Genomic DNA, 57,671 nt, shown 5'->3' on the forward strand with positions numbered 1-57,671 from the left:
CCGTGCAGGCCGCCGGAGGTCTTGTAGCCGGAGCCGCCGAACTTGCCGCCCGCGTGCAGCCGGGTGAGCACCAGTTCGACGCCGGAGAGGCCGGATTTGGCGTGTACCCCGGTGGGGATGCCGCGGCCGTCGTCGTCGACCTGGACGCTGCCGTCGGCGTGCAGGGTCACCACGATCTTGGTCGCGTGCCCGGCGATGCCCTCGTCGGTGGAGTTGTCCACGACCTCGGTGAAGAGGTGGTTGATACCCCGGCTGTCGGTGGACCCGATGTACATGCCGGGCCGTTTGCGCACGGCTTCCAGACCCTCCAGATGGGTCAGGTCGTCGGCCCCGTAAAGGGTCTCAGCAGTCACAGGGTCGTTCTCCCGGATCGTGGCACGAGGTGATTCGCCAGCATGACACCGTACTTGAGCCTAGCCGGGTGCTCCGACAGTCCTGTGCGGCCCTGTGCGGACATCAGGAATTGTCGGGCCTTGGCCTGACCGGCACGGCGACGACCAGGTCATGTTCGGCGGCTCACGTGCGTGAGCGCCGGAGTCCAGGTCGTTTCTGGCGGTGTCGCAGGTGAGGCCTCGTACCGGGTTGTACGTGGCCTTACCGGCGATGCCGTCAGGGACGGCCTGGGCCCGGCGATCGTGCGCGGGAGCCGCCGAACATGACCAGGGTAGCCAGGACCGCGGTGATCGTGCCCAAGACGAAGAAGAGAGGTAGGCCACCTGTGGCGGCGAGGGCGCCGAAGACGGCGCTGGCGACGGAGCTGCCCAGCGTCCGGGCGAGCGAGTTGAGCCCGTTGGCGGCGGCGGCCTGTTCCGGCGGGGTGGCGTCCAGGATGAGCGCGGGCATCGCCGAATAGGCCAGGCCGGCGCCGCCGGAGATGACCGTGGTGGCCAGCACCACGTGCCAGAGCGAGCTGTCCATGGCCAGCCGCAGGGCGAAGCCGAGCACGACCCCGGCGGTGCCGATGAGCAGGGTGAACCTGCCGCCGCGGCGGGTGATGAGCCGGGCGGCGACCGGGGACAGGGCGGCCATCAGCAGGCCGCCGGGCAGCATGCACAGGCCGGAGATGACCACGGAGAGTTCGTACCGGGTCTGTAACACGGTGACGGTGCCGAGGAAGTTGACGAACAGCGCGAACCCGGTGAGGAACGCGGACAGGTTGGTCAGCAGCACGGACGCCCTGGCGGCCAGCCGGAGGTCGACGATGGGCGCCCGGCGGCGTAGCTCGACCACGCCGAAGAGGGCCAGGCCGAGTGCGGCGGCGGCGAGCAGGCCCAGGGTCAGCGGGGAGTCCCAGCCCCATTCGGCGCCGCGGCTCAGCGGCAGCAGCAGTGCGGTGAGCGCGAGCACCAGCAGGGTGGCGCCGACCAGGTCGACCGGGGCGCGTTCGCCGTTGGTGGGGACCTCGGGCACCAGCCACCAGACCGCGGCCAGCGCGGGCAGACCGGCCAGGAAGCAGACCCAGAAGAGTCCGTGGAAGCCCCAGACGTCGGCGACCAGGCCGGCCAGTGGCAGGGCGACCGCGCCGCCGATCCCGAGCATGGCGCTGACCAGCGCGATCCCGCCTGCCCGGCGCTCCGGCGGGACCAGCGCGGCGATCAGGCTGATGCCCAGCGGAATGGCCACTGTGGACAGTCCCTGGATCGCCCGGCCGATGATCAGCAGAGTGAGGTCGGTGGTGAGCGCGCAGAGCAGGGAGCCGAGCAGGAAGGCGAGCACGGCGAGCAGCAGAACCCGTTTGCGGCCAAAGAGATCGGCCAGCCTGCCGAGCAGCGGGTTGGCCACCGCCCCGACCACCACGGTGACGGTGACCAGCCAACTGGTGGTGGCCGGGGAGGTGCCGAGCCGTTCGGGCAGGCCGGGCAGGACCGGGATGAGCATGGTGTGGGTGAGCAGGGTGACCAGCGCGGTGAACGCGAGGACCGTGGTCAGCAACCCGGTGCGGGTGGCGGGCTCGCGCAGTGTCCTCACCCGGCCACCCTATGTTCCCGGCGGCGGCCGGTCTGCCGACGGAGGATCTCCAGGTGCGGGAATCTCCAGCTCAGCCCTGGTGCATGCCGCCGGTCCACAGCGGCCGGATCTCCACCGAGCCGCCCGCGATCGCGCCGGGATGGTCCTTGGCGATCTCGACCGCCTCGTCCAGGTCGGCGCACTCGATCAGCACGAAGCCGGCGATCTGCTCCTTGGTCTCGGCGAAGGGCCCGTCGGAGAGCAGCACCTCGCCCTGGGCGCCCAGGCGCAGCGTGGTGGCGTCGGTGCTGGGCTGGAGGATGCCGCCACCCTTGGTGATGCCACGTTCGGCCAGGTCCTGGCCCCAGGTGCCACAGCCTTCGGTGTTCTCCTCGGCGCGGCTCTCGTCCTGGCAGATCAGCAACAGGTACTGCATGGTCGTTGTCCCTTCTCGCGAACCCGGTACTCCCCCACGACGAACGGCCCGGCGGCGAATCGACAGGCCCGGCGACGAGCTGGTGGCTACGGTACGGCGGTGTCCGAGGACCTCATCCTGCGTTGCGCCCAGGATCCACGCGTGTCGATCACCTTCGCCGATGCCGAGGTGACGGCGAACCCCCTGGACCGGCGAGCTGGCCTGGCACAGCACGGATCGCGATATATCCGTGTGCGCGTTATATGACGGCCGCGGATATATGCGGCTGACCTGGACGGTGCGGCCGTGGCGCAAGTCGACGCAGGGCGAGTGGTCGGCTTCGGTGACGACTGTGCTGGAGGGCGGGTCCCGGGACCGGTTCGTGGCCGAGCTGATGGATTTCCTGAGTCAGGGCGATCATCGCGGGCAGGACTGAACGGCCGCGGATCGTGCCACGGCCGTTCAGCGGGCTGGGACTACTTGCCGTTCGGGTACAGGTACTTCTCCGCCGGGATGACCTTGCCCCGCGCCCAGGCGTCGAAGAAGCCGCGCAGGTCCTTGCCGCTGACCTGCTGGGCCAGGGCCTCGAACTGCAACCAGGTGGCGTTGCCGCCGTTGTGTTCGCGGATCCAGCGCTTGAGCAGGCCGAAGAATGCCTGGTCACCGACGGTGCGGCGCAGGGCGTGCATCATCACCGAGCCTTTGCTGTACAGCGCGGGGTCCAGTTCCTTGCCGGGGCCCGGGTCATACAGCGGGACGTTCCAGAACTCGGGCTTGGTCCGGTTCTCCTCGATCATGCCGCGGTAGAAGCCCTTGTCCAGGTCGGCGCCGTTGCGTTCCTCCCAGAGCTGGTTGGCGTACTGGGCGACGCACTCGTTGAGGCAGGCGTTGCGCCAGTCGGCGACCGAGACGGCGTTGCCGAACCACTGGTGGGTCAGCTCGTGGGCCATGGAGGCGTCCCACATGCCGCCGGAGTAGGTGGGGCGGCTCTGGGTTTCCAGGGCGCCGAGGCCGCTGGCGTTGACGATGATGCCGCCGGTGCTGCTGAACGGGTAGGGGCCGAACAGTGAGCTGAAGTAGTCCAGCATCGGCTGCATGAGGGCCTCGGACTCCGGTTCCGGGGTGGTGCCGCTGCCCCAGGCGTAGATCGCGGGCTTGCCGTCCTTGAGGGTGCTGGTGCGCAGGGTGAACTTGTCCACCGCGACCGTGGACAGGTAGGTGGCCATGGGCTGGTCTTCGTGCCAGCGGAAGGTGCTGCGGCCGCCGGCCTTGCTGGTCTGGCCGGGTTTGCCGTTGCCGACCGCGGTCCAGCCGTCGGGGACGGTGGCGGTCAGGGAGAAGGTGGCCTTGTCCGAGGGGTGGTCGTTGGCGGGGTACCAGCTGGCGGCCGAGTGCGGTTCGCCGCTGGCGCTGAAGCCGCCGCCCTGGATCGGTTTCCAGCCTTCGGTGCCGTGTTTGCCGGAGTAGCGGACGCGGACCTTGAACTTGCCGCCCTTGCGGATCCGCTGTTTCGGGGTGATCACCAGTTCGTGCTCGGCCTCGCGCCGGTTGGCGGCCTGGGCACCGTCCACTGTGGTCGAGTCGACGGTGAATCCGTTGAGGTCGAGGTGGAACAGGTCCAGGTCGCGCTGGGCGATGGCGGTGACGGTGGTGTCGCCGGTGAGTTCGTCCGGCTTGGCCGGGTTGTAGTCGATGTTCACGTCGTAGTGCTCGACCTGGTAGCCGGAGTTGCCGTCCTTGGGGTAGTACGGGTCGCCGACCCCGGCCGGGTCCTGGGCCAGGCCCCAGACCGCGGTGATCATCGCGTTGGTGCTCATGGTCTGGACCTCGGGGTCGAGGTTGGCCAGGGTGTCGCAGGCCTTGTGGTAGCAGTCGTCGAGCGGGGTCATGAAGCCGCCGGTGGGCACGCCCTTCTCGTGGAAGGCGGTGTGGTCCGAGCCGCCGCCCGCGCCGACCTCGAACGTCTCTTTGCCGCGGTCCTTGAAGTATTTCTGGAACAGCGGGGTGGCGGGGGTGCCGGTGTCGATCACGATGAAGAACTGCGGCTTGGGCGTGGCGACCATGTCGAAGTTGAGGTAGACCTCGATCTTCTCCCGCTGCACCGGGGTCAGCCCGCCGACATAGTGCCGCGACCCGACCAGCCCGCTCTCCTCCGCGCCCCACCAGGCGAAGCGCAGGTGCCGGTCGGTGGGCAGTTTGTTCCTGGCCACGGTGAGCGCGGTGGTGAGCAGCGCGGCCGAGCCGGAGCCGTTGTCGTTGAGGCCGGGGCCCTCGGGCACGCTGTCCAGGTGCGCGCCCAGGAACACGGTGCGGGACTCGTCGCCGCCGGGCCAGTCGGCGATCAGGTTGAAGCCGTCCTTGCCGTCGTGCCGGAACTTCTGCACGGTGGTGCGGAATCCGGCGAGGTCCAGGCGGGCCTTGACGTAGTCCAGGGATTCCTTGAACCCGCGGGTGCCGTGCGCGCGGTTGCCGCCGTTGCCCTCGGCGATCCGCTGGAACGCCTGGAGGTGCGGCAGCACGTCCGCATAGGACACGGCGGGCACGCTCGCGGCCGCGGTGGCGCCGGGCTGGGCGGTGGCGGGTGCGACGCCGGTGAGCACGACGGCGGCGCTGAGCAGCACCGGCAGCAGCCGTCTGAGGGGTGATCGCATGCTCGGGGAGCGTAAGCGGGAAATGTCAGGGAGTTGTTGTGCCGCGGTGAGGAGCCCGTTCTAGCGGGGCAGCCGGAGGGTGAAGGTGGAGCCGGCGCCGGGTTCGCTGGTGGCGGTGACGGTGCCGCCGTGGGCTTGGGCGAGCTGGCGGACGATGGCCAGGCCGAGGCCGCTGCCACCGGACTGACGGCTGCGGGATTTCTCCGCGCGCCAGAAGCGGTCGAAGACCTGCGGCAGGTGCTCGGGGCTGATCCCGCCGCCGGTGTCGGCGACCTCGAAGAGCACCGCCTCGGGCTCGGCCCGCGCGGTGACGGTGACCCGGCCGCCTGCCGGGGTGTGCCGGACCGCGTTGGCCACCAGGTTGCCCAGGGCCTGGCGCAGCCGCACCGGATCCGCCCACAGGTCCGGGTCACCGTCCACTGTGGACTCCAGGTGCACGCCGGCGGCGTCGGCGGCGGCGCGGTGCGCGGAGACCAGGGTGTCCACCAGGTCGGCCACCCTGAGCTGTTCGGGGTGCACGCGCAGTTTCCCGGCATCGGCCATGGCCAGGTCCTGCAGGTCGTCGATGATGCGTTGCAGTTGCCGGGATTCGGCCAGCAGGAAGGTGATCAGCGCCTGGTCGGGCTGGGTGACGCCGTCCTCGGCGGCCTCCAGCCAACCGCGGATGTTGGACAGCGGGGTGCGCAGCTCGTGCGCGATATCGCCCACCATGGCCTTGCGTAGTTCCTCCACCCGGGCCCGGCTCTCGGCCATCTCGTTGAAGGCCGCGGCCAGCCGGGCGATCTCGTCCCGGCCGGTGACCTGAACCCTGGCGGCGCCGTCGCCGTCCTTCATCCGTTGCGCGGCGCCGGTGAGCGCGCGCAGCGGGCGGACCAGGCGCCGTCCGGCCAGCACGGTGATCACCACGGTGAACAGCAGCACCAGCGCGGCCACCCAGAGGATCCGGGCCTGGTTGGCCGGGGACAGGTCGAGCGAGGCCGAGGGGGTGTTGCCGGGGGCGGTCACGTAGAGCACGGCGGGGGCGGCCACGAACGGATCGAGTTGTTCCTTGCGGGCGGAGGTGAAGCAGTTGTCCACCAGTTCGCCACCGTTGGGCGCGCTGACCGCGGGCCGGTCGAAGACCCAGGTGAGGTCGAGTTTGAGGGTGGCCCTGGCCAGGCCGCGGCGGGTCAGGCAGTCGTTGAACAGCTCGTTGAGCTTGCCGATCGCGGCCAGTTCGGTGGGCTGGGGCCGGTCCAGCGCGAGCTGGGAGCAGCCGTTGACGCTGAGCGGGTTCGCCGTCTCGATCTGGGTGCGCCCGTTGGGTTTGGTGACCAGCTGGGCCAGGCTGCCGGTGCGGGTTCGCACACAGGGCAGCGCGGCCTCGGCGGAGCGGCGCAACGCGTCCCGTTCGGCCGGGGTGAGCTGGAACGGGCCGACCGCGCGCGGGTCGATCCGGTCTCCTGGCGCGCCGGGGGCGAGCGAGCTGTCCAGGTTCAGCGGGTCGATGGTCGCGGATGCCTTGACCGGCAGCTCTTTGCCAGGGTCGGTGTCCATAATGGACTTCTGGTCCGGGGTGGTGAGCGCGATCCGGCGGCCGGTGCTCGTGGCGAGTTCGCGGAGCAGACCGTCTGCCTGGGACCAGTCGGGGTGGGTGGCGGCGAAGCCGACGAGCTGGTCGTAGACGCGGGCGTCGTCGGCCAGCGCGCGGCCCTGTTCCTGTTGGATGGCCACGGTGGTGGTGCGCACGGCCAGCCACGCGGTGGCGCCGACCGCGCACATCGCGATCAGGATGGAGGCGGCCAGCAGCCGCGCGAACAGGCTACGGCGCACCGCGGCGCTCGCTGTCGTCGGAGAGCTTGTAGCCCACGCCGTAGACGGTGACCAGGCGGACCGGGCGGCGTGGGTCGGGTTCGAGTTTGCGGCGCAGGTTCATCACGTGCACGTCGATGGTGCGGCTGGTGATGTAGCGGTCGAACCCGTGCAGCCGTTCCAGGAGCTGTTCCCTGGTGAAGACGCGTTCGGGTTGCGCGGCAAGGGCTTCCAGCAGCCGGAACTCCCCCGGCGTGCACTCCACCGGCGTGCCCGCGCAGCGCACCTGGTGGCGTCGCGGGTCGATCTCGATGGCGCCCACCCGCAGCACCGGGTCGGCCTCGGGGCGGCCGGATCCGGTGCGGCGCAACAGGGTGCGCACCCTGGCCATGAGTTCGCGCGGGCTGAACGGTTTGGTCATGTAGTCGTCGGCGCCGAGGTCGAGGCCGAGCAGCAGGTCGTCCTCGGTGGAGCGGGCGGTGAGCATCAGCACCGGCAGCGCGGATTCGGCGCGCAGGATCCGGCACACGTCCAGGCCGTCGACCAGGGGCAGCATCACGTCCAGCACCAGCAGGTCGGGTTCCCGCCGCCGGACCTCGTCCAGGGCGCTGCGGCCGTCGCCGACCACCACGACCGAATGCCGCTCGCGTTCCAGGTAGCGGCGGATGAGTTCGGCCTGGTGCTCGTCGTCCTCGGCGAGCACGATGTGGGCGCACATACCGGCGATCCTAGGCCGGTCCCCGGCCCCTGGCGGCCCGCGCGGGTCCCACTTCAGGGTGAGGCCATCGGATGACGAATGGTTCCTGACAGGTTCCTGACAATCGTGGGCGACGGTGTCCGCCATGACCCGACTGATCCGCGCCGCACTGGTCGCCTCGGCCGCGCTGGCCCTGCTGACCGCCTGCGGCCCCGAGGACCCGCCACCGGCCCAGGTGGCCGCCCTGACCACCAGCGGCAGTGCCGCCACCACCGCATCGGGCACCTCCACCGCGACCGGCGGCGCCGAGCGGCCGCAGTTGCGACTGGACAGTTCCGAGGAGGAGGTGAAGCGGTACTGGGCGGCCTACTTCGCCTGCCTGAAGCAGAACGGGCACAAGATGTATGAGGGCAGGGGCGGGGACTCGCCCGATCAGCGGGACACCAGTCCGGCCTCGCAGTCCGCGAAGACCGCGTGTGCCGGGAAGATCCCGGTGCAGCCGCCGGAGCTGGACCAGCAGAACCCGGAGTACACCGACAACTACCGCGCCTACCTGAAGTGCATGGACGGCAAGGGACTCAAGGTGGTGCCGATCGAGCCCTTCGGCAGCGGCTGGAACTACGCCGACACCCCGGGCAGGCTCACCGAGGAGCAGCGGCACCAGGTCGAACGGGACTGCAAGATCGGGACGTTCAGTGCCAAGAGGTGAGACCCGGCGCTGGTTGCCGGTGACCGCGGTGGCCGTGACGCTGCTGGCCGCGGGCGGGATCGCCTGGTTCGTGCTCAGTCCACAAGGGACACCCGCCGCGCAGCCCGCTGGTCCGGCGGTGCGCACGGTCCAGGTGCAGCGCACCGAACTGAGCACCAGCCAGAACTTCCCCGGCACCCTGGGTTTCGGCGCGGACCAGGTGGTCAAGGGCGCGGGCACCGGTCTGGTCACCCGGCTGCCGAACGGCGGTGACCGCACCGAGCGAGGCAAGCCGCTGTTCTGGGTCAACGACCAGCCGGTGCCGGTTTTCTACGGCGCCACCCCGCTGTTCCGCACACTGGAGATCCCGGCCACTGGAGAACCGTTGCGCGGCAACGATGTCACCGTGATCGCGGACAACCTGCGCGCCCTGGGCTATTCGATCGGCGTCCAGCCCAAGACCAGCACCCGTCCCGGCGAGTCCGGCACACCCGCCGTGTTCACCGCCGCGCTGAGCACCACGCTGAAGAAGTGGCAACAGAAAGCCGGACTCCCAGCCACCGGCACCGTCGACATCGGACAGTTGCTGGTGCTGCCGGGGCCGTCCCGGGTCGGCACGGTCACCGCGCAACTCGGCGATCCGGCGACCGGACCGCTGTTGAGGGTCACCGGCACCACCAAGGCGGTCAGCGTGGAGATCGCCGCCACCGAGGCGGACAAGGTGAAGCAGGGCGCCGAGGTGGTGATCCAGCGATCGGACACCAAGGAGGTGCCCGCGGTCATCAGCCAGGTCGGCACCGTGGTGCAGGGCGGCGGCGAGTCCGGCGGCCAGCACACCCAGCCCAAGCTCACCGTGACGGTGACGCCGAAGGATCCGGCCGCACTGTCCGATTTGGACGCTGCCAGCGTGCAGGTGCGGGTGGTCGCCGAAGCGCGGCCGAACGTCCTGGCCGTCCCGGTCGGCGCGCTGCTCGCGCTGCGCGAGGGCGGGTACGCGGTGCAGTTGCCCGGCGGCGAGCTGAAACCAGTGCGGACCGGGCTGTTCGCCAAGGAACTGGTAGAGATCAGCGGCCCCGGCATCACCGAGGGCCAGGCCGTGGTGACGGTCTCGTGAGCACCCCGGTGCTGGCCGTGCACGCCGCCGGCAAGATCCACCCCGGCGGTGTGGTCGCCCTGGCCGAGGTGTCCCTGACAGTGAATCGCGGTGAGCTGCTCGGCATTGTCGGCCCGTCCGGATCCGGGAAATCCACCCTGCTCACCATCATCGGCACCCTGGACACGCCAACGCACGGCCGGGTGGAGATCGACGGCCAGGACGTCACCGCCCTGTCCGACCGGCGGCTGTCCGCGTTGCGCGGGCAGCGACTTGGCTTTGTGTTCCAACAGTTTCACCTCATCGACGGCCTGTCCGCGGCGGAGAACGTGGCCACCGGGCTGCTCTACGCCGGTGTCCCGCGGCGGCGTCGGCGAGCCCTGGCGCTGGCCGCGCTGGAGCGGGTCGGGCTGGCGCACCGGGTGGACCACCAGCCGCACCAGCTCTCCGGCGGGGAACGCCAGCGGGTGGCCATCGCCAGGGCCGTGGTCAACCAACCGGCCCTGGTACTGGCCGACGAACCCACCGGCGCGCTGGACACCGCCAACGGCCGGGCGGTGCTGGAGTTGTTGCGCGCGTTGAACCAGGAGGGCACCACCATCGCGATCATCACCCACGACCGGGACATCGCCGCCGGACTGCAGCGTCAGGTGGAACTGCGCGACGGCCGGATCATCGCCGACCGCCGGAGCCCGGTGTGAGCGGCGCGAGGCCGGTGCGCCTGAGCCTGACCGACACCCTGTGCCTTGGCCTGCTCGGCATCCGCACCCGCCGCCTGCGGGCCGCGCTGTCCGCGCTGGGCATCGCGATCGGCATCGCCACCACGGTCATCGTCACCGGCGTCCCAGCCTCCAGCCACCAGGCCCTCCTGGACGAACTCTCCGCGCTGGGCACCAACCTGTTGCGCGCCGAACCCGCGTCGAACCAGGATCCGCCGGTGTTGTTGCCGGACAACGCCGCCGCGCTGGCCGCCCGGATCGGCCCGGTCACCGGCAGCGCCGCGGTCGCCAACACCCATGCCGTGATCCGCCGCTCCGACCACGCCGATCCCAGTGACGGCGCGGGCATCACCGTGCTCGCCACCACCGCCGATCTACTGTCCACAGTGCACGGATCTGTCCACTCCGGACGATTCCTGGACCAGGTCGGCGAACGGTTCCCCACCGTGGTGCTGGGCAACCGGGCCGCCGCCCGGCTCGGCATCACCGAGATCCACCCCGGCGTGCCAGCGCCCCAGCTCTACCTCGGCCAGACCTGGTTCAGCGTCACCGGTGTGCTCGCCGAACTGCCGCTGCACCCGGACCTGGAACGCTCGGTCTTCGTCGGCAGGGAAGCCGCCAGGGAGCACCTCGGCTTCGACGGCCACCCCACCGTCGTCTACGTCACCGCCCGCGAGGACGCCATCGAGGACGTGCGCGCCGTGCTGCCCGCCACGCTGTACCCGCGACTGCCCGGCCTGGTCCGGGTCGGCAAGCCCTCGGACGCGCTGGCCGCGAAACGGGCCACCCAGAACAACTTCTCCGGACTCTTCCTCGGCCTGGCCGGGATCGCGTTGCTGGTCGGCGGGATCGGCGTGGCCAACACCATGTTCATCTCGGTGCTGGAACGCCGCCGGGAGATCGGCCTGCGCCGCGCGCTGGGCGCCACCCGGGGCCAGATCCGCGGCCAGTTCCGCACCGAGGCGGTCGCGCTGTCCGGCCTCGGCGGCCTGGCGGGCGCGCTGATCGGGGTGCTGGGCACCCTGGGTTACGTGGCCTACCAGGACTGGCCGCCGGTGATCCCGCCGCTGTCGGTGGCAGGCGGTGTGCTGGGCGCGGTGCTCGTCGGCATGGCCGCCGGAATCCACCCCGCCGCCCGCGCCGCCCGGCTGTCCCCGACCCAGGCCCTCGCCGCCGCCTAAGCGGGCTGGATCAGGTCGAACCGGTTGCCGTACAGGTCCTCGAACACCGCCACCGTGCCGTAGACCTCGACCCGCGGCTGCTCCAGGAACTTCACCCCGCCCGCGACCATCCGGGCGTGGTCCCTGGCGAAGTCCTCGGTGTGCAGGAAGGCGAACACCCGCTGCCCGGTCTGCGCGCCGATCCGGCCGAGTTCCACCGGATCCGCGGCCAGGGCCAGCAGGAACCCGGTCGGGCTCGCGCCATCGGGCCGCACCACGACCCAGCGCGCGCCGGTGGGCAGCGCGACGTCCTCGGCCAGGGTGAAGCCCAGCGCCTCGGTGTAGAAACGGATCGCCTCGTCGTAGTCGCGGACCAGCACGGTCAGCAGACCCAGGTGCGGCATGGCTGTCCTCCTTGATCGCCGCGCGAGTCTGTCACACCCGGCCGGGCTGTCTCGTCCACTGGGCATGCAACCACTACCGACCCGCCTCGCCCTGGTCCTGTCCGCGCTGCCCAACGCCGCGGTCGGCCTGTGGGCATTGCTCTGGCCCACCGGCTTCTACACCGACTTCCCCGGCCCACGCACTGGCTGGGTGGCCGCCGACGGCCCGTTCAACGAGCACCTCCTACGCGATGTCGGCGGCCTCAACCTGGCCCTGGCCATCACCGCGATCGGCGCGCTGCTGATGGCCACCCCGGCCGCCGGCCGCTGGGCCGGGGCGGCGATCCTGGCCTTCAACCTGCCGCACGCGCTCTACCACTCGCTGCACCTGCACGCCTATCCGCAGCTCACCGACCAGGTGCTGATCGCGACCAGCACCTGGGCCGCGGCCGCGCTGGGCCTGCTCGCGCTGCTCTGGCCCACCCGCGGTACCACCTGACCGGCGGGTTTCAGGCCGCGGTGACCGGGAAGGCCAACGGTTACCGCGACTTTCCCGGAGGCGAGCATGAGAGCCGTGACCTGGCATGGGAAACGGGACGTGCGAGTGGAGACCGTGCCCGACCCGGTGCTCACCGAACCCGACGACGTGATCGTCCGCATCACCTCGACCGGGATCTGCGGCTCGGACCTGCACCTGTACGAGGTGATGGGCCCGTTCCTGGATCCCGGCGACGTGCTCGGGCACGAGCCGATGGGCATCGTGCAGGAGGTCGGTCCCGGGGTCACCGCGATCGCGCCAGGGGACCGGGTGGTGGTGCCGTTCAACGTCTCCTGCGGCACCTGCTTCATGTGCGATGTCGGCCTGCAGTCCCAATGCGAGACCACCCAGGTGCGCGAGCAGGGATCCGGCGCGGCGCTGTTCGGCTACACCAAGCTGTACGGCCAGATCCCCGGCGGCCAGGCGGAGTACCTGCGAGTGCCCTTCGGCAACACCTTGCCGATCAAGGTGCCTGCCGGTCCGCCGGATGACCGGTTCGTCTACCTCTCCGACGTGCTGCCCACCGCGTGGCAGGCGGTGGAGTACGCCGCGATCCCGCCCGGCGGCAGCGTCGCGGTGCTCGGACTCGGCCCGATCGGCGATATGGCCACCCGGATCGCCAAACACCTTGGGGTGGAACGGATCTTCGGTCTGGACCTGGTGCCGGACCGGCTGGAACGGGCCAGCCGCAACGGGATCGAGGCCATCGACGTGCGCTCGGCCGACCTGGTCGAGCAGATCAGGGACCGCACCGACGGCCGCGGCCCGGACGCGGTGATCGACGCCGTCGGCATGGAGGCGCACGGTTCCCCGGTCGGCCGGATCGCCCAGCAGCTCACCGCGCTGCTGCCGGACGCGCTGGCCGTCAAGCTGATGCGCACCGCGGGCGTGGACCGGCTGCACGCGCTGCACCTGGCCATCGAACTGGTGCGGCGCGGCGGCACGATCTCGGTGTCCGGGGTCTACGGCGGCATGGCCGACCCACTGCCCATGCTCACCCTGTTCGACAAGCAGATCCAGCTCCGGATGGGCCAGGCCAACGTGCGCCGCTGGGTGGACGACCTGTTGCCACTGCTCGGCGACGACGATCCCCTGGGCACCGACGGATTCGCCACCCACCGCATCCCGCTGGCCGAGGCGCCGCGCGGGTACGAGATGTTCCAGAAGAAGCAGGAGGGCGCGATCAAGATCCTGCTGACGCCCTAGGGCCAGCCGAGCCTGCCGCGCAACCACTCCACCGCGGTCACCCCCTGCGCGCCCTGGAACGCGCGCAGGGTGGGCAGGCCGGGCGGAGCGGGTTGCAGCGCACCGTGCGTGAAATACCCGGCGAGCCCGGCCAGCACTGCGTTCACCGCGTCCGGATCCGCCTGTGCGGCAACGGGATGCGCCCGGAACAGCGGTTCAGGCTCCGGGCCGCCCTGCATGCGCACGCTCGGCAGCAGCCCGAGCAGGTCGATCCAGGCCGCGCCGCGGCAGGCGTGCGGCCAGTCGACCAGCACCACCCGGTCGGCGGTCAGCAGCAGGTTGTCCGCACGCAGATCGCCGTGCAGCAGGGTGTTCCCGGCCGCGGCCGCAGGCCAGCCGGATTCCAGTGCGGCCAGCCGGTCCAGGTTGCGCAGCGCCCACGGGTCCAGGCGGTCATCGGGATTGGCGGCGAGCCTGCGCCAGCCGCTGAAGATCCGCTCGTACTTGACCTGGGTGTCCGGCACCCGCACCGGAGCGGGCGTCAGCACCTCGGCCAGCTCGGCCAGGGCCGCCAGCACCCGGTCCAGTTCTTCGGCGCGCCAAGGGATCTCCGGTTGCGTGCCCTCGACGTCGGCGAAGAGCAACAGCACCCAGCCGTCCTGGTCGAAACTGGCCAGCAGCTCCGGCACCGGGGCCACAGTGGACAGTCCTTTCGAGACGATCGACTCGGCCCGGTGCATCGGCGCGGAGTGCTTGTTCGTGTGCCAGTCCACCGCTTTGACAAACACCCGCCGCCCGTCCGCCAGCCGCAACCGGGCCGCCACGCCAGGGGAGAACCCGCCGGACTGGCTGACCGCCTCGATCACCGGCGCGCCCAGGAACTGCTCCACCGCGGCGCGCACCGGCGCGGCGACCTCGGTCCAGGGCCGGCGGCTACCGGTGGCGGCGGGGGCGAGTTCGGTCATGCCTCCATCATGCGGGTACCGCCAAACAGGTTTCATTCCGCCATTCCGCCCCATGGCGGCCGCCCGAGCAGCGATGATCACCCCGGCGAGGCGGCACGGAGGTGGCAGTGGGCTGGGACCGGATCCAGGACGAGGCACGCGGACTGCTCGGCGAGGGCGCGGTCACCCGGCTCGCCCGGCTGGTCCGCCGGGAGCTGCGGCACCGCCCCGAGGACCCCGAACTGCACATCCAGCTGGGCCGGATCGCCCTGGTACGCGTCCAGCTCGACCTGGCCGACCTGCACTTCACCCGGGCCGCCGAGCTCGCGCCTGAGCAACCGCGCCCGCACGGCTGGCTGGTCGCGGTGCTGCACTGGCGCAACCAGTACGAGCAGGCCCTGGCCACCGTGGCCGCCGCCCGCGCCCGCTGGCCCGAGGACGTCGAACTGCGCGTCGCCCAGGCGCGGCTGCACTACTCCCTCGGCGACTACCCGGCCGCGCTCGCGGTCACCGAGGAGGTCCCGTTCAGCGCGGCCAAGGCCGAGGACGCGGTGGAATGGCGACTGGCCGCCCTGCGCCGCCTGCACCGGCATCCCGAGTCCGAACAGCTGGCCAGGGAGTTCCTCGCCGAGTTCGCGGCGGACGTGGACGTGCACGACGAGCTGGTGCGCAGCCTGCGCGGCCAGGGCAGGCACGCCGAGGCGGTGGCCGCCGCCAATGCGCTGCACGAACGGTTCCCGCGCCGGATCACCGCCATCCTCACCCACGCCGACACCCTGCAGGCGGCAGGCGAGCAGGCCGAGGCGGTCCGGCTGCTCACCGCGGCGGTGCGCGCCCGGCCGCACCTGTACGCGCTGCGGCACGCCCTCGGCAAGGCGCACACCCAGGTCCTCGATCACCCCAAGGCGATCGCGGAGTTCGCGGCCACGGCCCGGCTCAACCCAGGGCAGTCGCACGGCTGGTGGCAGTGGGCGAGTTCGCTGTGCCTGGCCGATCGGCTGCCCGAGGCCACCGCGGTGCTCGCCGAAGCCGCCCGCGGACTGCCGCACGATGCCGACATCCGCACCGAACAGGCCGAACTCGTCGAGGCCGAACAGGGCGCCGCGGCCGCGCTGCCGATCGCGGAGAGCGCACTGGAGCTGGACCAGGCCAACCAGTGGACGCCGCGGCTGGTGGCCCGGCTGCGCCGCCAGTCCGGCGCGGCCGCCGAGGCCGAGACGCTGCTGCGCGGGCTGGTCGCGAACCGGCCCTACGACAACGAATTCGTGCGCGAGCTGGGCTGGCACCTGCGCGAGGAAGGCCGGGCCGAGGACGCGGTGACGTTGTACCGCACCGTACTCGACCGCATCCCGGCCAACGTGGAGGTCGGCATCGCCCTCGGCTCGCTGCTGCGCACCCTGGACCGCGCGGGCGAGGCGGTCACCGTGCTGCGCCAGTGCCTGACCCACCGGCCGCGGCACGCCGAACTATGGGAGGACCTGGGGCGGTCACTGGAGATCCAGCGCGATCACGAGGCCGCCGAGAGCGCGTACCGCACCGCCACCGAACTGGCTCCCGCCGACGCCGAAGGCTGGTACGCCCGGATCGGCCACCTGATGACCAGGGGCAGGCTGGCCGAGGCGGGCACCCTGCTGGACACCGCGCTGGAACGCTGTCCGGACGCCGAGTCGTTGCACCGCAGGCGCATCGCACTGCTCCAGGACACCGCGGGCGACGAGGTCGTCGAGGCCGCCCTGCGCACGGCCATCGCCCGGTTCCCGGACTCGGCGAACCTGCCCCTGGATCTGGTGCGCCACCTCAGCTGGGGCCGCCGCTTCAGCACCGCACTGTCCGAAGTGGACAGTCGACTGGCGGCGGACCCGGCCGATGAGGACCTGCTGTACTGGCGGATCCAGTTGCTGTTCAGCCTGAACCGGCGCACCGAGGCCAGGGCCGCCGCCGTGGCCGCGCACCGGGAACTGCCGGAGTCCGCGCGGCTGAGCTTCCTCAACGCCTGGAGCCTGATCGAGATCGACCAGGAGGTCGCCGCCGAGGCCGCGCTGGTGGCCGCGCACGCCGCGCACCCGGCCGACCGGGTGATCCTGCGCGGCCTGGTCCGCTGTCTGCGCAGGCTCAGCCGGGTCGCCGAGACCGAACCGCTGCTGCGGACCGCGCTGGCCAAGGAACCGGACGCGGTGGACCTGTGGGTCGAACTCGCCTGGACGCTGGAGCAGCTTTTCCGGTTCGACGACGCCATCGGCGCCTGCGAGAAGGCCCTGGTGCTCAACGCCGAGCACAACGAGGCATTCGGCGGCGCGATCCGGTTGCGTTACCAGGTCGGCCGGGCCGAGGAAGCGGACCGGCTGGTCGCGGCCGAGGTGAGTCGCAGGCCGTGGGATTCCGGGCTATGGCAGGAGATCAGCTCCGCCCGGCTGAGCGCGCGCAGGCTGGCCGAGGCGGTGACGGCGGCCCGCAACGCGGTCGACCGGGCGCCCGGCGACGCCACCCTGTGGCTGCTGCTGACCGAGACGCTGCTGGAGTCCGGCCGGGTGGCCGAGGCCGCCCAGGTCACCGCCGAGGCCGTGCTGCTGCACCCGCACAACCCGCCGCTGCGGCACCGGCAGTCCAGGGTGGCCTGGGTGCAGGGCCGCGCGGCGGAGTCGGAGGCCCTGCTGCGCGCGGCGATGGCCGAGCTGCCCGAGGTCACCTCGGTCGGCCACGACCTGGTCAACCACCTGCGCGCGCGGCACCGGCATGAGGAGGCCCTCGCCGTGCTGGCCGGGCTGGGCGAGCGCGATCCCGGCAACCAGCGGGTGCACCTGCACCGGATCCGGACGTTGCGCTCGGCCTGCCGCTTCGCCGAGGCCCGGCTGGCCGCCGACGCGGCGCTCGCGCTGTTCCCGTGGTCCACCGACCTGCGGACGCAGCACGCGCGGATCCTGGTGCGGGAAGGGCGGATCGAGGCCGCGCTGGCCGAGTACACCGCGATCGCGGAGGTCGACCCGGTCGGCCCGCAGGGCCTGTCCGGACGGCTGGACTGCCTGGGCTGGCTGGGCCGCCAGGAGCAGGCCGTCCGCGAACTGCGGGCCGGGGCCAGGGCCCATCCGGACCGGATCTCGTTGCGGCTGCAGGTGGTGTGGCTGGAACTGCAGCTCGGCCGGCTCGCCGAGGCCCGCGCCGAACTGGACCGGATCACCGGGCAGTTCGAGCCCACCGCGGAGATCATCCAGGCCAAGGTGCGGTTGTTGTTCGTGCGCAAGCTTTTCCCCGAGGCCACCGCCGAGGTCGAGGCCGGGCTGGCGCTGTTCCCGGCCGACACCGGGCTGATGTTGTTGCAGGGCAACATCCTGGACGGCCAGAACCGGTACGCCGACGCGCTGGACTGCTTCGACCGGATCCTGGCCCAGGCCCCGCTCTCGGTCGGCACGATCACCGCCAAATCCGCCACCCTGCGCTCACTGGGCCGTTTCCGCGAGGCCCGCCAGCTCATGGAGACCGCGCTCGCGGACCGGCCCACCCAGCCGGAACTGCTCGCCGAACGCGGCTGGGTGCACCGTGACCAGGGCCGCTCCAGCCTGGCGCGCAAGGACTTCAGCGCGTTGCTGGAACTGGCCGAGGACCCGGACGAGAAATTGGACGCGCTGCGCGGGCTGGGCTGGGTGGCCTTCGCCGACGGCGATTTCGCCGAGGCCGCCGCCCGGTTCCGGGCCGCCGCGCTGCTGGATCCCGAGGACGCCGCGGTCAAGTGCGGGCTGGCCTGGACGCTGGTGCGCGGCGGCGAACCCGAACACGAGGAGGAGGCCGAGCGGCTCTGCCTGGACGTGCTCAACCGCGATCCGGTCAACCTGCTCGCGCACACCTGCGCCGGGGTGCTCTACGCCCGCCAGCGCGACTATCCCCTGGCTGAGCACCACCTGCGGCGCACCATCACCCTGGACCCGTTCAACGGCAGCTACGTCGACCTGGGTGCGCTGCTGGCCCAGCTGGAACGTTTCGGCGAGGCCGAGGAGCTGTTCGACAAGGCCCTGGCACGGGATTTCTACGACGCGCAAGCGCATGTGGAGCTCGGCAGCCTGCTGCTGCAACGGGATCAGGACGGCGCCGAGCCGGGCGCGGACGCCAGGGCCGCCGCCCAGCACTTCCGGCAGGCCCTGCTGTGCGAACCCCGCAGCGGCGCGGCCGCCATCGGCCTGGCCCTCGCGCTGGCCCGCTCCCCCGGCGACCTGGTGGCCGCCGAACGCGTGCTGCGCGATGCCCTGGAGCGCACCGACTGCGACGCGCCGGCCTGGCAGCTGCGGCTGACCCTGGCCCGGCTGCTGGTCGAACGCGGTGACGCCACCCAGCGCCGCGAGTTCCACCTGGAGGCCCTCGCCCTGGCCCAGCAGGCGATCGGCGCGGCCGCCACCGAACCCGAGCCCTACTTCGTGGCGGGCGTGGCCGCGTTCAAGATCGGCGAGAACGGCGCCGAGGTACAAGCTCGTCCGGCACACCGCCGCCGCGCGGTCCGGTTCCTGCGCCGCTGCCTGGAACGCGAGCCAGGGCACGTGGAGGCACGCAGGCTGATCGAACTGGCCACGCACAGCCTCGCGGTGGCCCGCCGCAGCCTGGTCGGCAGCGCCGCGCTGGTGTCGGTGGCGACCAGTCTGCTGGTGGCGCTGTGGGTCGGATTCTTCTTCACCGACAAGGTGAACACGGTCGTGCTTGCCACGCTCACCCCGGTGCTCACCGGCCTGGTCGCCCTCGGTTTTGTGCTGCCGCTGCTGGTGAAGCTGAAACTGCCCGGCGGGGTGGAGGCGGACCTGGCGGCCAGCATGAACCAGCTCTCCGCGGGTCCGACCGGCGAGTTGAGCTACGGGCCGGGCCGCCTGGTCGGGCACCGCACCGAGGGCCGCCCGGACCGCTCGCTCAACGCCGGGCCACGCGGCGAACTGCCCCGGCTCGGTTGAGCCGCGCCACCCCGGCCAGCACCACCGCGGCCGCCAGCGCGGCGGGAACGTGCGGCTCGGCCGGGTAGAAGTCGAAGGTCAGCGGCGCGACCACGTGTGCCAGCCCCAGCACCACGGCCAGCCAGCTCACGGCGAGCAACAGCCACGGCCTGCCCCTGGCCACCAGCACCGCGGCCGCGGTCACCAAGGCCGCCAACGCCCAGACCACCGGCGCCTGGAACTCCTCGGGCAACATCATCAGGACCTGCGCCTGCCCCAGCGACAGCACAGTCGCCAGCGGCAGTCCAAGCAGCCAGCGCCGCGGCCTGCCTGGCACGGACAGCGGCGCGCAACGCCAGGCGAGCAACGCCGCCAGGACCGTGCACACCCCGAGCAACCTGCCCGGCCACGCCATGGCCAGCGGATTGTAGATCACCTGCAACACCAGCGGAATCCCGGCCAGCACCGCCGCCGCGGGCGCGGCGAACCGGCGACCGCGCAGCAGCCCGTGCAACACGACCAGCCAGGCCGCCAGGAACACCAGGTCCTGGCCGATCTGAGTGGCCAGCTCACCGCCCAGATCCAAGGTCAACGGCACATCGTGCACCGGCGCGGGCGTCCACGCCTGCCCCAGGAACAGCGCCGCGGACACCGTCCCCACCAGCAGCCCCGCCAGCGCGATCCCGGTCTGCACCAGCACCAGCAACGCCACCAGCGCCGCCGCGGCCGGCCCCGTCACCGGGGTCACCACCCGCAGCCGCACCGCCAGCGCGAGCACCGCCAGCCGCTCCCGCAACGGCAGCACCCCACGCTCGTCCACGGTGTCGGCCAGGGTGCTGACCAGGTCCTCCCCATGCGCCGCCCGGTAGTCCACCGGCAGCACCCGGACCAGCCGACGGCAGCTGTCCTCGACCGATTCCCCGATGTTCACGCCAGCCTCCCCGTAGCCCGGAACAACCGCCGCCGCACCAGCCGCTGCCTGGCCAGCTTCGCCCCCTCGGCCATCCGCTCCGCCGCGGCCCGCACCGCGTCCGCCCCCTCATCGGTGAGCCGGTAGTACCGCCGGAGCCGGGAGTTCTCGACCTCTTCCCGGTCGAGCGCGACCAGACCTTGTTTGGCCAACCGATCCAGCAGCCCGTACAGGGTGCCCGCGGCCAGTTGGATCCGGTCTCCAGAGAGTTCCTTGACCTCCTGGATCAAGCCGTAGCCGTGCCGCGGCTCATCGGCCAACGCGGTGAGCACCAGAAACGCCTGCTCGGAAAGACTCTCCATGGTGCTGAATATACAGTGCCACGATATATACGCCAACCAGTTATCCACAGGCCGCCACAAAACACGCGCGCAACACCGAGGCCCTTCGGGGCGCGCGCCCCGCGGCGGGGCAGGGGGTGAAACCCCCACGACGAGGGCCCTCGCGTGTTCTCCGTACGGCCTGGAGCATGCTGACCGCGCCTCGCCGAGTGGCCCCTGCAACCTGCCGCCGCCTGCCCGCCCAACGCGACGGGGGCCGCTCGGTGAGGTGTGGTTGGCTGGCGGAAGGCCGTACGGAGAACACGCGAGCCCTCGGAGCCACGCTGGAACCACCCCCGGCAGCCCAGACCCCGCCCCGCAACCCGCTCATCCCGGGTGTTGATCTGCCCCACCCCTCCGGTGGTCTGCCCGGCCGGCGAGGCCATCCTTTTGATCTCCGGGTTGACAGTCAAGAGCGAAGATCAAGTGCGTCCTCGCCGGACGGGCAGAAATCAAAGGATGGGGGGAGAAGATCACAGGCAAAGAGCAGTGCTCGTGTGCGGTTCCCCATCCCCGTCAGCCCTCCGATACCAAACCACATCCCGGGCAGCGGCCCGGTCACGTTGGGTTCGCCGGGCGGCGGATTGTGTTGCAGGGCCGCTGCCCGGGATGCGGTGTGTCCTCTCCAGGCTGACGGGGATGGGGAACCGCTCGGGATGAGTTTTCGAAAAGCCAGCCCGGCCACCGGTTTTCGGGCTTCGCCCGGTCGCAGCTGCCTACGGCGTACAACAACGGCCAACGTGGCGTACGAGTTCGGCCAACTCGCCGTCCATAACGGCCAACTCGCCGTACGACAACGGCCAACACGCGCGGAGGTTGAAACCTCGCCGGCGTGTTGGCCGTTGTGGACGGGGTTTTGGCCGTTGTGGGGCGGGGTTAGGTGAAGGGGAGCCAGGATTGGTCGGTGAGGGTGGTGAGGTCTTGGCGCTTGATGCCTGCGGAGGAGATTGTCCAGAGGGAGCCTGCGGCTACCAGGGAGCGGCGGACTGTGGCGTCGGAGCCTGCGGAGCGGTCCTGGGGGTGGGCTACCTGGCCTAGTTGGGTGACGTTGCCGTCGCCGATGCGCAGGACCAGCGCGCCGCCCGCGGGGGGCATGGGGCGGTCGCCGCGGGGGGCTGCCCAGCCTCGGCTCACGGGGAGGACCAGTAGGCCGGTTTGTTGCCAGTACAGGAAAGCGTGCGGGTCGAACTCGGCTTCGGAGAAGGCGCCGGGGAGGTGGTGCTGGGCCAGGCGGCGGGGGTTGGACTGGTCGGAGACGTCGAACAGGGATACCTGGGTGCCCAGGACCCGGCCTTGGTCGCTGGCTTCCTGGCCTACGCCGATGAGTTTGCCGGGGCCCGCCATATGCAGGTACGCGGAATATCCGGTGATCTTGAGTTCGCCCACGGCGCGGGGACGGCGGGGGTCGCGCAGGTCCACTGTGTACAGCGGGTCGGTTTGGCGGAAGGTGACCACGTAGGCGGTGTCGCCGAAGAAGCGGACGGCGTAGATGCGTTCGCCCTTGCCCAGGCCGTCGAGTTTGCCGATCTCGGTGAGTTTGTCGCCCTGGCGGGCCAGCACGGTCACCGCGCTCTGCGAGTCGGGGACCTGGCGGGGCTGGGCGCCGCCGCGGTTCGTGGTGGTGGCGATGCGCAGGTTGCCGTTGTGTTCGGAGAGGGAGTACTGGTTGAGCAGCGCGCCGGGCACCGAACCGGAGGCCAGATACTTCGGCGGGGCGGAACCGTCCACGCTGAACTGGTGCACCTGGGTGCGGGGCTGTGGTTCCGGGGCGACCTCGGCGCCACCGCGCAGGGGCACCGCGCGGGGCCACTGGTCGTCGGCGACGTAGAGGCTTTTCTCGTTGCCGTACACCGTGTTCCCGTCGGCGGCCACGGTCACCGGGTCGCCGTTGCCGAGAGGTTTGTCCAGGGGCAGGGTCAGCACGGTGAGCATGGAGGCGCCGCTGAACTTGGCCGGGTGGCTCACCCGGGCGCAGTCGACCAGCTGGCCCTCGGCCGTCCCGGCCTCACCGTCCAGGCGGTAGCGGGGCAGCCAGTCGCCGATGGCGGAGTCGCGCACGATGTCCTGGTTGCGCCGCAACGCCGCTTCGGCGTTGAGCGTGCCGTCGGGGTAGGCGAACTTCAGCTTCGGCATCGACCGGATGACCACCCTGGCCACGCCGCCAACCTGCCGGGAGTCCACATAGGACCCGTCGACGTCCAGGCTGCCCACCGTCTTCGGCGCGCCGGACAGGTCGACCAGCACCAGCTTGGCCGAGCCTGCGGGCCAGTCGCCCCTGGGGTGGGACCGGGGCTCGGCGTGGCTGACGCCGGAGGTCAGCACCAGGGCGCGGTCGCCGTGGGTGAGCAGCTGGGTGGCCGGTCCGCCCGGGAGTTCCAGCACCCCGGTGGCCTTGTTGCTCGCCAGGTCGATCACCCGGAGTTTGCCGTCGACGATGGAGACCAGGCGTTTGCCGTCGCTCTTGACCAGGTCCGGCTCATCGGCGCCCGCCTCGTGCCGGTTGGTGGTGGAGTGGCCCTGGTCGGGGGCCTTGCTCTCGATGCTGCGGTCACCGGCCGCGCCCGGGCTGTTCAGCTCGGCGCCGGTGCGCGCGTCGGTGGACGGTCTGCCCTGCTGGGCGAAGCCGTAGGCGCTGACCACGGGGGTCGCGGCCTGCCGGAAACCGGCCAGTGCGGCGGGGCAGGAGTCGTAGGCGACCAGGCGGACCGCGGCGTCGGAGACCGGTGGTGGTTCGGGCTGGGCCAGTGGGCCCGCCGCGGAGACCGCGCCACCGGCCACCAGCCCGGCCACCACCGCGGTCACACCCGCGCGCACCCAACCCGTTCCCGCTCCGCCTGACTGCCTCATGTCCTCTGGACGGAGGACACCCTGCTTCGCGTTGCCTGGCGGCGGAAGAAAACCAGGTACAACGCCGCGGGCACGGTCAGCCCGAGCAGCCAGGCGATGTCCGCGCCGCCCAGTAGCGGGGCCAGGAAACCGGTGAACACGCCGGGCACGTTGGCGAACGGGATCTGCACCAGCACCCCGGCCGCGTATGCCATGAGCGCCGATATACCCCACCGGCCGTATATACCGTCGGGGTCGTAGATCGCGGCCAGGTCGTAACGCTCCTTGCGCACCGCGTAGAAGTCGATCAGGTTGATCGCGCTCCACGGGGTGAGGAAGTAGAGCAGGAACTCCAGGAACAGCACGAAGTTCTTCAGGAACTCGCCGCGGCCGAGGATGGCGATGACCGCGCCGAGCACCGCGATCGCGGCCACGTAACCGATCCGCACCGCAGGAGAGAGGGCGGCGCGGCGGGTGAAGGCGGTGAAGGTGGTGGCCACCGACATGTACCCGCCGTAGATGTTGAGCACGTTCACGGTGAACTTGCCCAGCGCGATCGACAGCAGCAGCGGCACCACCAGCCCGGCGTGCCCGAGCCCGACCAGGTAAGCGACCTCCTTGCCCTTGAAGGCGTTCCCGGCCACCGCGTAGGCCAGCGCGCCGAAGGACATCGCCCACACCGCGCCGAGCACGGTGCCGCCGTAGGTCCACCAGAAGGTGGCCCGCACCGAGGTGGCCGAGGGCAGGTAGCGGGAGGTGTCGGCGACATAGGGCCCGAAGGTGAGCTGCCAGGACGCGGTGAGGGAGAGCGCGAGCAGGAACTTGGGGAAGTCCAGCCGCGGGGCGGCGAGCACCGCGCCGAGGTCCTGGGTGCTGATCAGCCGGATGGAGAGGTAGACGAAGACCACCACCGACAGCGCGGAGGCCACCCAGCCGAAGCGGTGGATCAGCCGGTAGCCGATCACCGCGAACACCCCGGAGAGCACCGCGTACAGCACGATGCTGACATCGATCGGCAGCCCGCTGATCCCCGAGATCGCCTGTCCGCCAAGGACATTGCCGCTGGCGAAGAACCCGAGGTACATGATCACCACGAGCACCAGCGGCAGCACCGCGCCGTACACGCCGAACTGCGCCCGGCTCTGGATCATCTGCGGCACGCCGAGCTTGGGGCCCTGGGCCGCGTGCAGCGCCATCGGCACCCCGCCCAGCACGTTGCCCAGCGCGATCGCGACCAGCCCCCACACCGGGTGCAGCCCGCTGAGCAGGGTGAGCGCGCCGGTGACCGCCGCGGTGACCTGCATGTTGGCCGCGAACCACAGTGTGAACAGGCTGCGCGGCCTGCCGTGCCGTTCCGCCTCGGGCACCGGGTCGATGGACCGCGCCTCGATAGTGGCCGCGGCACGCACACTCTCCGTCATTCACACCTCCGACGTCTGAACCCGGGAAGAGCCTATGCTCGGATGCGTGCCTCGACCCATCGCCACCAACACCCAGGTGGACCGCGACGCCCTGCTGGAGTTCCTCCGCCCGCGTCACCACGGTCTGCTGATCACCACCAGGGCCGGCGGCGGCCCGCAGGCCAGCCCGGTCTCCTGCGGGGTTGACAGCGAGGGCCGGATCGTGGTCTCGACCTACCCGGACCGCGCCAAGGCCAACAACGCCCGCCGCGATCCGCGCGGCGGCATCGTGGTGTTGTCCGATGACTGGAACGGCCCGTGGGTGCAGGTGGACGGCACGATCGAGGTCATCGACCAGCCCGAGGCGATCGAACCCCTGGTCGAGTACTTCCGGTCCATCTCCGGCGAGCACCCGGACTGGGACGTGTACCGGGAGGCCATGCGCAAGCAGGGCAAATCCCTGCTGCGGCTGACTCCGGAACGCTGGGGCCCGGTGGCCACCGGCGGGTTCCCGGCGCACCTGGCCTGAGCCCGCTCAGCCCGCCGCCCGCCCGACCGTGCTCTCCCTGATCTGCAGGGTGAAATCGGCCTGGAACTCCCGCGCCGGCATGTCCGCGCCGTTGATCCGTTCGAGGAGCATGCGGACCGCGACCGAGGCGATCTGGGTCTTGTCCGGGCGGATCGTGGTCAGCGTGGGGGTGCTGAACCGGCCGTCCTCGATGTCGTCCACACCGACCAGGGCCACATCCTCGGGCACCCGCACTCCCCTGGCCAGCAGGGTGCGCAGCGCGCCGAGGGCGAGCAGGTCGTTGAAGCAGAACACCGCGTCCGGGGGTTCGGGCAGCGCGAGCAGCGCGGCCATGGCGTCCGCGCCGGGGGTGCGGTGGTAGCTGGGCACCGGCACGACCAGGTCCGGGTCCAGCTGGATGCGGGCGGCGTTGAGTGCCTGGGCGTATCCGGCCAGCCGCAGGTTGGAGGTGTCCTGGCCCTCCACCACCCTGGCGCCGATGGCGGCGATCCGGCGGCGGCCCAGGCCGATCAGGTGTTCGGTGGCGGCGCGGGCGGCGGCGATGTTGTCGATCACCACGTGGTCCGCGGCGCCCGGTCCGATCCGCTCGCCCAGCAGCACCACCGGCATCTCGGTGCCCAGCTGGGCCAGGTCCGCGCCGTCGAGGGCCAGCGGGCTGAGGATGAGGCCGTCCACGGTGCGCGAGCGCAGGCCGGAGGCGATCAGCAGCTCGCGTTCGCGCAGGCCCTCGGTCTGTTCGATCAGCACCGCCCAGGACTGGGCCTCGGCGCAGCCGATGACGGATCTGGCCAGCTCGCTGAAGTAGGGTATGTCCAGCTCGGGCAGGGCCAGCGCGATGATGCCGGACCGGCCGTACCGCAGATGGCGCGCGGTGAGGTTGGGCTGGTAACCCAGCTCGGTGATGGCCTGCCGCACCTTGGCCCTGGTCTGTTCGCTGACGTGGGCGTAGTCGTTGACGACGTTGGACACCGTCTTCACCGACACCCCCGCGAGCGCGGCGACGTCTTTCAGGCTCACGCCCATGGAGAAGCACTTTACATCGTTGTAAACCACCTCGATCGCGGGACTGTCACAATTCACGCCTTATCGGGCGAAGTCGCCCGCTCGCATCTTTACAACGTTGTTTACAACGCTGTAGAAACCAGGACGCGACCGAGGGGGATTGGTCGTGCTGGGGGTTCTGGAGGCGCCGTGTGGAGACGCAGTCGGAGGGCCGGACAACCGGGCAGTACCAGGGTGGACGGTCACTTGGACAGGCGGCGGTTCCTCCAGGGGACCGCGGCGCTCGCGCTGGGTATGGGGGCAGGCGCGAGCGCATGCGGTCCGCCGGGTCCGGCTGACGGGACGCCGCTGAAGTTCTGGAACCTGTTCACCGGTGGTGACGGGGCCCGGATGATGGAGCTGGTCACCGCGTTCCAGCGGGCCCGGCCCGAGGTGCCGGTGCAGGCCACCACACTGGCCTGGGGCACGCCGTACTACACCAAGCTGGCCATGGCCGCCGCCGGTGGCCGCTCCCCCGACGTCGCGGTGCTGCACCTGTCCCGGCTGGCCGGCTACGCCCCCGCCGGGCTGCTCGACCCCTACGACCCCGCTCTGCTGGACGAGTTCGGGCTGACCGCCCCGGCCTTCCCGGCCGCGGCCTGGCAACGCGCCCAGCACCAGGGCCGGGTCTACGCGCTGCCCCTGGATACCCACCCGCTGGTGCTCTTCTACAACACCGAGATCTGCGGGAAAGCCGGTCTGCTCGGCCCGGACGGCCGACTGCTGCCGCTGCGTGGCGAGGCCGCGCTGCTGGACGCCTTCCGGCGGGCCAAGCAGGCCGGGGCACAGCAGGGCGTGGTCATGGCGGTATCGGCGGACATCAACCCGTGGCGGCTGTTCTGGACGCTGTACCGGCAGCAGGGCGGCGAGCTGTTCGACCCGGCCGCCACCAGACTGGTGCTGGACGAGGCCAAGGCACTGCGCGCGCTGCGGTTCCTGCGCGCGATCACCGTGGAGTCCGGGGTGGCCCGCGGCGATCTCAACAACAACGCCGCGGTGGCCATGTTCGGCAGCGGGCAGGCCGGGTTCTTCTGGAACGGCGAGTGGGAGATGCCCACCTTCGTCGAACAGAACACTCCGTTCGACGTCATACCCTTCCCGGCGATATATGACACGGCCGGAGTGCATGGTGACGCGCACGCGCTGGTGCTGCCGCACCGGGCCGACCGCGATCCGGCTCGTACCCGCGCCGCCGTGGACTTCGTGCGCTTCCTGCTCCAGCACAGCCTGACCTGGGCCAAGGGCGGGCACATCCCGGCCTACCGCCCGGTGGCCGCCAGCCCGGAGTACGCCCAGCTGGGTCCGGCGTCGCGGTACGCCGCGGCCGCGGACAGCCTGGAGCTGGACCCGCCGTGCTGGTTCGGCGGCGCGGCCTCGGAGTTGCAGAACCGGGCGGGCGCGGTGTTCAGCCAGGTCTGCGCGGGCGGGCTGAGCCCGGAGGCGGCCATCCCGGAGTTCACCGCGGCCATGCGCACCCTGCTGGCCACGCCACGACCACAGCTATGACCGACGCGCGAGAACAACCGGGGAGGCAGCGCCGATGAACAGGACCGTGCGGGGGCGCGAGTGGTCCGGGTTCTGGTTCGTGGCCCCGTTCCTGGTGCTGTACCTGGCTTTCCTGGTGGTGCCGCTGCTGCTCGGAGTGAAGATGAGCTTCACCAACCAGAGCATCACCGGCGCGGGCTCGGACGCCTGGGTGGGCCTGGACAACTACGCCGAGCTGTTCGGTGATCCGGCGGTGTGGCGCTCGCTGTGGAACACACTGGTGTTCACCGTGCTCAGCACCCCGCCGCTGGTGGCCATCGGTCTGGGCCTGGCCCTGCTGACCCACCGGAAACTGCCCGCCGCCTGGCTGTTCCGGCTGGCCTTCTTCGCCCCGTACGTGCTGCCGGTCTCGGTGGTGGTGCTGATCTGGATGTGGCTCTACCAACCGGGTTTCGGCCTGATCAACGACACCCTCAGCTGGCTCGGCCTCGGCGAGGTGGGCTGGCTCAGCGACAACGACGTGCTGATGGTCTCCATCGTGCTCACCACGGTCTGGTGGACGGTGGGCTTCAACTACCTGCTCTACCTGGCCGGGCTGGGCGAGATCCCACGCGAGCTGTACGAGGCGGGCGCCCTGGACGGCACCACCGGCTGGTCCCGGCTGCGCTGGCTGACCCTGCCGCTGTTGCGCCGCACGCACGTGCTGGTGCTGGTGTTGCAGATCCTGGCCTCGCTCAAGGTCTTCGACCAGGTCTACCTGCTCACCGGCGGCACCAACCCGGAGGTGCGCAGCATCGTGCAGTACATCTACGAGAGCGGCTTCACCAACTTCCGGGTGGGGTACGCCTCGGCGATCTCCTACCTGTTCTTCACGCTGATCGTGGCCCTGGCCGTGCTCCAGTTCCGGATCCAGCGCGCCCGAGCGGAGCGGACCTCGTGAGCGCCTTCGACCGGGAACGTCCCGCGGCCCGCGCCACCCGGCTGTCGGTGGCCCTGGTGCTGGCGCTGATGTGGTTGCTGCCGTTGGGCTGGGCGCTGTCCACCGCGCTGCGGCCGGAGGCGGACACCACGAAGATCCCGGTGCGCTGGCTGCCGGAACGGCCGACCCTGGACGCCTTCGGCAAGGTGCTCGGCGAGACCGGGCTGCCGACCTGGTTCGGCAACAGCGTGCTGGTCGGCGTGCTGGTGACGGTGCTGACGGTGTTGCTGGCCAGCATGGCCGCCTACGGCTTCTCCCGCACCGAGTTCCGCGGCCGCCAGGTGCTGCTGTGGGTGGTGGTGGCCGGGATCGTGGTGCCGCCGCAGGTGCTGATCGTGCCGCTGTTCAGCCAAATGGTGGGGCTGGGTCTGGTGGACACCTACTGGGGCCTGGTGCTGCCGCAGATCGTGTTGCCCGCCATGGTGTACGTGCTGAAGAAGTTCTTCGACGGCGTGCCACGCGAACTGGAGGAGGCGGCGCGGGTGGACGGCGCGAGCCGGTGGCGGATCTACTGGAGCATCATGCTCCCGCTGGCCCGCCCGGCGCTGGCCGCGGTGGCCATCTTCACCTTCGTCACCACCTGGAACAACTTCCTGTGGCCGTTCATCGTGGCCACCGACCCGGACATGATGACCATCCCGGTCGGCCTGGCCTCGGTGCAGAGCAGCTACGGTCTGCGTTATGCCCAGGTGATGGCCTCCAGCCTGCTCGGCGGGCTGCCGCTGCTGGTGTTCTTCCTGGTGTTTCAGCGCCAGGTCGTGCGGGGAATCACCACCACGGGCGTCAAGGGCTGAGGGGATCACACATGCACCCGATCAACAGCCGGATCATCCTGCGACCGGCCGATCCGGCCCGCGCCACCGCGTTCTACCGGGACACCCTCGGCCTGGCCATCAGCCGCGAATTCCCCGGCGGCACGGTGTTCTTCCTCGGCCAGGGCTACCTGGAGGTCTCCGGGCACAGCGGTGACGGCGGCGCAGGCAACATCGCGTTGTGGTTGCAGGTAAGGGATCTCGCGGCCACCCACCGGGAACTCCTGGACCGCGGGGTGACCGTGTTGCGGGAGCCGAAACGCGAGCCGTGGGGCCTGCACGAGATGTGGATCAGCGATCCGGACGGGGTGCGCATCGTGATCGTCGAGGTGCCGCCGGAACACCCCATCCGCAAGGATTCCCGGACCCCTAGCGACTGAGCAGCTCACCCACGATCGGCCCCAGCTGACCGGTCTCAAGCAGAAAACCGTCGTGCCCGTACGGCGAGCCGAGCACCCGCGGCGGTCCGGCGTCCGGGATGCCGTCGGCCAGTTCCTGTTGCTGGGCAAGGGGGAACAGTCGATCTCCGGCGACCCCGGCGACCAGTGTGCGGGCCCGTACCGAGGCCAGTGCCGCCGTCACGCCACCGCGGCCGCGGCCCGCGTCGTAGTCGGCCATGGCCTTGGTGAGCGTGACGTAGCTGCCCGCGTCGAAGCGGCGCACCAGCTTGGCCGCCTGATGGTCCAAATAGGACTCGATCGAGTATCTGCCGCCCTGCCAAGGGTTCTCGCCGGGTTGCGGGATCCGGCCGAAGCGGCCGTTCAGCTCCGCCGGACTACGGTAGGTGAGGTGCGCGATCCGCCGGGCCAGGCCGAGTCCGGCGTGCGGGCCGTGACCGGGCAGCGCGTGGTGGTAGTCGCCGCCGCGCCAGTTCGGGTCCGCCTCGATCGCCCGCACCTGCGCCGAGCACCAGCCGATCTGCTCGGCGCTGCTGGCCGCGGTGCAGGCCAGCAGCAACAGCGCGCGCACCCGGTCCGGTTGGCACAGCGCCCATTCCAGCGCCCGCATGCCGCCAAGCGAACCGCCGATCACCGCGGCCCAGGCGTCCACGCCGAGATGATCGGCCAGGTCGTTCTCGGCGCGGGCCAGGTCGTTGAGGGTCAGGAACGGGAACCGGCTGCCCCACGGTTTCCCGTCCGGGGCGACCGATGCCGGGCCGGTGCTGCCCTGGCAGCCGCCGAGGGCATTGGGCGCGACCACGAACCAGTGGTTGGTGTCCACCGCGCGGCCGGGGCCGACCAGGCCATCCCACCAGCCCGCGGTGGGATGGCCCGGCCCGCCCGCCCCGCTGACGTGGCTGTCCCCGGTGAGCGCGTGCAGCACCAGGATCGCGTTGTCCCGCTTGGGGTTGAGACTGCCCCAGGTCTCGTAGGCGAGCCGGGCCCCCGGCAGCGCGCCACCGGCCTGCAACGGCAATGGGCCACGCAGGTCCAGCCAGCGGCGGCGGCCGGGTGGGTCGCCCGCCCGCCAGGCGGCGGTGGCGGGCGGGGCGAGGACGTCGGTGAGCATCCTCAGCCGCCGAGCGCGGCCTTGGCGGCCCGGAAACCGGCCTCCAGATCGGCCTTGAGGTCTTCCAGGCCCTCGATGCCGACGGAGAGCCGGACCAGGCCGGGGGTGACGCCGGTGGCGGCCTGTTCGGCGGCGGAGAGCTGGCTGTGCGTGGTGCTGGCCGGGTGCACGATCAGGCTGCGCACATCGCCGATGTTGACCAGGTGACTGAACAGCTCGACCGCGTCCACGAACGCCTTGCCCGCCTCCACCCCGCCGCGCAGGTCGAAGGAGACCACCGCGCCCGCGCCCTTGGGCAGGTACTTCTGGGCCAGCTCGTGCCAGCGGCTGGACGGCAGTCCGGCGTAGCAGACGGTCTCCACCTCGTCCCTGGCCTCCAGCCACTCGGCCAGGGCCTTGGCGTTGGCCACGTGCCGTTCGATCCGCAGCGACAGCGTCTCCAGCCCTTGCAGCACCAGGAAAGCGTTGAACGGCGAGAGCGCGGGGCCGAGGTCGCGCAGGCCCTGCACGCGCAGTTTCGCGGCGAAGGCGCCGGGGCCCAGCGCGGGCCAGTACCGGAGGCCGTTGTAGCTGGGGTCGGGTTCGGTGAAGCCGGGGAAGCGGGCCGGGTCGGCGCCGAAGTCGAAGGTGCCCGCGTCCACGACTATGCCGCCGATCGCGGTGCCATGGCCGCCGAGGTATTTCGTGGCCGAGTGCACCACGATGTCCGCGCCGTGTTCGATCGGGCGCAGCAGGTACGGAGTGGGCACGGTGTTGTCCACCACCAGGGGCACCCCGGCCTCATGCGCGACCCCGGCGACCGCGGCCACGTCCAGGACGGTGCTGCGCGGATTGGCCAGGGTCTCGGCGAAGAACAGCTTGGTGTTGGGGCGCACCGCGGCCCGCCAGGCGTCCAGGTCGTCGGGGTCCTCGACGAAGCTGACCTCGATGCCCAGCCTGGGCAGGGTGTGGTGGAACAGGTTGTAGGTGCCGCCGTAAAGCGAGGCGCTGGAGACCAGGTGATCGCCCGCGCTGGCCAGGGTCAGCACGGTGAGGGTCTCGGCGGCCTGGCCGGAGGCGAGCGCGACCGCGGCCACCCCGCCTTCCAGGGCGGCCAAGCGCTGTTCCAGGACGTCCTGGGTGGGGTTGTTGATCCGGGTGTAGATGTTGCCGGGCTCGGCCAGGCTGAACAGGTTCGCGGCGTGCTCGGTGTCCCGGAAGACGAACGAGGTGGTCTGGTAGATCGGCGTTGCCCTGGCCCCGGTGACCGGGTCGGGCCGGGCGCCGGCGTGGATCTGGCGGGTCTCGAAGGACCAGGCGGCACTGGCTGTGGACATGCGGATACTCCCGAATGAGAAAAGCGATTCGCGGGCATGCGAAATGAGCCCGGACGGCCGAATAGCGACCGCGGGGAATTGGCAGGCGTCAGCGGCCTACGACCAGGTCAGGCAGTGGGAGTGCAGCAACACGCCATGGTCGTCATACGTCGCAGATCGACGTGGATACGGGACACCAGGGTGCTCACAGTCCGGAGGCTAGCAGTGCACTGGTCCGATCGGCAGAAACCGCCCAGCATGTGAGAGGAATTCCCCCGCCTGGTCGAAAATCATTGTTCTCCACCTTGACCGAACACCGTCCGGGTCAGCACGATTCGGTATTCCCTCAATTTCCTTCAGGAGTGCCGCCATGTCGTTGACCGATGTCATCGAGGCCACCCGCAGCGCGGTCGCCGAGGATCCGTACCACGCGGGCGCGGTCTTCGACGCGCACTGTGCGGTGGTGGCGGGCACCGACACCAGGGTGCGGGTGCGCATCCGCGGGCACGAGCAGACCGCGGACGAGACGGTGGCCCGCGGCGGCGCGGACACCGGACCGAACCCGGTGGAGTACGCGCTGGCCGCGCTGGGCTCCTGTCAGGTGGTCACCTACCAGTTCTGGGCGGCGAAACTGCGGGTGCGGCTGAGTTCGGTGTCGGTGGAGGTGACCGGCGAGCTGGACCGGCGCGGGTTCTTCGGGCTCACCGAGCACACCAGGCCCGGCTACACCGGCATCACGGTGCGGGTGCGGCTGGACGGCCCGGAGACCAGGGAGCGCTACGAGGAGCTGCGGCGCGAGGTCGACCGGCACTGTCCGGTGCTCGACCTGTTCCGCGCGGAGACCCCGGTGGGCACCGAGCTGCGCTGAGCCCGGAAAATGCCCGCATGGAACTGACCAAGCTGGACGCCGACGAGCTGCCCGCCCCTCTGGCCGACCTGCGCAAGGCCTACGACGAGCTGAAGGCGCAGAACCTGTCCCTCGACCTCACCAGGGGCAAGCCCGCGGCCGAACAGCTCGACCTGGCCAACGAGCTGCTGTGCCTGCCGGGCAAGGATGTGTTCAAGGCCGGCGGCACGGACACCCGCAACTACGGTGGCCTGGCTGGTCTGCCAGAACTGCGGGAGATCTTCAGCGGCCCGCTGGGCGTGCCGGTGCCGCAACTGCTGGCGCTGGGCAACTCCAGCCTCGCGGTGATGCACGAGACCATTGTCTTCGCACTGCTCAAGGGCCCGGTCGACGGCGAGCCGTGGGTGGGGCAGCAGATCAAGTTCCTGTGCCCGGTGCCCGGTTATGACCGGCACTTCTCGCTGTTGAAGCAGTTCGGCATCGAGGCGGTGCCGGTGCCGCTGACCGACAACGGTCCGGACATGGACGTGGTGGAGCGGCTGGTCGCCGAGGACGCCTCGATCAAGGGCATCTGGTGCGTGCCCAAGTACGCCAACCCCACCGGCGCGGTCTACTCCGCGGACACGGTGCGCCGCCTGGCCTCGATGCCGGCCGCGGCCAAGGACTTCCGGCTGTTCTGGGACAACGCCTACGCGCTGCACCACCTCACCGAGGAGGCGGTGGAGATCGCCGACGTGCTGGAGCTGGCGACCGCGGCGGGCAATCCCAACCGCCCCTTCATCTTCGCCTCCTCCTCCAAGATCACCCACGCCGGTTCGGGGGTGGCCTTCTTCGGCGGTTCGCCGGAGAACGTGGCCTGGCTGACCAAGAACCAGAGCTTCGGCACCATCGGCCCGGACAAGGTCAACCACCTCCGGCACGTGGCTTTCCTCAAGGACACCGAGGGTCTGCTCGCGCACATGGACAAGCAGCGCGCGGTGATCGCCCCGAAGTTCGAGATGGTGCTGTACATGCTGGAGAAGCGCCTGGGCGGCACCGGTGTGGCGCAGTGGAGCAAGCCCAAGGGCGGCTACTTCATCAGCCTGGACGTGCTCGACGGCACGGCCAAGCGGGTGGTGGCGCTGGCCAAGGAGGCCGGCATCGTGCTGACCCCGGCGGGCGCGACCTTCCCGCACGGCGAGGACCCGCGCGACCGCAACATCCGGCTGGCGCCGACCTTCCCGGACATCCGCGAGGTCGCCCTGGCCACCGAGGGCGTGGTGACCTGCGTGCTACTGGCCGCGGTGGAGAAGCTCAGCGGCAACTGACCCACCGGCCCCGGCCCGGCCGACACCCCTCGGCCGGGCCCCGCCCCGCGTGTTGGCCGTTGTCGTACGCCGAGTTGGCCAAAGTCGTACGCCCACTTGGCCAAACTCGTACGCCGAGTTGGGCCAAGTGGGCAGGTTGGCGTGGGCCGGTGGCCGAGGGCCGTGCCGTAACGGCCAAGACGGCGTACGACAACGGCCAACACGCGGGCGGGTGTTGACCGCGGGCGGCGGGTGGTGTCCGGCGGGGGTGGGCGGGGCGCATTAGCCTGGGGCGCATGCGAGTCGTCATCGCCGGAGGTCACGGCCAGATCGCCCTCAAACTCGAAGCACTGCTCGCCGCTCGCGGGGACAGCGCGGCGGGCCTCATCCGCAATCCCGAACACGCCGCCGACCTGCGTGCCATCGGCGCCGAACCGGTCGAGCTGGACCTGGAATCGGCCACCGTGGAGCAGGTGGTGGCCGCGCTGGCCGGGGCGGACGCGGTGGTGTTCGCGGCGGGTGCGGGCGGCAAGGCGGCCTCGGATGGCAGTGACCGCAAGGACAACGTGGATCGCGGGGCGGCCGCGTTGCTGGCCGACGCGGCCGAGCGGGCCGGGGTCCGCCGGTACCTGATGATCTCCTCCTACGGCGCGGCCGTGGCGCCGAGGGACGGGTACGGCGAGAGCTTCGCCGCCTACCTGCGGGCCAAGGGCGAGGCGGACGCCGACCTGAGCCGCCGGGACCTGGACTGGACCATCCTGCGACCGGTCACGCTGACCAACGACGAACCGGCGGGGCTGGTGACCCTGGCGGAGCGGGTCGAACCGACCAAGATCCCGCGCGCCGACGTGGCCGCGGTGCTGCTCGCCCTGCTCGACACCCCCGGCACCGCCCGGCAGACCATCGAGCTGACCGGTGGCCAGACCCCGGTCGCCGAGGCCGTGGCCAAGATCGCCCAGTAGTCCGCATGCCCGTCATATATCGCGCTCCGATATATGACGGGCATGACTTCGCTCGCAGTCCCGCATGTTCGCGTCATGAACCCGGGGGACCAGGGTCACCCACTCAGCCGGACCCTGCCCCATTCGGAGGACGAGCATGTCGGAGACACCCCCAGGAACCGAGGTGCCCAGCGACGCTGAGCTGATCACCAAGGTGCGCGCCGGTGTCACCGAGAGTTATGGCGAGTTGTACCGGCGGCATGTCGGTTCGGCCACCGCCTTCGCCCGTCAGCTGGCCAACGCCACCGCCGAGGCCGACGACCTGGTCGCGGAGGCGTTCACCAAGGTCCTGGACGCGTTGCGGGCGGGCAAGGGCCCGGAACTGGCCTTCCGCTCCTACCTGCTGACCACCCTGCGCAACGTGGCCTACGAACGCCACCGCCGGGCCAAGCCGGTCACCCTGAGCAACGACCTGGGCGAGGTCCCGGACCAGGTGGAGACCCAGGCCAGCGTGTTCGAGGACATCGAGCGCTCACTGGCCGCCAAGGCCTTCCAGCGCCTGCCGGAACGCTGGCAGGCGGTGCTTTGGTATACCGAGATCGAGGGACACGCCCCGGCCGAGGTCGCCCCCCTGCTCGGTCTCAACCCCAACGGCGTCTCCGCCCTGGCCTACCGCGCCCGCGAGGGCCTGCGCCAGGCCTACCTCCAGGTCCACCTGGCCGACACCGAGAACGGCCGCTGCCGCGCCACGGTGGAACGCCTGGGCGCCTGGACCCGCAGCCGGCTGTCCAAGCGCGAGGCGGCCCAGGTCGAGGCACACCTGGACACCTGCGAGCAGTGCCGGGCCCTGGCGGCGGAACTGGTGGACCTCAACGGCGCGCTGCGGGCGGCGGCGGGGCCGTTGGTGCTGGGAGTCGGGGCGGCCGGATATCTGGCGAGCGCGGCGAGCGAGGGCGGGATCGGGGCGGCGGGGGCCGGGCTCGGTGGCGCGGCGGGGACCGGTGGAACCGCGGGAAGCGTGGGCGGGACTGGCGGCGCGGCGGGCGGCGGCACGGCAGGTGGCACGGCAGGTGGCGCGGGATCGACGGCGGGCGGCGGCGCGACAGGTGCTGGGGGCGCGACCGGAGCAGGCGGAACCGGAGGCACCGGCGCAGGCGGAGCCGCGGGTGCTGGCGGCGCGGGTGCGGGCGGTGCTGGCGGTACAGCCAGTGCGGGCGGTGCCGGTGGTGTGCTGGGGCAGTCGTGGTCGGCGCTGGTCGCGGTGGCGGCCGGGGTCGGCGCGGTGAGCATGGCCCTGGCAGCCCAGCCCACCGAGGCCGCGCAGCCGCGGATCCAGCTCCCCGCGCGCGCCCCAGCCACCTCCTCTTCGGCACAGCCCCCGGCCACGACCCAACCGACCACCACCCCGCCGACCACCCCACCCGCCCCGTCCCAGCCGGGCACCACTCCCCCGGCGACCACGACCACCCATCCGCCCAGCCCCACCCCACCGCGAACCCCGACCAGCACCCCAGGCACCACCCCGCCCCCGGCCACCACTGCACCGCCGCCCGCTCCGGCGCGACTGGCCGCGAGTGCCACGGCCGGACGGACGCATCCCGGTGGCACCACTGGACTCGCGCTGACAGTGCGCAACGACGGCGGGACCGCCACCGGGCCGGTGCGGGTGCGGTTGTCGTTGCCGGAGGGCGTGTTCGCCCGCGGTGGCGGCGGCAGCCGGTGCACCCAGGACGGTCGGGTGGCGGAGTGTTTCCTGACCGATTCACTCGCGGCGGGCGCCCAGTCGACGGTGCGGATCTCCTTGCACGTCAGCGTGTTCAGCACGGGTGGGCCGGTGTCCGGGACGGTGTACTCGGGGCCGCTGAGCGCTCCGTTCGGGCCGGTGCGGGTGGAGGCCCGGCGCTGGTTCTGAACCGCGTTCCCCGAATGGTCTAGACCCATTGACGTGGTGCGGCCAATCGCCCTAACTTCGGTGCAACGTCGGGAAAATTCCGATCCGCCGCTGGTTCTTCAGTTCTGCCGGAGTGCTCCGCCGAGCGCCCCGAATCCCTGTGAGGGAGAACCATGCCCAGGATCAACTCCGCGCTGTCCCGGGGCCGCCGTGTCCTCGCCGCCGGCGCGACCCTGCTGCTCCTGCCCCTGCTCGGACTCACCGCCCTCGCCCCGGCCGCCAGCGCCGCGCCCGGACTGACCGCGACCTTCTCCAGTGCCGACATGGGGTCCTGGAAACAGGGCAAGTACATCGTCGGCAATCCGACCACCGCGGCGATCACCGGGTGGAAGATCGAGTTCGATCTGCCCGCCGGCACCACGCTGAGCAACACCTGGTACGGCAAGTCCACCGTGTCCGGCAACCACGTCACCATCGACAACGAGCACTACAACGCCCGGGTCAACGGCGGCGCGAACACCGAGCCGTACAGCCCGATGTTCCAGCTCAACGGATCCGGGGCGCCCGCGAACTGCCGGATCAACGGCAACAAGTGCGATGGCGCGGCCGATCGCGGGCCGGCGGCGCCGACAGATCCGCGCGGCACCGGCAAGACCACCAAGACCGCGACGCTGGCCTGGACCGCGGCGGTGGCCGGGGACTTCCCGGTGGCGGGCTACGAGATCGCCGGCGGACCGGCCCTGGTGTCGGTGACCGGGACCTCGGGCACGGTGGCCGGACTGACGCCGAACACCGACTACTCCTTCACCGTCAAGGCCCGCGACACCCGGGGCAACCTCTCCCCCGCCAGCGCCGCGGTGACCGTGCGCACCAACAATCCCGGCGACGACACCCAGCCGCCGAGCGTGCCCGGCAACCCGCGCAGCACCGGCAAGACCTCGACCAGTGTCGCGCTGGCCTGGAACGCCTCCACCGACAACTCGGGTATCGCGAACTACGACATATATCGCGACGGTGTATATGCCGCGACCGTGAGCGGCACTTCGTCCACTGTGGACGGTCTGTCGCCGAGCACGGCGTACCGGTTCACCGTGCGGGCGCGGGACAACTACGACAACCTGTCCGCGGCCAGCGCCGAGGTCGCGGTGACCACCGACGACCTGGTCGGCGGCGGCAATTACGCCAGGGTCGGGTACTTCGTGCAGTGGGGCATCTACGGCCGCCAGTACTTCGTGCGCAACCTGGACACCACCGGCGCCGCGGCCAAGCTGACCCACATCAACTACGCCTTCGCCAACATCGACCCGGTCAACCTGACCTGTCTGCAGGGCGTCACCAAGGGCACCAGCGCCAACCCGCAGGACCCCAACCAGGGTGACGGGGCAGGCGACGCCGAGGCCGACTACAGCAGGCCGTTCGCGGCCGGGCAGTCGGTGGACGGGGTGGCCGACACCGGCTGGGAGTCCTTGCGCGGCAACTACAACCAGCTGCGCAAGCTCAAGGCCAAGCACCCGCACCTGAAGATCCTGATCTCGCTGGGCGGCTGGACCTACTCGAAGTACTTCTCCGATGTCGCCGCGACCGACGCGGCCCGCAAGAAGTTCGTCACCAGCTGCCTGGACATCTACATCAGGGGCAATCTGCCGACCTACAACGGCGCGGGCGGCGCGGGTTCGGCCGCGGGCATCTTCGACGGCATCGACCTGGACTGGGAGTGGCCGGGCGCGGAAGGCCACGCGGGCAACCACATCAGCCCGAACGACAAGCGCAACAACACCCTGCTGGTCGCGGAGTTCCGCAGGCAGCTGGACGCGCTGGGCCAGCAGAACAAGAAGCAGTACCAGCTCACCGCGTTCACCCCGGCCGACCCGGCCAAGGTCGACGCCGGCTGGGAGATCTCCGGCCCGGACCACGTCTTCAAGTACCTCGACATGGCCAACGTCCAGGGTTATGACTTCCACGGCGCGGGCAGCGACAACTCCTGGGAGCCCAAGCGAGCCGGGCACCAGGGCAACCTGTACACCGACACCGAGGACCCGTACAACGTCCACTTCAGCGTGGAGAACGCGGTCAACCACTACCTCAACGCCGGGGTGAACCCCCGCAAGCTCACCATCGGCTTCGCCTACTACGGCCGCGGCTGGCAACAGGTGATCGACGGCGGCAAGAAGGGCGAGTGGCAGGCCGCGAACGGGGCCGCGCCGGGCCAGTTCGCCGAGGAGGCGGGCACCAGGGGCTACAGCAACCTGATCGCCAGCGTGCCCGGCATGACGATCTACCACGACGAACAGTCGGTGGCCACCTACGGCTACACCGGCAACAACGGCCAGTGGTGGAGCTTCGACGACGCCTGGTCGATCGGCAAGAAAACCGCCTGGCTGAAGAGCAAGAACCTGTTGGGCGCGATGGTGTGGGAGATGTCCGGGGACACCGGCAGCCTCACCACGGCGCTGGACAACGGACTGCGCTGACGCAACGGCGGGGCGAGCCAGGGAAGGCTCGCCCCGCCGTCAGCGGAGAAGTCCGGCGGCTCGCTAGGCGGCGCGGGCCGGATCCACCTGCACCGGCGAGGGCGCGGCGGGTGTGCCCTGCCGCAGCGCGTAGACGCACCCCGCCACGATGAACACCAGCGCCACGAGCACATAGCTGTTCCCGAGCAGTTGCTCGCCCAGCGTCCACTTCAGCTCGCGATCGGCTTCCTTGGGCACCAGCTGGTGCCCGCCGATGCCGAAGATCACCGCCACCGGCAGCCCGATCGCCAGCAACCGGCCCCTGGCGTCAGCGTTCTGGGTGAACTTCACCACCAGGAACACCACCGCGGGGCCGATCCACACCCAGTGGTGCGACCAGGACACCGGGGAGGCCAGCAGGCCCGCGGTGGCCACCAGCAGCAGCGCCAGCAGGTCCTGGTCCGCCGCGCGCAGCCGGTACACCGCCAGCGCGGTCACCGCCACGATCACCGCGACCAGGGCCACCCAGAGCACGGTGGAGTCCAGGCCGAGGCGGGAGATGACGCCGCGGACGGACTGGTTGGTGGCGTAGACCGGCGAGCCGATGCGGCCCGGGTCGGTCAGGGTCTGGAACCAGTACTGCATGGAGTTGCCGGGGGAGAGCAGGAAGCCCAGGGCGCCGAAGCCGAAGAAGGAGCCGACCGCGACGAACATCGGCTTCCACTGCAACCGCACCAGGAAGAACAGCAGGAAGGCCAGCGGGGTGAGCTTGATCGCGGCGGCCAGGCCGATCATCATGCCGCGCGGCCACGGGGTCTTCTTCAGCAGGCAGTCGGCCGCGATCATGACCATCAGGATCAGGTTGACCTGGCCGAACATCAGCGTTTCGCGGATCGGCTCCAGCACCACGCAGACCAGGCCGACCGCCGAGGCGATGTACCAGGCCTTGCGGCGGTCCAGGCCGAGGCGCTGGCCGACCATGGCACCGGTGCCGAACAGCGCGAGCAGGCTGACCACCACGAACAGCACCGCGCTGACCCAGAACGGCAGCAGCCCCACCGGCGCGAACAGCACCGCGGCCAGCGGCGGGTAGGTGAAGGGCAGCGGGAAGTCCAGGGTGAACGGGCGCGGGAAGCTCGGCTCGTACAGGCTCAGCCCGTTCAGCCAGGTCAGGCCGCCCGCGCGGTAGACCTGCAGGTCGAGGTAGTAGAACGCCTTGCCGATGTTGAACAGCGTGATGACACCGAATCCCGCGGCCAGCATCAGGGCGACCACGGCTGGCAGTCGCCAGGCGGGCGCGGCATTCGATGCTGACATGTTGACCTTGGAGATGTCCCTCACCCCGAACTTCTGGCGGCGCTGCTACTCCGGGCGAGGGTACCCAACAGCGTTCTCACACCCGCGTCATGGGCGGTCGGGTGCGCCGTCACGTAGTTGTGACCGCGGGATCACCGCAGGTCATGGGACCCTGACAAGATGTGTGACTTTCCCACGAGGATCCGTGTACGGACTGTGATCTACCCACACACGGTTGGCCTAGGAAACTAGTTCTCCTCAGCTACGAAAGCGCACGTTTGCGCACAGATGAGCTACTCTGTGCGCATGAGCATTGCGTTGGAGGATGTCTTGGCCAGAGCCGGATTGCGGGTCACCGCCACCGAGTTCCTGTCCCTGGTGGAGGACGCCGCACGCAAGCTGGCGCCGCCGCACCCGGACCCCGGGGCCTACTTCTCCGCAGATCAGCGCGCCGCGCTGGCCGCGGTCGGGGTCGACCTGAGTCCGCGGGCCGACGGCGAGCGCGACCCGAGGGCGAAGGCGGTGGCCTCCCAGGCGGTGCTGCGCGACTCGGCGATGACCGTGGCCGAAGCGGCCGAACGGGTGGGCGTGGACACCAGCCGGATCCGGCACCGGGTCAGCGCGGGCAGGCTCACCGGCTGGAAGGACCGCGGCGGCTGGCGACTGCCCGCCTGGCAGTTCACCGACAGCGGGGTGCTGCCCGGTCTGGGTATGGTGCTGGCGAAGGTGCCTGCCGACCAGCCCCAGATGGTGGTCGCGGCGTTCATGACGACCCCCCAGGAGGACCTGCTGCTCGGCGACCGGCCGACCTCCCCCCGCGACTGGCTGCTTGCCGGTGGTGACCCGCGCCGGGTCGCGACGCTGGCCTCGACGCTGGGGACGCCGGCCTGACGGTCCACTGAGACCACCCAGGTAAGCGACTTCACGCGAGACCAGCGAACAGGACACACGACTTGGCCCGGCTTCCTCCGCCGCCGACTCCGGCTGCGCTGCAAGCGTTGCTGCGCCGAACCGAGGACGTCGTCGCCGTACATCGCGCGACCCGTCTGGTGCGCATCTTCGCCGCGGGCGGCACCCACCCTCAGCGGTGGAACTCCTTCCGGTACGCCGGACCGTTGCCCCACGCCCGGTTCGACCCGCACCCGGCCACCCTGGACGGCAGGCCGATCGAGACCCACGAACACGGCGTGCTGTACTTCGGCCTGTCCGTGCGCACCAGCGTCGCCGAGGTCTACCAGGCGACCTCGACGGTGGACCGGCGCACCCGCAGCCCGCACCTGGTGGTGCTGCGCCCCCGCCGCACCCTGCGCCTACTGGACCTCTCCGGCCTGTGGCCCACCCGGGCAGGCGCCTCCCAGTCGATCAGCACCGGCCCCAAGGACCGCACACAGGCCTGGGCCCGCGCGATCCGCGCCGCCTATCCAGAGCTGGACGGCCTCTGGTACCGATCCTCGATGGACACCGGCAATCCAGCCATCTGCCTGTGGGACCCACCAGGCATGAGCGCGCTGCCGATCGCCCCGGACGTGCTGCTGCCACTGGACCACCCGGGCCTGGACCTGCCCCTGGCCCGAATCTGCGAGGAACTCAACTACACCCTCCTCGACTGACCCCCTCCCCGCGTGTTGGCCGTTGTCGTACGCCGAGTTGGCCGTTATGGACGCCGAGTTGGCCGACGTTGTACGCCACGTTGGCCGTTGTGGGACGGGGCAGAGGGTGGGGTTGGGGTGAAAACCCCACGACGAGGGCCCTCGCGTGTTCTCCGTACGGCCTGGAGCATGCAGACCACACCTCACCGAGCGGCCCCTGCAACCCGCCGCCACCTGCCCACGAATCCGCAACGGGGGCCGCTCGGTGAGGTGTGGTTGGCTGGCGGAAGGCCGTACGGAGAACACGCGAGCCCTCGGAGCCACGCTGGAACCACCCCCGGCAGCCCAATCCCCGCCCCGCAACCTGCTCATCCCGGGTGTTGATCTGCCCCACCCCTCCGGTGGTCTGCCCGGCCGGCGAGGCCATCCTTTCTTGATCTTCGCTTCTGTTGCGAAGGCGGGGGAAATTCAGCCCCGCTGCCCGTTCTCCGGGCTTCACCCGCCCGCAACGGCCAACTCGGCGTACAACAACGGCCAACACACCGTCCATAACGGCCAACTCGGTGTACGACAACGGCCAACACTCGGTGTGGTTCGAGTGTTGGCCGTTGGGGGTTAGGCGGTGCGGGGGAGGTGGGCGGGGAGGCGGCGGCGGTAGCGGCAGGTGGGGATTTCCTGGTTTTGCAGGCAGTCGGTGCCGGTGGTGCCGTCGGGGCGCCAGCCGTGGGCGCGGTAGAAGTTGCGGGCGAGCATGTTGGCCTGGAAGACCCACAGCTCGGCGTGGGTGTGGCCGAGGGCGGCCAGGTGGCGCAGGCCGGCGTGGTGGACCGCGCGGCCCGCGCCGGTGCCCCACATTCTCGGGTCGCCGTAGAGGGCGATCAGTTCTCCGGTTGACTCCTCGGTCTCCCGGACCGCGCAGTACGCGCCGATCCGGCCGGTGCGGTCCTCGGCGACGAACACCGTGTCCGCTCCCGGCCTGCTCAGCCAGGTCTCCCAGCCTGGGGCTCGGCGCTGCGGGCTCATCTGGTCGAGCAGCTCGTCAGCGACGATGCCTCGATAGGCGTACTGCCAGCTCAACACGTTGATACGGGCGATCTCCGCCGCATCCGCCGGTTCTGCCTGGCGCACCGTCCATGTCATGACAAGAGCCTGCGGGACGGCACCGGGTCCGGGCCAGGGAATTTCCCGTTCGGACCAGGCGCGACGCCCCTATCAGCCCAAATGGCGGGACCACCACTCCAGGACCGCCTCGAAACGCTGGACCCGGTGCTGCGGCCTGCCGCCCCGGGTGAGTTCGTGGCCCTCGCCGGGGAAGAGCAGCATCTCGGTCGGGGTGCCGTTGCGGCGCAGGGCCACGAACATCCGCTGCGCCTGTTCCAGGGGACAGCGCCAGTCCTGTTCGGAGTGGGCGATCAGGAACGGGATGGTGATCTGCCCGGCGTAGGTCAGCGGGCTGCTGCGGCGCTGGGTCTCCTCGTCCGCGCAGTAGTCGTTGGCGAAGGACCAGCCGATGTCGGAGGAGCCGACGAAGGAGTCCCAGGCGTTGAGCGCGCGTTCGCTCCAGGCCGCCACGAACCTCTCGCCGTGCTTGGCGGCCAGGATGCCGGTCATCAGGCCGCCGTAGGAGCCGCCCATCACGCCCACCCGGTCCGCGTCCAGCCCGGGTAGTTCCAGTGCCGCGTCCAGCAGGGCGAGCAGGTCGCCGGTGTCCTCGACGGTGCCGAAGCCGGGGCCGGCCAGCACCGCGCCGTGCGCCTGGCCGTAGCTGGCCGAGCCGCGCGGGTTGCCCAGCACCACCGCGTACCCGGCCGCCGCGTAGACCTGGGCCTCGTCGAAGAAGCCGCGGCTGTAGAAGCGGAACGGGCCGCCGTGGATGTTGAGCAGCACCGGGTGCGGGCCGGGGCCCTCGGGCAGCATCACCCAGCCGTGCACCGGGTAACCGTCGGGCGCGGTGGTGCTGATCTCCTGCCAGCCGAGCAGGCCCTTGGCGCGGGCTTCGGCGTTGAACGCGGTGAGGGTGACCGGTTTCTCGCCGAGCAGGACCAGCTCACCCGGATCGTCCACAGTGGACACCACGGCCACCGTGCGGCCGCCGTGCGCGGTGAAACCGAGCACCGCGGCGTCCTCACCCGCCAGCAGCGGCAGCTCGTCCAGGAGTGCTTCCTTGGCGCCGGTGGGCACCAGGCGGAGCTGCACCGCGCCCCGGTGCGCGACCGGCACCAGCACGCCGCCCTCGACCGGCACCGGCGGGCCGGGCGCGCGTTCCACCGCGACCGTCTCGGTGTCGGTCAGCCGCAGTGGCTCCCCCGGCTCACCGGACAGGCTCAGCGGGGCCGACCACAGGCCGGGGTTGAGCGCGACCGCGCGGCCGGTGAAGTGCTCGCCGCTGTAGTAGACCGTGTCGCCCTCGGCGGTCGGGTACTCGGCGGTGCCCGCGGTGCGCACCACCAGCACCGGCTCACCCCCGGACACCGGCACCGCGTAGACGTCGGTGTACAGCGTGTCGCCCTCGGCGCCCAGTGCGCGCTGGGCGGTGAAGAGCACGTGCCGCCCGTCCGGGGTGAAGCTGGGATCGGCGGCGTCCACGGTCAGCTCGGTGAGCCGCCGCGGCGGGCTGGGCACGCCGTCGGGGCCGGGCAACCCGGCCACGTGCACCTGGGCCGGGCGGTCGCCGATGAAGCCGATGCCGTCGAAGCGGTAGCTGAGCCGGGTGATCCGGCGGGGCGCCTCGGCCTCCGGTCCGACGCCCGCGGTGGTCCCGTAGCGGCCCGGTTCGGGTACCCGGGCGGTCCAGGTCAGTGAGCGCGAGTCCGGCGCCCAGACGGGCACTCCGGCCCCCAGCGGCAGGTCGGTGAGCCGGACGGCCTCGCCGCCTGCCACCGGCAGCAGGTAGAGCTGGGGTCTGGCCGCGGTGCCGGAGTCGCCCGCCACCCGCAGGAAGGCCACCCACTGGCCGTCCGGGGAGATCCGGGGCTGGGTGTCGGCGCGGCCGCCGGTGATCCGCCGGGGTGTGCCATCCGGGGTCAGCGGCACCCGCCACAGGCCGCCGCGATAGGCGTCGGCCTGCAGGTCCGGGCTGGACACGGCCACCACGAGGGTGTCGCCGTGCAGGGCCGGGATTCCGGGAACTCGCAGAAAAGGAAGATCCTCCGGGCGCATGCGGGCCAAGCTACCCGCCCGGAGGACCTTCCCTCGAGCCTTGCCGGAACTACTTGGCCGCGGTCGCCTCGTCCTTACGGGCGTCCTTGCGGGTCTTGAGCAGGCTGGTCACGGTGGTGATGATCAGCACGCCGATGATGAACGGCAGCGAGATCTCGATGCCGATGTGCGGCGCCCAGGCGACCGGCTGGCCGTCGTTGAGGAACGGCAGGTTGTTGCCTGCCAGTGCCTCGAAGACGAGCTTGACGCCGATGAAGCCGAGGATGACCGCCAGGCCGATGTGCAGGTAGACGAGCCGGTTGAGCAGGCCGCCGATGAGGAAGTACAGCTGCCGCAGGCCCATCAGCGCGAAGGCGTTGGCGGTGAAGACCAGGTAGGGCTCCTTGGTCAGCGCGAAGATCGCCGGGATCGAGTCGACCGCGAAGAGCAGGTCGGTCAGGCCGATCGCGAGCATCACGATGAACATCGGGGTGACCCAGCGCTTGCCGTCGATCTTCACGAACGACTTGGCGCCCACGTAGTCCTTGGTCACCGGCAGCACCTTGCGGGCGAAGCCGACGAGCTTGGGCTCCTTGAACTCCTCCTCGTTGCCCTCACCCTGTCGCGCCTGCTTGTAGGCCACGAACAGCAGGAAGCCGCCGAAGATGTAGAAGATCCAGCTGAACTGCTCGATGAGCGCCGCGCCGGCCGCGATGAACGCGCCGCGCATGATCAGCGCCAGCAGGATGCCGATGAGCAGCACCTTGTGCTGGTGGATCGAGGGCACCGCGAACGTGCTCATGATGATCACGAACACGAACAGGTTGTCGATACTCAACGAGTATTCGGTGATGTAGCCGGCAAAGAACTCCCCGGCGTACTGGGACCCGGAGAAATACCAGAGCCCTAGTCCGAAGAGCACCGCGGCGGCCACGTAGAAGATGACCCAGCGGGAAGCCTCGCCGACCGTCACCTCGTGCGGTTTGCGGTCGACGATCACGAGGTCGATAGCGATCAGGGCCAGCAGTCCGACCACAGTCGCGATCCACAGCCAAGCGGGGACGAGCACAGTTCACCTCCGGTTCATGGGCACACGCCACAGACACACGCCACTGACCGGAGGTCTCTTCCACCGGACACAAGGCCGGTCGACGGCACCGGGACGTCACTGGGGACGGCCGTGATGACGATGTCGCCGCGAAGGAATACTCCCCTCCAAGCGGTGTAACGTTCTCATGTGCACCCTGAAGTCCACCAGTAGGGGTGATCCGAGGCACTGTCTCAGACCCCCTTGGGGTGAAAAGATCCCCTGCATGGTGCTGGAGATCACCGAGCTCCTGCTCCGACCGGAGACAGCGGAGCGGTTCACCGCGTTCGCCGAGGTCACGGTACGTGGGCTGCTCTCCGAGCCCGGGTGCGTCTCGGCCCGGCTGACCCGAGGGGTGGAGAACCCGAGCCGGTTCGTGCTGCTGGTGGAATGGGAGACGATCACCCGTTCGGCTCCGCCTGACCGGCACTGGCCAGGGGAACTGGCCGCGTTGCTGGCCGAACCGCCGGTGATCGAACTCTTCGATCCGGCCGGTGCGCCGTGATCCTGACCATCACCGAACTGCTGGTCGTGCCCGGCGCCGAGGCCGAGTTCCTGATCGCGGTGGACAAGGCGCTGCCCGAACTGCTCGCCGCGGCGGGCTGCCACTCCGCGCGGCTGGTCCGGTGCACCTCGGCGCCGCAGCGGTTCGTGCTGCTGAGCGAATGGGCCACGCTGGAGTCCCACACCGAGGACTTCTACCGCTCCGAGGCGTTCCTGCGGTGGCGGGACGCGGTCAGCGAGCACCTGTGCGAACCACCCCGGGTCGAGCACGCCGAGGACCTCACCGGACTGATCACCCGGTGATCCACTTCTGCCCTGCGTGAAACCCACAGTTCTCCGGCTTCCCGCTGGACACCGGATCTATACCGATTCGGCTCGGCCACACACTCCCGTCACCATCGTTGGCATAACTTGGCGAGGTGTCCCGGCCCTCCCGTGCCCGCAGGAAATGGTCCCTGCTCGCCATCGTCGCCCTGCTGCTGATCGCCGCGGGTGGCTTCTGGTGGTCGCAGCGTGACGAGGTCAAACCCGCCGTCAGCCAACGCGAGCTGAAGCTCGACGTGGTGGACGGCCCGCGCAAGGACGAGCCAGTGCAGCTCGACGCCACGCTCTACCTGCCCGAGCGCACCCCGGCCCCGTCGGTGATCGTCGCGCACGGCTTCGGCGGCAACAAGAACAGCGTCGCGCAGGAGTCGCGGGAGCTGGCCGAGCGCGGGTTCGTGGTGCTGGCCTACTCCGCGCGCGGCTTCGGCGCCTCCACCGGCCAGATCGCGCTGAACGCGCCCGAGTACGAGGTCGAGGACGCCAAACAGCTCGTCGACTGGCTCTCCCGGCAGCCCGAGGTGCTCAAGGACGCCGACAACGACCCCAAGGTCGGGGTCACCGGCGGCTCCTACGGCGGCGCGCTGGCGCTGATGCTGGCCGGGTACGACCGCCGCGTGGACGCGATCGCGCCGGTGATCACCTGGAACGACCTCACCCAGGCCCTGCTGCCCAACGCCGCCGCCACCTCGCCGCTGAGCGCGACCACGCCCGCCGCGGGCGCCTTCGGCGCGGACGGGGTGTTCAAGCGCACCTGGGCCGGCCTGTTCTTCTCCGCCGGACTCGGCCCGGCCTCGGTGGCCGGTGGCGAACCCCGCGGCGAGGCACCCGAACCCGGCACCAGCACCAGCACCCAGCCCGAACCGCTGCCCGGCGGCGCCACCGAGCCCGGCAACCAGGGCGGCGGCCAGCAGGGCGCGGGCGGTCAGGGCGGCCGCGCGGCGGGCGGACCGGAGCTGACCTGCGGCCGGTTCCGGCCCGAGGTGTGCGCGGCCTACCGCGAGGCGGCCACCACCGGCCGCGCCTCCCAGGCCACCGTGGACCTGCTGCAACGCTCCTCCCCGGCCAGCGTCACCAACCGGATCACCGTGCCGTCGATGATCGTCCAGGGCGAGGCGGACACCCTGTTCGGCCTGGACCAGGCCGATGCCAACGCCCGCCAGATCGCCGCGGCCGGTGGCAAGGTCAAAACAGTCTGGTACGCCGGAGGCCACGACGGCGGCGCGCCCGGACCGGCCCTGCGCGCCGAGATCGGGCAGTGGTTCGACTTCCACCTGGCCAACCGCGGCAGCGACCCCGGCACCGAGTTCGAGTACGCGGTGCAGGGCTCCTTCCGGCGCACCGGCGCACCGGCGGTGCGCACCGTGTCCGCCTCGAACTACCCCGGTCTGGCCGGAGAGCGCAACACACCCACCGAGCAGCGCAAACTCGGTCTGAACGGCCCGGACCAGCCCGTGCTCAACCCGGCGGGCGGCAACCCGGCGGCGCTGAGCGCGGTGCCAGGACTCAGCGGCCGGGTCGGCGGCGGCAGCGGCTCCTCCGCGCTGGCCACCGGACTCGCGGTGGACATCCCAGGCCAGTTCGCCGCCTTCGGCACCGCCGCGATGACCGAACAGGTGCTGATCGCGGGCGCGCCGCAGGTACGGCTCAAGATCAGCGGCCTGCCAGGACAGCCCAACCCTGGCGAGGCGGTGCTCTTCGTCAAGCTCTACGAGGTCGCCAAGGAAGGCCAGCGGACCCTGGCCGGTGGCGCGGTCGCCCCGATCCGGGTCAAGGACCTGCCCCAGGACGGCAGCCCGGTGGAGGTCACCGTGACCCTGCCCGGCGTGGTCCGGCCGATCGCCGAGGGCAACAAGCTGATGGTCGTCGCGGCCACCACCGACCAGGCGTACGCGCCCAGCGTCGAACCCGCCGTGTACCGGATCGGGCTGGCCGGGGACAACGCCCTCGCCGTGCCGGTGGTGCCCGGTCAGCGCTCGGCCAGCGTGGTCCCCTGGGGCACCCTGGCCGGGATCGGCGGCGTGCTGCTGGTCGCGCTGATCGCCACCGTGATCGGCGCGATCCGCCGCCGCCGGGCCGACGACATCGACCCTGACCTGCTGGACACCCCGCTGGACATCCGCGACCTCACCAAGTCCTACCCCGGCAAACTGACCGCGGTGGACGGACTGTCCTTCCAGGTCAAACGCGGACAGGTGCTCGGCCTGCTCGGGCCCAACGGCGCGGGCAAGACCACCACGCTGCGGATGCTGATGGGCCTGGTGCAGCCCACCGAAGGCGAGATCAGGGTGTTCGGGCACCTGGTGCACTCCGGCGCGCCGGTGCTCTCCCGCACCGGATCGTTCGTGGAGGGCTCCGGCTTCCTGCCGCACCTGTCCGGCACCGCCAACCTGCACCTCTACTGGGCCGCCACCGGCCGCCCCCTGGAAGAGGCCAGGTTCGAGGACGCGCTGCAGATCGCCGGCCTGGGCACCGCGGTGCGGCGCAAGGTCGGCACCTACAGCCAGGGCATGCGGCAACGGCTGGCCATCGCCCAGGCCATGCTCGGCCTGCCCGACCTGCTGGTGCTCGACGAACCCGCCAACGGCCTCGATCCGCCGCAGATCCACCACATGCGCGATGTGCTGCGCCGCTACGCCGAGACCGGCCGCACCGTGGTCGTCTCCAGCCACCTGCTCGCCGAGGTCGAACAGACCTGCTCGCACGTGGTCGTCATGCACCGCGGCAGGCTGGTCGCCGAAGGTGAGGTGGCCGAGATCGTGGCCGGCGGCGGCGAGGTCAGCTTCCGGGTGGACAACCCGGAGGAGGCCGTGGTCGCGCTCAAGGCGGTGGACGGCATCGGCGAGGTCAGCGCCGACGGCGCCACCGTGCACGCCGACCTCGGCGCGCTGCCGCGGTCGGTCGCGGTGAACGCGTTGGTGTACGCCGGGGTCGCGGTCGAACAGGTCGGGCCGCGGCGACGGCTGGAGGACGCGTTCCTCCAGCTCGTGGGAGAGGAAACCGTGCAGTGAGCGAGGAAACCACGGCCGTGACGCACCCGCTGACCGACCGCAAGATCGCCGCGGACGGCTCCATCGAGGGCTACCGCGCCTCCCGCACGCTGCCGATCCGGGTGGAACTGGCCCGGCAGCTGCGGCGCAAGCGCACCCAGGTCACCCTGGGGCTGCTCGCGGTGCTGCCGATCGTGCTGCTGATCGCCTTCGAGCTGGGCGCCAGCCAGAACGCGCGCCGCTCCGGCGGCCTGGTCGACCTGGCCACCGCCAGCGGGCAGAACTTCGTCATGTTCGCGCTGTTCGCCTCCGCCAGCTTCCTGCTGGTGGTCGTGGTCGCGCTGTTCTTCGGCGACACCGTGGCCAGCGAGGCATCCTGGTCCAGCCTGAAATACCTGCTGGCCATCCCGGTGCCCCGCGGCAGGTTGTTGCGGCAGAAGGCGATCGTGTCCGGCATCCTGGCCGTGGCCGGGCTGATCGTGCTGCCCGGCATGGCGCTGATCGTCGGGCTGATCTTCTACGGCGGCGGCGACATGGTCACGCCCACCGGCGAGTCGGTGGCGCTGTCCGACGGGCTCACCGCGCTCGCGCTGGCCATGGTGTACCTGATGATCCACCTGTTCTGGGTGGCCGGACTCGCGCTGTACCTGTCGGTGTCCACCGACGCCCCGCTGTCCGCGGTCGGCGGGGCCGCGCTGGTCTCCATCGTCTCCCAGATCCTGGACCAGATCACCGACCTGGGCAGCCTGCGCAACTACCTGCCCACGCACTACTCCTTCGCCTGGTCCGACCTGCTCAGCACCGACATCGACTGGACCGGCATGGCCAGCGGGGTGCTCTCCGCGCTGGTCTACGGCACGGTGTTCCTGCTGCTGGCCGCCCGCCGGTTCGCCACCAAGGACATCACCAGCTGACACGCGGAATCGGCGGGTGGAGGCCCCTCCGCCCGCCGATTCGCCGTTGCCCGGCATCGGAGATCTTGTGCAACACCCCCGGTCGCGACGCCCACACGCCTAGGCTGGTTCGGCTGAGGCGCTGACCCGCGGCCGGGTGAACGCCGTGCCGAACCAAGAACAGGATGTCCGCGACCGGTCCAGCGCCGGTCCAGCGGAGTCCACCGGGGGGCTGGATGCTGCTGCTCGTGCTCGGTCCGCTGGCGGCGCGAGGACCGGATCAGGAACTGGTGCACCTGCCCGCGCGCAAGCAGCGGCTGGTGCTGGCCACCCTCGCCCTGCACGCCGGGACCACCGTGTCGGTGGAGAAACTGGTGCACGCGGTCTGGGGCGAGACGCCCCCGCGCTCGGCGCCGGGCAACCTCAAGACCTACGTCTGGGAGCTGCGCCGTCAGCTGCACCCCGACCTGCGCATCGCCAGCCAGCCCGGCGGCTACCGGCTGGACCTGCCGGCCGACGCGCTCGACCTGGACGTGCTCGGCCAGCGGCTCGACGCCGCCAGCACCGCGCTGCACTCGGGGAACCCGGAGATCGCGCTACGACTGACCGGTGAGGCGCTCGAACTGTGGCGCGGCCAGCCGTTCGAGGAACTCGACACCGACCTGGCCCGCGCCGCCGCCACCGCCGCACTGGAGACGCGCTGGCAGGTGCAGGACGTGCGGGTGGAGGCGTTGCTGGCCACCGGCGCGCACGAGAGCGCCACCGCGGTGCTGCGCGGGCTGATCGGCGAGGACCCGCTGCGGGAGAAGCTGTGGGCGCGGCTGCTGCTCGCGCTGTACCGCTCCGGGCGGCAGGCCGAAGCGCTGTCCGCCTACCGGCAGGCCCGGACCGTGGTGCGGGCCGAGCTGGGCATCGAACCCGGCCTGGAGCTGCGCGAACTGCACCAGCGCATCCTCACCGGCGACCCCGGCCTGCTGCTGCCCGAAGCCGAACCACCCGGCCCCGAACTGGTGGTGCCGCGGCAACTCCCGCCGGCCACCGGGAGTTTCACCGGGCGGGAGACCGCGCTGGCCTGGCTGGACCAGCTGCTCGCCGACCCGGAACAGACCACCGTGCTGGGCACGGTCACCGGCAGCGCGGGCGTCGGCAAAACCACGCTGGTGGTGAACTGGGCGCACCAGGTGCGGGATCGGTTCCCGGACGGGCAGCTCTACGTCAACCTGCGCGGCTACGCCGAAGGCCCGTCGCTGGGCCCGACCGAGGCCCTCGCGAGGTTCCTGCGCGCGCTGGGCGTGCGGGCCGAACGGGTGCCAGCCGACCTGGACGAGCAGGCCGGGCTGTTCCGCTCGCTGCTGGCCGAACGCCGGGTGCTGATCATCCTGGACAACGCCAGCAGCGTGGCCCAGGTCCGCCCGCTGCTGCCGGCCACGCCGGGCTGCGCGGTGGTGGTGACCAGCCGGGACGCGCTGCGCGGGCTGGCCGCCTTCGACGACGCGCACACCCTGACGCTGAGCGTGCTGCCCGCCGCCGAATCGGTGCGGCTGCTCTCCCGGATCATCGGCCCGGCCCGCGCCGCGGCCGATCCGGCGGCCACCGCCGAACTGGCCCAGCGCTGCGCGCACCTGCCGCTGGCGCTGCGGATCGCCGCGGCTGACCTGGCGGTGCACCCGGAACAGCAGGTGGCCGGGTTCGTGGCCGAGCTGGGCGCGGACGGGCTGATGGGCAGGCTGACCGTGCACGGCGACGAACAGGCCGCCGTGCGCACCACCTTCGGGCTGTCCTACCGCGCGCTCAAACCGGAGACCGCGCACGTGTTCGCCTGCTTCGGCCTGATGACCGGCGACGACCTCACCACGCCCGCACTGGCGGCGCTGGCCGGGATCGGCGAGTCGCAAGCCCGGCAACGGCTGGCCGAGTTGCGCACGGCCAGCCTGGTCGAGCAGTCCGGGCCCGGCCGGTACCGGTGTCACGACCTGCTGCGGCAGTACGCGCGGGAGCGGATCGAGGCCGAACTGGACCAGGAGCAGCGGGACCGGGCCGTGCGCGGCCTGATCGGCTGGTACCTGCGGCACGCCGGCGCCGCGGTCGACCTGCTCGGACCGGGCCTGGCCCAGCTGGTGGGCACCGCGCGCTGGGTGGAGGAGAGCGGCGAGCCGCCCGCGATCGCCAGCACCGAGGAGGCGATGGCCTGGCTGGATGACGAACGCGCCAACCTGATCGCCGCCATCCACCACGCCGCCGAACACGGCCCGCATGACGGCGCCTGGCTGCTCGCCGACGCCCTGCGTGGCTGCGCCATGACCTTCCGCGGCCTGCTGCCCGGCTGGATCGGCGCGGTCACCGCCGCCCTGGCCGCCGCGACCGCCGAACGCAACCCCCTCGCCGAGGCCGTGCTGCACGACATCTTCGGCGAAACCTATTGGAGCCTGGGCGAAGCCGCGCGAGCCGAGGAACACGCCCAGGCCGCCCTCACCGGCTACCGGGCCCTGGGCATGGTCGGCTCCGAGGCCAGCGTGCGGCACGTCCTGGGCCTGCTGCGCTGGGACCGCGGCGAGTTGGACGAGGCCGAGGAGCACCACACCAGGGCGCTGCGCGTGTTCGAGGAGATCGACGACCTGGCCAACCAGGCCCTGGTCCTGTCCGGACTCACCGGCGTCGCCTACGCCCGCGGCGACCTGGAAACCTGCCTGGAGCTGGCCACCCGCACGGTGGACCTCGGCCGCGCCGCCAGGTCCCCGCTGGCCGAGTCCTTCGGCATGATCGAACTCGGCTGCGCCCTGCACGAACTCGGCCGGTACGAGGAGGCGCAGGCCGCCAACACCGAGGCCCGCGACTTCGGCGCCCGGTTCCAGATGGCCTACGTGGAGTGCATGGCCCTGCGCGGCCTGGCCCAGCAACGCAACGTCCATCAGGACCACCAGGGCGCCCTGCGGCTGAGCCTGCTGGGCCACCAGGTGGCAGGCGAGGCCGGCCTGGGCGTGATCTCGATGGAACTGCTCAACTCCGCAGCCCAGGCCCTCCGCCTGCTCCACCGCCACCAGGAAGCCGCCGAACAGGGCGAACGCGCCCTGACCATGCTCCGCGCCGCCCACTTCCGCTTCGGCGAGGTCACCGTCAGCACCGAACTCGCCCTCACCCGCCTCGCCCTTGGCGAGCACTCCCGGGCGGAGGAACTCGCCGAGCACGCGCTGCTGGTGGCCCGGCGGCACGGGTTCGGGCTGTTGGCGGGGTGGGCGTGGCAGGCGGTGGCGCTGGTGCGGCGGGCACGGGGAGTGGTGGTGGGGGCGCGGGAGGCGGCGGGGGCGGCGCTGGCGGTGTTCGAGGAGCGCGGGCATCCGCTGGGGATCCGGGAGGCCACGGAGTTGATCGCGGAACTGAGGTAGCGCCCGCGGGTCGGGTGCGCTGGACGGGCCTGGTCGGGCCCGCTGGTCGGGCAGGCGGGCTTGTCGATCCCGGGCGGTCGGGCGGTCGGGCGGGCTGGATGATCGGGCAGGCGGGCCGGTCGGTCGAGCCAGACGGGCGGGCGCGCTTGTCGGGCGGGCTCGCCGCACGGTCGGGCTCGCCGGGCGCGCCGGCTGGGCATGCCGGACGGTCAAGCTCGTCGTGCGGGACGGCGGCCGACCACGCGGGGTAGTCGCCCAGTGGGTGGCCGCCCGCTCGGCGCGCTGCCTGGGCCGAGCGAACCGCCGCGGGCCTCCCGACTCCCGGGCCGTGCCGCCCGCGCCGCAGCGCGATGCGCGAGCCGACCGCCCCGTGGCGTGGCCTGCCAATCGCCCCATGGCGTGGCACGCGGGCCGGACCGGCCCTCGGCGGGCCGACTGTCCCGGGTGAGCGCCTTGGTGATCGGTCCGGTTTTCCCTGTGCTACCAGGCGATGGTGTCCAGGAATTCCTCCACTGTGGTGACCACCTGGCCCAGTACCGCGGCCGAGCCGGCCAGCGGGCCTGGCACGTACATGCCGTGGTCGGCGCCCTCGACCTCCAGCACGTGCGGGGTGAGGCGCCGGGCCAGGTCACCGTCCCACCAGCGGTCCCTGGTGCCCCCGATGAGCAGGAACGGGGCGGTGGCGCGAGCCAGCGCGGTGCGCACCTCGGGATCGGTGAGCAGCGGCGTGTGCCAGATCGCGGGCCAGCCGCGGTCGGCGACCAGGCTCGCGGTGTGGGTGCCCAGGGACTTGGCGGTGACCAGCACGCTGCCGCCGTGGGCCGCCGCGTCCGCGAGCACCTGCCCGGTCCGGCCGAGCACGAACTCCGCCCTGGCGGCCGAGCCGAGCGTGATCGAGTCGTCCGGGGCCCACTCGACCACGCTGAGCTGGGCGCCTCGTGCTTCCGCCGCGTCACCGGTGAACCTGAGCAGCGGGGCGTACGGGCCGAAGGAACTGCCAGGGACGACCACCACGTGGCGCCCGGTCACTGGACTCCGGCGGCGTCCATGCCGCGCAACTCTTTCTTCAGGTCGGCGATCTCGTCGCGGAGGCGGCCGGCCAGCTCGAACTGGAGTTCCCTCGCCGCGTTCATCATCTGGTCGGTCAGCTGCTGGATCAGGTCGGCCAGCTCGGCCCTGGGCATGCCCTTGACGTCCCGGTCGACCAGCACGCCGCTGGTGCCGCGGCCGCCGGAGGACCTCTTGCCGCGGCTGGCGTTGCGGCCGGAGCCGCCGATCTCCACCGTCTCGGTGTCCTCGGCCTCGGCGTAGACCACGTCCAGGATGTCGGCGATCTTCTTGCGCAGTGGCTGCGGGTCGATGCCGGCCGCGGTGTTGTAGGCGGTCTGCTTCTCCCGGCGGCGGTTGGTCTCGTCGATGGCGTGCCGCATCGAGTCGGTGATCCGGTCCGCGTACATGTGCACCTGGCCGGAGACGTTGCGCGCCGCGCGGCCGATGGTCTGGATCAGGCTGGTGCCGCTGCGCAGGAAGCCTTCCTTGTCCGCGTCCAGGATCGCGACCAGGGACACCTCGGGCAGGTCCAGGCCCTCGCGCAGCAGGTTGATGCCGATCAGCACGTCGAACTCGCCCAGCCGCAGCTGCCGGAGCAGTTCGACCCTGCGCAGCGTGTCCACCTCGGAGTGCAGGTAGCGCACCCGGATGCCCAGTTCGAGGAGGTAGTCGGTGAGGTCCTCGGACATCTTCTTGGTCAGCGTGGTGACCAGCACCCGCTCGTTGCGTTCGGCGCGCAGCCGGATCTCGTGCACCAGGTCGTCGATCTGGCCCTCGGTGGGCTTGACGATGACCTCCGGGTCGATCAGGCCGGTGGGCCGGATGACCTGTTCGACGAACTCGCCCCGCGCCTGTCCCATCTCGTACGGGCCCGGGGTGGCCGAGAGGTACACCGTCTGGCCGATCCGGTCGCAGAACTCCTCCCAGTTCAGCGGCCGGTTGTCCAGTGCGCTGGGCAGCCGGAAGCCGTGCTCGACCAGGGTCCGCTTGCGCGAGGCGTCGCCCTCGAACATGCCGCCGACCTGCGGCACCGTCACGTGCGACTCGTCGATGACCAGGAGGAAGTCCTCCGGGAAGTAGTCGATCAGGGTGGCGGGCGCGGATCCGGCAGGCCGGTCGTCGATGTGCCGGGAGTAGTTCTCGATGCCGGAGCAGAAGCCGACCTGGCGCATCATCTCGATGTCGTAGGCGGTGCGCATCCGCAGCCGCTGCGCCTCCAGCAGCTTGTTCTGCTTCTCCATGCTGGCCAGCTGGCCGGCGAGTTCGGCCTCGATGTCCCGGATCGCCCGCTCCATCCGCTCCGGTCCGGCGGTGTAGTGGGTGGCCGGGAAGACCCGCAGCTCGTCGACCTCGCGCACGATCTGGCCGGTGAGCGGGTGCAGGTAGTACAGCTTGTCGATCTCGTCGCCGAAGAACTCGATCCGGATGGCCAGTTCCTCATAGGCCGGGATCACCTCGACGGTGTCCCCGCGCACCCGGAAGGTGCCGCGGGCGAAAGCGACGTCGTTGCGGGTGTACTGCACGTCCACCAGCGCGCGCAGCAGCTGGTCGCGGACGACCTCGTCGCCCACCTTGAGCTGGACGGAGCGGTCCAGGTACTCCTGCGGTGTGCCGAGGCCGTAGATGCAGGACACCGAGGCGACCACGATGACGTCCCGCCGGGTCAGCAGGCTCATCGTGGCGGAGTGCCGGAGCCGCTCGACCTCGTCGTTGGTCGAGGAGTC

General features: G+C 71.2%; 47 protein-coding genes (2 of these 47 running past the window's edge). 26 read left to right on the forward strand and 21 right to left on the reverse strand.

Annotation, left to right across the window (positions count from 1 at the left end):
- The 3 genes from ACTOWY_RS02200 to ACTOWY_RS02210 all read right to left on the reverse strand — a co-directional run.
- Positions 1-353, reverse strand: the 5' end (the start) of a protein-coding gene (locus tag ACTOWY_RS02200) for a DNA gyrase/topoisomerase IV subunit B (protein ID WP_441307904.1). The gene continues 1,699 nt to the left of window position 1, outside the view; only the first 353 of its 2,052 coding nucleotides appear in the window; the start codon lies at positions 351-353; the stop codon falls past the left edge of the window.
- A gap of 256 nt (positions 354-609) precedes the next feature.
- On the reverse strand, positions 610-1,968 hold the full coding sequence (locus tag ACTOWY_RS02205; RefSeq protein WP_441307905.1) for an MFS transporter: 1,359 nt from the start codon (positions 1,966-1,968) through the stop codon (positions 610-612).
- Positions 1,969-2,038: 70 nt separating this feature from the next.
- Positions 2,039-2,383, reverse strand: coding sequence for a YciI family protein (locus tag ACTOWY_RS02210; RefSeq protein ID WP_441307906.1), 345 nt, complete (start codon positions 2,381-2,383; stop codon positions 2,039-2,041).
- A gap of 99 nt (positions 2,384-2,482) precedes the next feature.
- Between ACTOWY_RS02210 and ACTOWY_RS02215 the strand changes: the two genes are divergently transcribed.
- Positions 2,483-2,629, forward strand: coding sequence for a hypothetical protein (locus tag ACTOWY_RS02215; protein ID WP_441307967.1), 147 nt, complete (start codon positions 2,483-2,485; stop codon positions 2,627-2,629).
- Positions 2,613-2,798 (forward strand): DUF6228 family protein, encoded by a 186-nt coding sequence (locus ACTOWY_RS02220; protein ID WP_441307907.1) that lies wholly within the window; start codon positions 2,613-2,615, stop codon positions 2,796-2,798. The genes ACTOWY_RS02215 and ACTOWY_RS02220 overlap by 17 nt, the downstream gene beginning before the upstream one ends.
- 40 nt (positions 2,799-2,838) lie before the next feature.
- Here the strand turns inward: ACTOWY_RS02220 and ACTOWY_RS02225 are convergent, their stop codons facing one another.
- From ACTOWY_RS02225 to ACTOWY_RS02235, 3 genes are read right to left on the reverse strand one after another with little or no spacing between them, the layout of a single operon-like run.
- Complete coding sequence (locus ACTOWY_RS02225) at positions 2,839-5,013, reverse strand: M28 family peptidase (RefSeq protein ID WP_441307908.1); 2,175 nt, start codon at positions 5,011-5,013, stop codon at positions 2,839-2,841.
- 60 nt (positions 5,014-5,073) lie between these two features.
- Complete coding sequence (locus tag ACTOWY_RS02230; RefSeq protein WP_441307909.1) at positions 5,074-6,825, reverse strand: sensor histidine kinase; 1,752 nt, start codon at positions 6,823-6,825, stop codon at positions 5,074-5,076.
- A complete protein-coding gene (locus ACTOWY_RS02235) occupies positions 6,815-7,522 on the reverse strand; it encodes a response regulator transcription factor (protein ID WP_441307910.1) in 708 nt (235 codons plus the stop codon). The genes ACTOWY_RS02230 and ACTOWY_RS02235 overlap by 11 nt, the downstream gene beginning before the upstream one ends.
- A gap of 124 nt (positions 7,523-7,646) precedes the next feature.
- Here ACTOWY_RS02235 and ACTOWY_RS02240 point away from each other — a divergent pair, with 124 nt between their 5' ends.
- Genes ACTOWY_RS02240 through ACTOWY_RS02255 form a run of 4 tightly spaced genes read left to right on the forward strand, consistent with a single transcriptional unit; the run spans position 7,647 to position 11,182 of the window.
- Positions 7,647-8,210: a hypothetical protein gene (locus tag ACTOWY_RS02240; RefSeq protein WP_441307911.1), complete on the forward strand. Its 564-nt coding sequence runs from the start codon at positions 7,647-7,649 to the stop codon at positions 8,208-8,210.
- Complete coding sequence (locus ACTOWY_RS02245; protein WP_441307912.1) at positions 8,197-9,303, forward strand: peptidoglycan-binding protein; 1,107 nt, start codon at positions 8,197-8,199, stop codon at positions 9,301-9,303. Before ACTOWY_RS02240 ends, ACTOWY_RS02245 begins: the two co-directional genes overlap by 14 nt.
- Positions 9,300-9,983, forward strand: a complete 684-nt coding sequence (locus tag ACTOWY_RS02250; protein WP_441307913.1) for an ABC transporter ATP-binding protein — start codon at positions 9,300-9,302, stop codon at positions 9,981-9,983. The genes ACTOWY_RS02245 and ACTOWY_RS02250 overlap by 4 nt, the downstream gene beginning before the upstream one ends.
- Positions 9,980-11,182, forward strand: a complete 1,203-nt coding sequence (locus ACTOWY_RS02255) for an ABC transporter permease (protein WP_441307914.1) — start codon at positions 9,980-9,982, stop codon at positions 11,180-11,182. Before ACTOWY_RS02250 ends, ACTOWY_RS02255 begins: the two co-directional genes overlap by 4 nt.
- On the opposite strand, the gene ACTOWY_RS02260 is transcribed toward ACTOWY_RS02255, so the two are convergent.
- Entirely contained in the window at positions 11,179-11,565 is a 387-nt protein-coding gene (locus ACTOWY_RS02260) for a VOC family protein (RefSeq protein WP_441307915.1), read from the reverse strand. The two genes, ACTOWY_RS02255 and ACTOWY_RS02260, sit on opposite strands and share 4 nt — an antisense overlap.
- On the opposite strand from ACTOWY_RS02260, the gene ACTOWY_RS02265 reads away from it, so the two are divergent.
- Together ACTOWY_RS02265 and ACTOWY_RS02270 are read left to right on the forward strand one after the other, a co-directional pair.
- On the forward strand, positions 11,564-12,043 hold the full coding sequence (locus ACTOWY_RS02265) for a hypothetical protein (protein WP_441307916.1): 480 nt from the start codon (positions 11,564-11,566) through the stop codon (positions 12,041-12,043). The genes ACTOWY_RS02260 and ACTOWY_RS02265 overlap by 2 nt on opposite strands.
- 66 nt (positions 12,044-12,109) lie before the next feature.
- Positions 12,110-13,288 (forward strand): zinc-dependent alcohol dehydrogenase, encoded by a 1,179-nt coding sequence (locus ACTOWY_RS02270; RefSeq protein WP_441307917.1) that lies wholly within the window; start codon positions 12,110-12,112, stop codon positions 13,286-13,288.
- Here ACTOWY_RS02270 and ACTOWY_RS02275 read toward each other — a convergent pair.
- Positions 13,285-14,232 carry a phosphotransferase gene (locus ACTOWY_RS02275; RefSeq protein ID WP_441307918.1) on the reverse strand — a complete coding sequence of 316 codons (948 nt, stop codon included), beginning with the start codon at positions 14,230-14,232 and terminating at the stop codon, positions 13,285-13,287. The genes ACTOWY_RS02270 and ACTOWY_RS02275 overlap by 4 nt on opposite strands.
- Positions 14,233-14,339: 107 nt before the next feature.
- On the opposite strand from ACTOWY_RS02275, the gene ACTOWY_RS02280 reads away from it, so the two are divergent.
- The gene (locus tag ACTOWY_RS02280) at positions 14,340-19,136 is read left to right on the forward strand and encodes a tetratricopeptide repeat protein (RefSeq protein ID WP_441307919.1); all 4,797 of its coding nucleotides are present in this window, start codon (positions 14,340-14,342) and stop codon (positions 19,134-19,136) included.
- Here the strand turns inward: ACTOWY_RS02280 and ACTOWY_RS02285 are convergent.
- The 4 genes from ACTOWY_RS02285 to ACTOWY_RS02300 all read right to left on the reverse strand — a co-directional run bounded on the left by ACTOWY_RS02285 (position 19,096) and on the right by ACTOWY_RS02300 (position 24,652).
- A complete protein-coding gene (locus ACTOWY_RS02285) occupies positions 19,096-20,046 on the reverse strand; it encodes a hypothetical protein (protein WP_441307920.1) in 951 nt (316 codons plus the stop codon). The two genes, ACTOWY_RS02280 and ACTOWY_RS02285, sit on opposite strands and share 41 nt — an antisense overlap.
- Positions 20,043-20,387: a PadR family transcriptional regulator gene (locus tag ACTOWY_RS02290; protein WP_441307921.1), complete on the reverse strand. Its 345-nt coding sequence runs from the start codon at positions 20,385-20,387 to the stop codon at positions 20,043-20,045. The genes ACTOWY_RS02285 and ACTOWY_RS02290 overlap by 4 nt, the downstream gene beginning before the upstream one ends.
- A gap of 894 nt (positions 20,388-21,281) precedes the next feature.
- Positions 21,282-23,219: a beta-propeller domain-containing protein gene (locus ACTOWY_RS02295; RefSeq protein ID WP_441307922.1), complete on the reverse strand. Its 1,938-nt coding sequence runs from the start codon at positions 23,217-23,219 to the stop codon at positions 21,282-21,284.
- A gap of 29 nt (positions 23,220-23,248) precedes the next feature.
- Positions 23,249-24,652, reverse strand: a complete 1,404-nt coding sequence (locus tag ACTOWY_RS02300; RefSeq protein WP_441307923.1) for a purine-cytosine permease family protein — start codon at positions 24,650-24,652, stop codon at positions 23,249-23,251.
- Between the two features lie 46 nt (positions 24,653-24,698).
- On the opposite strand from ACTOWY_RS02300, the gene ACTOWY_RS02305 reads away from it, so the two are divergent.
- A complete protein-coding gene (locus ACTOWY_RS02305) occupies positions 24,699-25,160 on the forward strand; it encodes a PPOX class F420-dependent oxidoreductase (protein ID WP_441307924.1) in 462 nt (153 codons plus the stop codon).
- 6 nt (positions 25,161-25,166) lie between these two features.
- Here the strand turns inward: ACTOWY_RS02305 and ACTOWY_RS02310 are convergent, their stop codons facing one another.
- The gene (locus ACTOWY_RS02310; RefSeq protein ID WP_441307925.1) at positions 25,167-26,183 is read right to left on the reverse strand and encodes a LacI family DNA-binding transcriptional regulator; all 1,017 of its coding nucleotides are present in this window, start codon (positions 26,181-26,183) and stop codon (positions 25,167-25,169) included.
- Between the two features lie 225 nt (positions 26,184-26,408).
- On the opposite strand from ACTOWY_RS02310, the gene ACTOWY_RS02315 reads away from it, so the two are divergent.
- The 4 genes from ACTOWY_RS02315 to ACTOWY_RS02330 are packed head-to-tail and all read left to right on the forward strand — an operon-like array spanning position 26,409 to position 29,857.
- The gene (locus ACTOWY_RS02315) at positions 26,409-27,707 is read left to right on the forward strand and encodes an extracellular solute-binding protein (RefSeq protein WP_441307926.1); all 1,299 of its coding nucleotides are present in this window, start codon (positions 26,409-26,411) and stop codon (positions 27,705-27,707) included.
- Between the two features lie 34 nt (positions 27,708-27,741).
- Positions 27,742-28,626: a carbohydrate ABC transporter permease gene (locus ACTOWY_RS02320; RefSeq protein WP_441307927.1), complete on the forward strand. Its 885-nt coding sequence runs from the start codon at positions 27,742-27,744 to the stop codon at positions 28,624-28,626.
- Positions 28,623-29,459 (forward strand): carbohydrate ABC transporter permease, encoded by an 837-nt coding sequence (locus ACTOWY_RS02325; RefSeq protein WP_441307928.1) that lies wholly within the window; start codon positions 28,623-28,625, stop codon positions 29,457-29,459. Before ACTOWY_RS02320 ends, ACTOWY_RS02325 begins: the two co-directional genes overlap by 4 nt.
- 11 nt (positions 29,460-29,470) lie before the next feature.
- Positions 29,471-29,857: a VOC family protein gene (locus ACTOWY_RS02330; protein WP_441307929.1), complete on the forward strand. Its 387-nt coding sequence runs from the start codon at positions 29,471-29,473 to the stop codon at positions 29,855-29,857.
- Here ACTOWY_RS02330 and metX read toward each other — a convergent pair.
- Both metX and ACTOWY_RS02340 read right to left on the reverse strand, forming a co-directional pair.
- Positions 29,847-30,986: a homoserine O-acetyltransferase MetX gene (gene metX / locus ACTOWY_RS02335; protein WP_441307930.1), complete on the reverse strand. Its 1,140-nt coding sequence runs from the start codon at positions 30,984-30,986 to the stop codon at positions 29,847-29,849. The genes ACTOWY_RS02330 and metX overlap by 11 nt on opposite strands.
- A 2-nt stretch (positions 30,987-30,988) precedes the next feature.
- The gene (locus ACTOWY_RS02340; RefSeq protein WP_441307931.1) at positions 30,989-32,302 is read right to left on the reverse strand and encodes a bifunctional o-acetylhomoserine/o-acetylserine sulfhydrylase; all 1,314 of its coding nucleotides are present in this window, start codon (positions 32,300-32,302) and stop codon (positions 30,989-30,991) included.
- A gap of 349 nt (positions 32,303-32,651) precedes the next feature.
- Here ACTOWY_RS02340 and ACTOWY_RS02345 point away from each other — a divergent pair, with 349 nt between their 5' ends.
- The 5 genes from ACTOWY_RS02345 (at position 32,652) to ACTOWY_RS02365 (ending at position 39,717) form a co-directional block, all read left to right on the forward strand.
- A complete protein-coding gene (locus tag ACTOWY_RS02345) occupies positions 32,652-33,149 on the forward strand; it encodes an OsmC family protein (protein WP_441307932.1) in 498 nt (165 codons plus the stop codon).
- Positions 33,150-33,166: 17 nt separating this feature from the next.
- Positions 33,167-34,435, forward strand: a complete 1,269-nt coding sequence (locus tag ACTOWY_RS02350; protein ID WP_441307933.1) for an aminotransferase class I/II-fold pyridoxal phosphate-dependent enzyme — start codon at positions 33,167-33,169, stop codon at positions 34,433-34,435.
- A 275-nt stretch (positions 34,436-34,710) separates the two neighbouring features.
- On the forward strand, positions 34,711-35,376 hold the full coding sequence (locus ACTOWY_RS02355) for an NAD(P)H-binding protein (RefSeq protein ID WP_441307934.1): 666 nt from the start codon (positions 34,711-34,713) through the stop codon (positions 35,374-35,376).
- 136 nt (positions 35,377-35,512) lie between these two features.
- A complete protein-coding gene (locus ACTOWY_RS02360) occupies positions 35,513-37,267 on the forward strand; it encodes a sigma-70 family RNA polymerase sigma factor (RefSeq protein ID WP_441307935.1) in 1,755 nt (584 codons plus the stop codon).
- 152 nt (positions 37,268-37,419) lie between these two features.
- On the forward strand, positions 37,420-39,717 hold the full coding sequence (locus tag ACTOWY_RS02365) for a glycosyl hydrolase family 18 protein (protein ID WP_441307936.1): 2,298 nt from the start codon (positions 37,420-37,422) through the stop codon (positions 39,715-39,717).
- A gap of 63 nt (positions 39,718-39,780) precedes the next feature.
- Here the strand turns inward: ACTOWY_RS02365 and ACTOWY_RS02370 are convergent, their stop codons facing one another.
- Positions 39,781-41,013 (reverse strand): glycosyltransferase 87 family protein, encoded by a 1,233-nt coding sequence (locus tag ACTOWY_RS02370; protein WP_441307937.1) that lies wholly within the window; start codon positions 41,011-41,013, stop codon positions 39,781-39,783.
- A 285-nt stretch (positions 41,014-41,298) separates the two neighbouring features.
- Between ACTOWY_RS02370 and ACTOWY_RS02375 the strand changes: the two genes are divergently transcribed.
- A complete protein-coding gene (locus ACTOWY_RS02375; RefSeq protein ID WP_185007607.1) occupies positions 41,299-41,883 on the forward strand; it encodes a DNA-binding protein in 585 nt (194 codons plus the stop codon).
- Between the two features lie 62 nt (positions 41,884-41,945).
- Positions 41,946-42,602 carry an RES family NAD+ phosphorylase gene (locus ACTOWY_RS02380; RefSeq protein WP_441307938.1) on the forward strand — a complete coding sequence of 219 codons (657 nt, stop codon included), beginning with the start codon at positions 41,946-41,948 and terminating at the stop codon, positions 42,600-42,602.
- Between the two features lie 594 nt (positions 42,603-43,196).
- Here ACTOWY_RS02380 and ACTOWY_RS02385 read toward each other — a convergent pair.
- The 3 genes from ACTOWY_RS02385 to ACTOWY_RS02395 all read right to left on the reverse strand — a co-directional run bounded on the left by ACTOWY_RS02385 (position 43,197) and on the right by ACTOWY_RS02395 (position 46,788).
- Entirely contained in the window at positions 43,197-43,721 is a 525-nt protein-coding gene (locus ACTOWY_RS02385) for a GNAT family N-acetyltransferase (protein WP_441307939.1), read from the reverse strand.
- 72 nt (positions 43,722-43,793) lie between these two features.
- Positions 43,794-45,740 carry a S9 family peptidase gene (locus tag ACTOWY_RS02390; protein ID WP_441307940.1) on the reverse strand — a complete coding sequence of 649 codons (1,947 nt, stop codon included), beginning with the start codon at positions 45,738-45,740 and terminating at the stop codon, positions 43,794-43,796.
- Between the two features lie 49 nt (positions 45,741-45,789).
- Positions 45,790-46,788, reverse strand: a complete 999-nt coding sequence (locus ACTOWY_RS02395) for a TerC family protein (protein ID WP_441307941.1) — start codon at positions 46,786-46,788, stop codon at positions 45,790-45,792.
- A gap of 244 nt (positions 46,789-47,032) precedes the next feature.
- Between ACTOWY_RS02395 and ACTOWY_RS02400 the strand changes: the two genes are divergently transcribed.
- The 5 genes from ACTOWY_RS02400 to ACTOWY_RS02420 all read left to right on the forward strand — a co-directional run bounded on the left by ACTOWY_RS02400 (position 47,033) and on the right by ACTOWY_RS02420 (position 54,897).
- Entirely contained in the window at positions 47,033-47,311 is a 279-nt protein-coding gene (locus tag ACTOWY_RS02400) for a putative quinol monooxygenase (RefSeq protein ID WP_185007617.1), read from the forward strand.
- On the forward strand, positions 47,308-47,613 hold the full coding sequence (locus ACTOWY_RS02405; RefSeq protein ID WP_247757797.1) for an antibiotic biosynthesis monooxygenase family protein: 306 nt from the start codon (positions 47,308-47,310) through the stop codon (positions 47,611-47,613). The genes ACTOWY_RS02400 and ACTOWY_RS02405 overlap by 4 nt, the downstream gene beginning before the upstream one ends.
- A gap of 116 nt (positions 47,614-47,729) precedes the next feature.
- Entirely contained in the window at positions 47,730-50,642 is a 2,913-nt protein-coding gene (locus ACTOWY_RS02410) for an alpha/beta fold hydrolase (protein ID WP_441307942.1), read from the forward strand.
- A complete protein-coding gene (locus ACTOWY_RS02415) occupies positions 50,639-51,535 on the forward strand; it encodes an ABC transporter permease (protein WP_441307943.1) in 897 nt (298 codons plus the stop codon). The genes ACTOWY_RS02410 and ACTOWY_RS02415 overlap by 4 nt, the downstream gene beginning before the upstream one ends.
- 215 nt (positions 51,536-51,750) lie before the next feature.
- Positions 51,751-54,897 (forward strand): BTAD domain-containing putative transcriptional regulator, encoded by a 3,147-nt coding sequence (locus ACTOWY_RS02420; protein WP_441307944.1) that lies wholly within the window; start codon positions 51,751-51,753, stop codon positions 54,895-54,897.
- Between the two features lie 480 nt (positions 54,898-55,377).
- On the opposite strand, the gene ACTOWY_RS02425 is transcribed toward ACTOWY_RS02420, so the two are convergent.
- Both ACTOWY_RS02425 and uvrB read right to left on the reverse strand, forming a co-directional pair.
- Complete coding sequence (locus tag ACTOWY_RS02425) at positions 55,378-55,926, reverse strand: hypothetical protein (RefSeq protein WP_441307945.1); 549 nt, start codon at positions 55,924-55,926, stop codon at positions 55,378-55,380.
- On the reverse strand, positions 55,923-57,671 hold the 3' portion of the coding sequence (gene uvrB, locus ACTOWY_RS02430) for an excinuclease ABC subunit UvrB (protein ID WP_441307946.1). It continues 393 nt past the right edge of the window; only the last 1,749 of its 2,142 coding nucleotides appear in the window; its start codon lies off the right edge, out of view — the gene reads right to left on this strand; its stop codon occupies positions 55,923-55,925. The genes ACTOWY_RS02425 and uvrB overlap by 4 nt, the downstream gene beginning before the upstream one ends.

The sequence above is a fragment of the Crossiella sp. CA198 genome, from assembly GCF_052078295.1.
In the GTDB taxonomy this organism is placed as follows: Bacteria; Actinomycetota; Actinomycetes; order Mycobacteriales; family Pseudonocardiaceae; genus Crossiella.

Bases quoted from the DNA above. Each gene is read 5' to 3' on its own strand.
- ACTOWY_RS02210 (WP_441307906.1), bottom strand. From the start codon at position 2,383: ATGCAGTACCTGTTGCTGATCTGCCAGGACGAGAGCCGCGCCGAGGAG.
- ACTOWY_RS02225 (WP_441307908.1), bottom strand. From the start codon at position 5,013: ATGCGATCACCCCTCAGACGGCTGCTGCCGGTGCTGCTCAGCGCCGCC.
- ACTOWY_RS02235 (WP_441307910.1), bottom strand. From the start codon at position 7,522: ATGTGCGCCCACATCGTGCTCGCCGAGGACGACGAGCACCAGGCCGAA.
- ACTOWY_RS02240 (WP_441307911.1), top strand. From the start codon at position 7,647: ATGACCCGACTGATCCGCGCCGCACTGGTCGCCTCGGCCGCGCTGGCC.
- ACTOWY_RS02265 (WP_441307916.1), top strand. From the start codon at position 11,564: ATGGCTGTCCTCCTTGATCGCCGCGCGAGTCTGTCACACCCGGCCGGG.
- ACTOWY_RS02260 (WP_441307915.1), bottom strand. From the start codon at position 11,565: ATGCCGCACCTGGGTCTGCTGACCGTGCTGGTCCGCGACTACGACGAG.
- ACTOWY_RS02270 (WP_441307917.1), top strand. From the start codon at position 12,110: ATGAGAGCCGTGACCTGGCATGGGAAACGGGACGTGCGAGTGGAGACC.
- ACTOWY_RS02275 (WP_441307918.1), bottom strand. From the start codon at position 14,232: ATGACCGAACTCGCCCCCGCCGCCACCGGTAGCCGCCGGCCCTGGACC.
- ACTOWY_RS02290 (WP_441307921.1), bottom strand. From the start codon at position 20,387: ATGGAGAGTCTTTCCGAGCAGGCGTTTCTGGTGCTCACCGCGTTGGCC.
- ACTOWY_RS02300 (WP_441307923.1), bottom strand. From the start codon at position 24,652: ATGACGGAGAGTGTGCGTGCCGCGGCCACTATCGAGGCGCGGTCCATC.
- ACTOWY_RS02310 (WP_441307925.1), bottom strand. From the start codon at position 26,183: ATGGGCGTGAGCCTGAAAGACGTCGCCGCGCTCGCGGGGGTGTCGGTG.
- ACTOWY_RS02320 (WP_441307927.1), top strand. From the start codon at position 27,742: ATGAACAGGACCGTGCGGGGGCGCGAGTGGTCCGGGTTCTGGTTCGTG.
- ACTOWY_RS02330 (WP_441307929.1), top strand. From the start codon at position 29,471: ATGCACCCGATCAACAGCCGGATCATCCTGCGACCGGCCGATCCGGCC.
- metX (WP_441307930.1), bottom strand. From the start codon at position 30,986: ATGCTCACCGACGTCCTCGCCCCGCCCGCCACCGCCGCCTGGCGGGCG.
- ACTOWY_RS02340 (WP_441307931.1), bottom strand. From the start codon at position 32,302: ATGTCCACAGCCAGTGCCGCCTGGTCCTTCGAGACCCGCCAGATCCAC.
- ACTOWY_RS02345 (WP_441307932.1), top strand. From the start codon at position 32,652: ATGTCGTTGACCGATGTCATCGAGGCCACCCGCAGCGCGGTCGCCGAG.
- ACTOWY_RS02350 (WP_441307933.1), top strand. From the start codon at position 33,167: ATGGAACTGACCAAGCTGGACGCCGACGAGCTGCCCGCCCCTCTGGCC.
- ACTOWY_RS02355 (WP_441307934.1), top strand. From the start codon at position 34,711: ATGCGAGTCGTCATCGCCGGAGGTCACGGCCAGATCGCCCTCAAACTC.
- ACTOWY_RS02360 (WP_441307935.1), top strand. From the start codon at position 35,513: ATGTCGGAGACACCCCCAGGAACCGAGGTGCCCAGCGACGCTGAGCTG.
- ACTOWY_RS02365 (WP_441307936.1), top strand. From the start codon at position 37,420: ATGCCCAGGATCAACTCCGCGCTGTCCCGGGGCCGCCGTGTCCTCGCC.
- ACTOWY_RS02370 (WP_441307937.1), bottom strand. From the start codon at position 41,013: ATGTCAGCATCGAATGCCGCGCCCGCCTGGCGACTGCCAGCCGTGGTC.
- ACTOWY_RS02375 (WP_185007607.1), top strand. From the start codon at position 41,299: ATGAGCATTGCGTTGGAGGATGTCTTGGCCAGAGCCGGATTGCGGGTC.
- ACTOWY_RS02385 (WP_441307939.1), bottom strand. From the start codon at position 43,721: ATGACATGGACGGTGCGCCAGGCAGAACCGGCGGATGCGGCGGAGATC.
- ACTOWY_RS02390 (WP_441307940.1), bottom strand. From the start codon at position 45,740: ATGCGCCCGGAGGATCTTCCTTTTCTGCGAGTTCCCGGAATCCCGGCC.
- ACTOWY_RS02400 (WP_185007617.1), top strand. From the start codon at position 47,033: ATGGTGCTGGAGATCACCGAGCTCCTGCTCCGACCGGAGACAGCGGAG.
- ACTOWY_RS02420 (WP_441307944.1), top strand. From the start codon at position 51,751: ATGCTGCTGCTCGTGCTCGGTCCGCTGGCGGCGCGAGGACCGGATCAG.